The organism is Janthinobacterium sp. EB271-G4-3-2, from assembly GCF_020858035.1.
Taxonomy (GTDB): domain Bacteria; phylum Pseudomonadota; class Gammaproteobacteria; order Burkholderiales; family Burkholderiaceae_D; genus Janthinobacterium; species Janthinobacterium aestuarii.
Genome location: NZ_JACYMG010000004.1, coordinates 168561 through 226043 on the forward strand (window position 1 = coordinate 168561; position 57483 = coordinate 226043).

Below are 57483 nucleotides of genomic sequence, written 5' to 3' on the forward strand. Positions count from 1 at the left end.
CATGGGCGTAGGCGCTCACTTTTCCAAGTACGTGAAGGACGACGACGTGCTCTCGCGCTTCGTCGACATCGAACTGGCCGTGGGCCTGATCGGCGGCCTGTCGGCCGCCATCCTGTTCATGACGTTTTCGTGGATGGCGGCGCCATTTCGCACCTTATTGTATGTGATGGTGTTCCTGATCGGCGCACTGGTCGGCATGGAAGTGCCGCTGGTGATGCGTGCCCTGAACACGCGCCAGACGGAATTTTCCGAACTGGTCAGCCGCGTGCTCACCTTCGATTACCTGGGTGCGCTGGCCGTTTCCCTGCTGTTCCCGCTGGTGCTGTCACCGCATCTGGGCCTGGTGCGCACGGGCTTTTTGTTCGGCATGCTCAACGTGGGCGTGGGCCTTTGGAGCATCTATGTCTTCCGCGCGGAACTGAAGAACCTCACGGGCCGCTTGCTGCGCGCCTGCGCCGTGATGCTGCTGCTGATCGCCGGCTTTGCCATGTCCGACCGCATGGTGGCCTGGGGCGAGCACGGCCTGTTCGGCGACCAGATCGTGTATTCCACCACCACGCCCTACCAGCGCCTGGTGATCACGCGCTGGAAGGACGATACGCGGCTGTACATCAACGGCAACCTGCAGTTTTCCTCGCGCGACGAGTACCGCTACCACGAGGCGCTGGTGCACCCCGTGCTCGAAGCGCTGCCGTGGGCGCGCCGCGTGCTGGTGCTGGGCGGCGGCGATGGCCTGGCCCTGCGCGAAATCCTCCGTTATCCCCACATCGAACATGTCACCGTGGTCGACCTCGACCCCGCCATGACGGCCGCGTTCACCACGCGCCCGGAATTGGCGAAGCTGAATAACAATTCGTTCTCGGACAAGCGCGTCACCGTCGTCAATGCCGATGCCGCCGTCTGGCTGCGCAATAACGGCGACATGTTCGATGCGGCCATTGTCGATTTCCCCGATCCGTCCAGCTTCGCGCTCGGCAAACTGTATTCGGTGCCGTTCTACGACCTGGTGAAAAAGCACCTGGCGGCCAAGGGCTTGATGGTGGTGCAATCGACGTCGCCGTTCTTTGCCCCGCACGCCTACTGGACCATCAATTCGACCCTGCGCGAAGTGGGCATGCGCACCTGGCCCTATCACGCCTACGTGCCCTCGTTCGGCGAATGGGGTTTTATCCTCGCCTCGCCGCAGTTCGACTACACACCGCCGACGAAATACCGCCTGCCCATGCGCTACCTGAATGCGGACACCACGCGCGAAATGTTCATCTTCCCGCCCGACATGCAGCCGCTGCCGATGGCGCCGAATCGCCTCAACACCCAGTCGCTCGTGCATGAATTCGAGCAGGACTGGAACCGGGTGATCCGCTGATGCAGCGCCGCTCCTTCATGCTGTGGGCCGCCGGCGGCACGGCGGCCGCCGCCGCTGGCATCGGCAGCATCGCCGCGTATCTGCGCTGGCAGGAAATCACGCCCAGGGTGCTGTACCCGGGCCGCAGCGAGGGCCATTATTTGCGTGAGCTGCTGCGCGAGCGCAAGGCGCTGCCGGCGCCCTCGGCAACCATCACCACAGACGTGGCCATCCTCGGCTCGGGCATCGCCGGTCTGACGGCCGCCTGGCGGCTGAATAAACTGGGGCACAAGGATTTCCTCATGGTCGACGGCCCCCAGCCCTACGGCAACGCGGCCGGCGGCCATTTCGGCGACCTCGCTTATCCCACGGGTGGCCATTATTTGCCGCTGCCTTCGCCCGAATCGACGCATGTGCGAGAGATATTGTTCGACCTGGGCATCATCGAGCGCGATCCGCAGGCGGAAAAGCCCACTTACGACGAGCGCTACATCCTGCATGCGCCGGAGGAGCGCTTGCTGTTCAACGGCCAGTGGCAGGACGGCTTCATTCCCACCGAAGGCATCTCCGCCGATGAACTGGCGCAGCACGAGCGCTTCTTTGCCGAGGTGCGGCGTTTGCGCCAGGCGCATGGCAACGATGGCAAGCGCGTCTTCGTTTTTCCTACCATGGAATCGTCGCAAGACCCGGCCTGGCAGGCGCTCGATACCATCACCTTGAAACAGTGGATGGAACGCGAAGGCTATACCTCGCCCACCTTGCACTGGTATTTGAATTACTGCTGCCGCGACGACTACGGCACGCGCTACGACCAGGTCTCGGCCTGGGCCGGCCTGCATTACTACTGCAGCCGCTGGGGCCAGGCGGCCAACGCGGGCAATGGCGCCTGGCTGACCTGGCCGGGCGGCATGCAACCGGTCGCCACGGCCATGGAACAGGCGTCCAAGGTCCAGCGCCACGCGGGCACGGTGGTTTCCCTCACGACGACGGCCAACGGCGTGGAAGCGCTGTGCCTGGAACTGGTCGACGGCCAGCCGCGCACCTACCTGGTCAAGGCGCGCAAGGCCATCTGCGCCATGCCGTTGTATGTGGCGGCGCGCGTGGTGAAGAACATCGCCGATTATGGCTTCGACGCGCAGCGCCATACGCCCACGTATGCGCCATGGCTGGTGGCGAATTTTTTACTTAAACGCTTTCCCGACGAACTGCCGCATGCGCCCCTGTGCTGGGACAACGTGGTGTACCAGGAGCCGGGCCTCGGCTATGTCGTCTCCACGCACCAGGACATCCGCGTGCGCCCGCCCGAGAAAACCGTCTTCAGCGCCTACGTGGCCCTGTCCGACCGCACACCGCGGCAAGCGCGCAAATGGCTCGATACGGCCAGCCCCGAAGAATTGCTGGCGCTGGCCAGCGTCGATTTGAAGACGGCGTATGGACGCGATTTTGCCAATTGCGTCGAACGGGTCGACATCACCGTGCGCGGCCACGCCATGGCGGCACCGTTGCCGGGATTTCGCAGCAATGCGGGGCTGAAAGCGCTGCGCGAGCACGACGGCGCCATCCTGTTCGCGCATGCCGATCTGTCGGGCTTTTCCGTGTTTGAAGAAGCGGCGTGGTGGGGCGACCGTGCGGCGCGCTTAGCCGCCGCATAAAAAAGGCCGGCGCAAGCGCCGGCCAGAGCCCCCTAAGGCTCGAACCGGTCTACTTGTTCTTGTTGATGACGTCGATGAAGACGGCCGCCAGCAGCACCAGGCCTTTGATCACTTGCTGGTAGTCGATGCCGATGCCCATGATGGACATGCCGTTGTTCATCACGCCCATGATGAAGGCGCCGATGACGGCACCCATCACTTTGCCCACGCCGCCCGAGGCCGAGGCGCCGCCGATGAAGCAGGCAGCGATCACGTCCAGCTCGAAACCCGTACCGGCCTTCGGTGTGGCCGTGTTCAGGCGCGCCGCGAAGATCAGACCGGCCAGCGCGGCCAGCATGCCCATGTTGACGAAGGTGTAGAAGCTGACCCGTTCCGTCTTGATGCCGGACAGGCGCGCCGCCTTTTCGTTGCCGCCCACGGCGTACACGCGGCGGCCCAGCACGGTGCGGTTGGTGATGAAGGTGTAGGCGACGATGAGCAGCGACATGACGGCCAGCACGTTGGGAAAGCCGCGGTACGACGCCAGCAGATAGCTGAAATACACCATCACGGCGGCGAAGACCGCGTTTTTCAGCAGGAAGAAGGCGCGCGGCTCGTTTTCCATGCCGTGTTTCAGTTGCTTGGCGCGGCTGCGCAGCGAGGTGACGATCAGCGCCGCGGCGGCGATCACGCCCAGCAGCAGCGACAGGCCGCGCAGGTTTTCGCCGCCGAACGGGTCGGGCAGGAAGCCGGAGCTGAGCATCTGGAAGCCTTCCGGGAAGGGGCCGACCGACTGGCCAGCCAGCAGTGCCAGGGTCAGGCCCTTGAACACCAGCATGCCGGCCAGGGTGACGATGAAGGACGGGATCTTGAAGAAGGCGACGAAATAGCCTTGCGCGCCGCCGATGACGGCGCCGGCCAGCAGGCAGAGGATGCTGGCGGCGACAAAATTCATGTTGTAGTTGACGATCAGGACGGCCGCCAGCGCGCCGACGAATCCGACCACGGAGCCGACGGACAAATCGATATGGCCGGCCACGATGACCATCAGCATGCCCAGCGCCATGATGACGATGTAGCTGTTTTGCAGCACCAGGTTGGTCAGGTTCAGCGGCTGCATCAGGGTGCCGTCCGTCATGTACTGGAAAAAGCCCATGATGACGATCAGCGAGAGCAGCATGCCGTAGTCGCGCATATTGTTCTTCAAAAAGCCGGCATAGCTTTTCGCTTGCGGCGCGGCCGCTGGCGCTGCTGCTGCCGGCGCGCCTGCTGTCAATTTATTGTCCATTGTTTTCTCCGTGTGTAACGATCGCGCGCATGATTCGCTCCTGCGATGCTTCTGCCGCGCTCAATTCTGCCGCGAAGCGGCCTTCGTTCATGACATAGATCCGGTCGCACATGCCTAGCAATTCCGGCATTTCCGACGAGATCATGATGATGCATTTGCCTTCGGCTGCCAGGTCGCTGATGATGCTGTAGATCTCGTACTTGGCGCCCACGTCGATGCCGCGGCTCGGTTCATCGAGGATCAGCACGTCGGGGCGCGAAAACAGCCACTTCGCCAGCACCACTTTCTGCTGGTTGCCGCCGGACAGATTGACCACCTTCTGCGCCACGCTCGAGCAACGTGTCTTGAGCTTGCGGCGGAAATCCTCGGCCACGCTGAATTCACGCTGCTCGTCGATCACCATGTGCCTGGAAATCGCATCGAGGTTGGCCAGGCTGGTGTTCTTCTGGATGTCTTCCTCGAGGATCAGGCCCAGGCCCTTGCGGTCTTCCGTGACATACGCGAGGCCGTGCGCGATCGCCTTGCCGATGGTGCTGACGTCGATTTCCTGGCCATTCTTGAGCACCGTGCCGCTGATGCGCTGACCGTAGGCGCGGCCGAAAATGCTCATCGCCAGTTCCGTGCGCCCGGAGCCCATCAAGCCGGCGATGCCGATGATCTCTCCCTTTTTCGCATGCATGTTGATGCCCTTGATGACGGGACGGTCGGCATGCTCGGGATGGAAGACGCGCCAGTCGCGTACTTCGAAAATGGTCTCGCCTATCGTCGGCGTGCGCGGCGGATAGCGGTCCGCCATTTCGCGTCCGACCATTTTTTCGATGATGCGGTCTTCGCTGACGGGCTCCACGCGGCAGTCGAAACTGTCGACCGTGTTCCCGTCGCGCAGCACCGTGATGGCATCGGCGACTCTTGAAATTTCATTGAGCTTGTGCGAGATCAGGATCGAGGCGATGCCTTGCGCTTTCAGGCCCAGCAGCAGGTCGAGCAGGGCCGCGCTGTCGCTTTCGTTCAGGCTGGCCGTCGGCTCGTCGAGGATCAAGAGCTTGACGTCCTTGCACAGCGCCTTGGCGATTTCGATCAGCTGCTGCTTGCCCACGCCCAGGTTGGTGATCAGGGTGTCAGGGGACTCTTTCAAGCCGACTTTGTGCAGCAGTTCGCGCGTCTTCGCTTGCGCGTATTCCCAGTCGATGACGCCCATGCTGGACGGTTCGTTGCCGAGGAAGATATTCTCGGCGATCGACAGCTGGGGCACCAGCGCCAGTTCCTGGTGGATGATGATGATGCCGATTTCTTCGCTGTCCTTGATGCCGCGGAAGTGCCGCGTCTGGCCCAGGTAATCGATGTCGCCCGTATAGCTGCCATGGCCGTAGACGCCACTGAGCACTTTCATCAGGGTCGATTTGCCGGCGCCGTTTTCGCCGACGATGGCGTGGATCTCGCCGCTGCGTACCCGCAGGTTGACATTGTCGAGCGCAACGACGCCCGGGAATGTTTTGCGTATCCCGCGCATTTCCAGGATAGTGTTCGTCATATAACCTCTCTGGCACGGCCGCGCTGGTCGGCATCGGTCGTGCGGCAGTCTTGTTCTTGATAGTGCGTGAAGCGAAAGGCCCGGCAGGGCCGGGCCTTCAGTACCTTGGATGCTTATTTCACTTGCGCTTCCGTGTAGTAGCCGCTGCCGGTGACGAGCACCTGCTTCCAGTTCGCCTTGTCGACGGTGACCGGTTTCAACAGGTAGGACGGCACGACTTTCACGCCGTTGTTATAGGTTTTCGTATCGTTGACGGTCGGCGTCTTGCCGCTCATCATCGCGTCGACCATGTTGGCCGTGACCTTGGCCAGTTCGCGCGTGTCCTTGAACACGGTCGATGCCTGTTCGCCGCGGATGATCGATTTCACCGACGGGATTTCCGCATCCTGGCCCGTCACCACCGGGAACGGCTGCTTCGGCGTGCCGTAGCCGACGCCCTTGAGCGAGGACAGGATGCCGATGCTCAAGCCGTCATATGGCGACAGCACGGCGTCGACGCGGGCATTGCCGTAGTAGGCGCTGAGCAGGTTGTCCATGCGCGCTTGCGCCACGGCGCCGTCCCAGCGCAGGGTGGCGACCTTTTCCATGCCCATCTGCTTCGAGCGCACCACCAGCTTGCCGCTGTCGATGTACGGTTTCAGCACCGACAGCGCGCCGTTGTAGAAGAAGTGCGCGTTGTTGTCGTCGGCCGAGCCGCCGAACAGTTCGATATTGAACGGGCCCTTGCCTTCCTTGAGTTTCAGCGCCGATTCGATGTAGCCCGCTTGCAGCACGCCGACCTGGAAGTTGTCGAAGGTGGCGTAGTAATCGATGTTTTTCGTGCCGCGGATCAAACGGTCATACGAGATGACCTTGATGCCCTTGTCGGCCGCTTTTTGCAGCACGTTCGACAGGGTGGTGCCGTCGATGGCGGCGATCACCAGCACCTTGGCGCCCTTGGTGATCATGTTTTCCACCTGCGCCAGCTGGTTCGGGATATCGTCGTCGGCAAACTGCAAGTCCGTCTTGTAGCCGCGCTCCTTGAATACCTTGACCATGTTGTCGCCGTCGGCGATCCAGCGCATGGACGATTTGGTCGGCATCGAGATGCCGATCGCGCCCTTGTCTGCGGCGCTTGCCACGGGCATTACCGCCATGCCGGAGATGGCCAGCGCCAGGCTCGCGGTCAGCATTTTCATTGTTGTTTTCATTTCAGGTCTCCACCGTCTTCGATAGTTGAATGTGCCAGGGCCGTCGTCCAGTGGGCGGGCTCCGTGCGAATGGCCGACTGCAGGCCACGGCTGATACTAGTTTGTCCATCCATCCCTCACCAATCACTTTTTTCGCATTGCTGATATCCAAAACGATATCGATGGGTCAATTGATGCAATGCGCCATGGCACGCCTTTCCGCCTGCTGACAGGGCGGAAACGGGGGCTGGGCGGCGGCTTTTTTTGGTGCACTGCAATACCAATAATCATCATTCAATTTGGTGATTTTCGTAATTGCGGCGACACAGGGCGGCGCGCAGAATCGGTCCGAACTTGAACACCGGCCATCCCGTCACGACCTTTTGAAAGCTTGCCATGCAGCCGATTTCCCCCGCTTCTTTGTTGCCCGCCGACCTGGCGCAGGCCCTTCTTGTCGGCCGCATCTGGCGTGACGGCCCGTGCGTCGTCGCCGTGCGCGGCGGCGAAGTGGTCGACATCACGCAGACGGTGGCGACGGTGGCAGAGCTGTTCGAGCGCAGCGATGCGCTCGAGATCGTCCGCCATGCGCCCGGCATCGCGCTCGGTCCCGTGCAGGCGTTGCTGGAGCAGGCGCTGGCCGCGCCGGCCGGTGAGCCGTTTCTGCTGGCGCCGTGCGACCTGCAGGCCGTCAAGGCCTGCGGCGTGACTTTCGCCGTCAGCCTGCTCGAACGGGTGATCGAGGAACAGGCGGGCGGCGACGCGGCGCGCGCGGCGAGCCTGCGCACGGCCCTGCAAATGACATTGGGCGGCGACCTGTCGGCACTGAAGCCTGGCTCGGACGCGGCGCAGCGTTTGAAACAGCAGCTGCAACAACGCGGCGCCTGGTCGCAATACATGGAAGTGGGCATCGGCCCCGATGCGGAAGTGTTTACCAAGGCGCAGCCGATGTCGTCGGTCGGCTGCGGCGCGCAGGTGGGCTTGCTGCCATCGTCCGCCTGGAACAACCCGGAGCCCGAGATCGTCCTGGCCGTCAACAGCCGTGGCGAGGTGCTGGGGGCGACCTTGGGCAACGACGTCAACCTGCGCGACATCGAAGGGCGCAGCGCCCTCTTGCTGGGCAAGGCCAAGGATAACAACGGCTCCTGCGCCATCGGCCCCTTCATCCGCCTGTTCGACGAGCACTTCACGCTCGACACCGTACGCGAGGAGGAAGTGTCGCTCCTGATCGAAGGCGCGGACGACGGCTTTGTGCTCGAAGGCGCCAGCTTCATGCGCGAAATCAGCCGCGACCCGCTTGACCTGGTGCGCCAGACGGCAGGCCAGTACCACCAGTATCCGGACGGTTTCATGCTGTTCCTCGGGACCATGTTCTCGCCCGTAAAGGACCGCGGCGCGCAGGGCGGCGGCTTTACGCACCACCTGGGCGACCGCGTGACGATTGCCAGCGCCTCGCTGGGTGCGCTGGTCAACGAAGTGCAGCGCTGCGATGCGATTGCCCCCTGGACGTTCGGCGTGCGCGCGCTGTACCAGAACCTGGCGCAACGCGGCTTGCTTTGATCCGATTATTTTAAAAAGAGAGACACCATGCAGCATGCAACTTACCCTAGCCTGGCCGGCAAGCGCGTCGTCATCACGGGCGGCGGCACCGGCATCGGCGTAGCCATCGTCGAGGCGTTCGCGCGCCAGGGCGCCCACGTCACCTTTCTCGACATCGCCCGCGAGGCGTCGCTGGCGCTGCAGGAAAAGCTGGCCCACCTGCCGCAGCCGCCCGTTTTCCGCTATTGCGACCTGACGGACCTGGGCGCCCTGGCCGCCACCTTCGCCGAGATCGCACACAGCGCGGGCGCCACGGATATCCTCATCAACAACGCGGCCAATGACGACCGCCACGAACTGCAGGACGTCACGCCCGCCTACTGGGACGAGCGCATGGCCGTCAACCTGCGCCACCAGTATTTCTGCGCCCAGGCCGTGGCGCCGGCCATGCGCGCCAAGGGCAGCGGCGTGATCCTCAACCTGGGCTCGATTTCCTGGCACCTGGCGCAAGCGCGCCTGTCGATCTACATGACGGCCAAAGCCGGCATCGAGGGCTTGACGCGCGGCCTGGCGCGCGACCTGGGCGTCGACGGCATCCGCGTCAACTGCATCATTCCCGGCGCCGTGCGCACGCCGCGCCAGGAAAAGCTGTGGCATACGCCGGAAGCGGAAGCCGTGATCCTGCAGGGCCAATGCCTGCAGCTGCGCGTGGAGCCGGAAGACGTGGCGGCGCTGGCGTTGTTCCTCGCGTCGGACAACGCGGCCAAGTGCGCGGGACGCGAATACTACGTCGACGCAGGCTGGTACGGCGCATGAGCACCGCAGGCAAACCCCAGGCGCGGCGTTTCCGCTCGCAGGACTGGTTCGACAATCCCGACCATATCGACATGACGGCGCTGTACCTCGAACGCTTCATGAACTACGGCATCACGGCCGAGGAGCTGCGTTCGGGCCGGCCCATCATCGGCATTGCGCAAAGCGGCAGCGATATCAGTCCCTGCAACCGCATCCATCTGGAACTGGCCCAGCGCGTGCGCGACGGTATCCGCGATGCGGGCGGCATCCCGATGGAGTTCCCGCTGCACCCGATCTTCGAGAACTGCCGCCGTCCCACGGCCGCGCTGGACCGCAACCTCGCGTATCTGGGCCTGGTGGAAATCCTGCATGGCTACCCGATCGACGCCGTGGTGCTGACGACGGGCTGCGACAAGACCACGCCGGCCCAGCTGATGGCCGCCGCCACGGTGGACATTCCCGCCATCGTGCTGTCGGGCGGTCCCATGCTCGACGGCTGGATGGACGGCGAACTGGTGGGTTCCGGCGCCGCCATCTGGAAGGGCCGCCGCCAGCTGTCCGCCGGCCTGATCGACAACGACAAATTCCTGCGAATCGCCGCCGCCTCTGCGCCGTCGGCCGGCCATTGCAACACCATGGGCACGGCATCGACCATGAATGCGCTGGCCGAGGCGCTGGGCATGTCGCTGACGGGCTGCTCGGCCATCCCCGCGCCATACCGCGAGCGGGGCCAGATCGCCTATGAAACGGGGCGCCGCATCGTCGGCATGGCGCAGGACGACGTGCGCCCGTCGAGCATTCTCACGCGCGCAGCGTTTTTGGACGCCATCATCGTCAACGCGGCCATCGGCGGCTCCACCAACGCCCAGCCGCACCTGATGGCCATGGCGCGCCATGCGGGCGTGGAACTGCACTCGAGCGACTGGATGGAACACGGTTACGACGTGCCGCTGCTGCTCAACATGCAGCCGGCCGGGAAGTATCTGGGCGAGCGCTTCCACCGCGCCGGCGGCGTGCCGGCCGTGATGTGGGAGTTGCAGCAGGCGGGCTTGCTGCACGCGGACCGGTTGACGGTCACGGGCCAGAGCATGGCGGCGAACTTGGCCGGACGCGAAAGTACTGATCGCGAGATGATCCGCCCGTTTGCCGCGCCGCTGAAGGAAAAGGCCGGTTTCATGGCCTTGCAGGGCAACCTGTTCGACTTCGCCATCATGAAGACCAGCGTGATTTCGCCCGCTTTCCGCGAGCGCTACTTGTCGCGTCCCGGCAGCGAAGGCGTGTTCGAGGCGCGCGCCATCGTCTTTGACGGTTCAAGCGACTATCACGCGCGCATCAACGACCCTGCGCTCAACATCGACGACAGCTGCATGCTGGTCATGCGCGGCGCAGGTCCCGTGGGCTGGCCCGGTTCGGCCGAAGTGGTCAACATGCAGCCGCCCGACGCCTTGCTCAAGGCCGGCATTTTGAACCTGCCGACCCTGGGCGACGGGCGCCAGTCGGGTACGTCGGACAGTCCTTCGATCCTGAACGCGTCGCCGGAAAGCGCCGTGGGCGGCGGTCTGGCGCTGCTGCGCACGGGCGACATCATCCGCGTGGACTTGACCGCGGGCCAGTGCGACATGCTGGTCGATGGCGCTGAACTGGCGCGCCGCGCCAAAGAGCTGCCGCCGCCCGTCAACGACAGCGCCACGCCGTGGCAGGAAATCTACCGCGCCAGCGTGGGCCAGCTGGAAACGGGCGCCTGCATGGAGCTGGCGCTGAAATACCGCGCCGTGGGCCAGACCCTGCCACGCCACAACCATTAGCAGGCAGGTCGCGGTAGGTCGGGTTAGCGCTCCGCGCGTGACCCGACACCACCACAGACATAAAAATTTTCAGCAGTACCCGCAGTTAAAAAACGTTGTTAATAAAATCCACAAGGAGACACACAATGAACAAGATCATCAGTGCAGCCATCATGACCGCCATGCTGGCATTGAGCAGCAGCGCCGCCCTGGCCGATGCGAAAAACCCGAAAATCGGCTTTTCCATCGACGATTTGCGCGTGGAGCGCTGGACGCGCGACCGCGATTTCTTCATCGCCGCCGCCGAAAAGCAGGGCGCCAAGGTCTTCGTGCAATCGGCCGACGCCAGCGAACAGCGCCAGATTTCGCAGATCGAAAACCTGATCTCGCGCGGCGTGGACGTACTGGTGATCGTGCCGTTCAACGCCACAGTCCTCAACAACACCGTCAAGGAAGCGAAAAAGGCCGGCATCAAGGTGCTGTCGTATGACCGCCTGATCCTGAACGCCGATATCGACGCGTATATCTCGTTCGACAATGAGAAAGTGGGCGAGATGCAGGCCGAAGGCGTGACCAAGCTGCAGCCGAAGGGTAATTACTACCTGCTGGGCGGCTCGCCGACCGACAACAACGCCAAGATGCTGCGCGAAGGCCAGATGAAGGTATTGAAACCGTTCATCGACAAGGGCGACATCAAGATCGTCGGCCAGCAGTGGGTGAAGGACTGGAGCGCCACCGAAGCGTTGTCCATCGTGGAAAACGCGCTGACGGCCAACGGCAACAAGATCGACGCCATCGTCGCCTCGAACGACGGCACGGCCGGCGGCGCCATCCAGGCCCTGGCCGCGCAAAAACTGGCCGGCAAGGTGCCGGTCTCGGGCCAGGACGCCGATCTGGCGGCCGTGAAACGCGTCATCGCCGGCACGCAGTCGATGACCGTCTACAAACCGTTGAAAACCATCGCCGCCGAAGCGGCCAAGCTGGCCGTGCAACTGGCGCGCAATGAAAAGCCGGCCTACAACTCCAGCTATGACAACGGCCTGAAAAAGGTCAGCACGGTGCTGCTGAAACCAACGCCGCTGACCAAGGCGAATGTGAACATTCTCGTTGACGACGGTTTCTATACCAAGGCGCAGCTGGGTAATTGATTACCCGCTCGATGTCGGCTTACGCGCTGCGCGCTAAGCCGACCTACGATTGCCCGCATCGGCCGTTATCCGACAATCGCCGGCTCCGGAAACGCCGGTGGTGGTGTCGGCCGTCCGCATCGACCGTAGGTCGGATTAGCGGCGCCATGGGCGCCGCGTAATCCGACATTTCCCCCGTATCCGCAACGAGAGTGAGCATGTCCGACTATCTGCTTGAAATGAAAGGCATCGTCAAACAGTTTGGCGGTGTCCGCGCGCTTGACGGCATCGACCTGCAGGTGCGGGCCGGCGAGTGCATCGGCTTGTGCGGCGAGAATGGCGCCGGCAAGTCGACCCTGATGAAGGTGTTGTCCGGCGTGTACCCGCATGGCACCTGGGATGGCGAGATCCTGTGGGATGGCCAGCCCCTGCGTGCGCAATCGATCCGCGACACGGAAGACGCGGGCATCATCATCATCCACCAGGAGCTGATGCTGGTGCCGCAGCTGTCCGTGGCCGAGAATATCTTCATGGGCCGCGAACTGACCCTGCCAGGCGGGCGCATGCACTACGCGGCCATGTACAAGCGCGCCGACGAGCTGCTGCGCGAACTGAAAATTCCCGAACTGAACGTGGCGCAGCCCGTGATGAATTACGGCGGCGGCCACCAGCAGCTGGTGGAAATCGCCAAGGCGCTCAACAAGAATGCGCGCCTGCTGATCCTCGACGAGCCGTCGTCGTCGCTGACGGCGTCGGAAATCGCCGTGCTGCTCGATATCCTGCGCGCGTTGAAGGCCAAGGGCGTCACCTGCATCTACATTTCGCACAAGCTCGATGAGGTGGCGGCCATCTGCGACACCATCGTCGTCATCCGCGACGGCAAGCATATCGCCACCACGCCGATGGCGCAGATGAACGTCGAGCGCATCATCGCGCAGATGGTGGGCCGCGAAATGAGCCAGCTGTATCCGCAGCGTGCGCAGCCGGCACCTATCGGCGAAGTGCTGTTCGAGGCGCGCCACGTGAGCTGCATCGATGCCGACAATCCGCAGCGCAAGCGGGTCGACGATGTGTCATTCACCCTGCGCAAGGGTGAGATCCTCGGCATCGCCGGCCTGGTGGGAGCGGGGCGCACGGAGCTCGTCTCGGCCCTGTTCGGCGCCTACCAGGGGCCGTGCCAGGCCGAAGTGTGGCTCGATGGCCGCAAGATCGATACCCGCTCGCCGCAAAAGGCGATTGCCATGGGCCTGGCCATGGTGCCGGAAGACCGCAAGCACCACGGCATCGTGCCCGACCTCGACGTGGGGCAGAACATCACCCTGGCCGTGCTGGAGGAATTCACGCGCGCCACGCGCATCGACGGCGAGGCGGAATTGACGGCCGTGCGCGGCGAGATCGCGAAGCTGGAACTGAAGGCGGCCAGCCCGTCGCTGTCCATCACGAGCCTGTCGGGCGGCAATCAGCAAAAGGCCGTGCTGGCCAAGATGCTGCTGACGCGCCCGCGCGTGCTGATCCTCGACGAGCCCACGCGCGGCGTCGACGTGGGCGCCAAATATGAAATCTACAAATTGATGCTGGCGCTGGCCGACCAGGGCGTGGCCATCATCATGGTCTCGTCGGAGCTGGCCGAAGTGCTGGGCGTGTCCGACCGCGTGCTGGTGATGGGCGAAGGCCGCCTGCGCGGCGATTTTATCAACGATGGCCTGAGCCAGGAAACCGTGCTGGCGGCGGCGCTCGACCAGCGCCCGGCGCCCGCCGCCAACACCGCAAACAAGGAACCCGCAGCATGAAACCGCACAGTATCAAACAGCTGTTCACCCAATACAAGATGCTGGCCCTCCTGATCGCCGTGGCGCTGATCTGGGCCTTCTTTTCGTGGAAGACGGAGGGCAGTTTCCTCACGCCGCGCAACCTGTCGAACCTGCTGCGCCAGATGTCCGTCACCGGCATCCTCGCCTGCGGCATGGTGCTGGTGATTATCGCCGGCGAGATCGACCTGTCGATCGGCTCCTTGCTGGGGCTGCTCGGCGGCATCGCCGCCGTGCTGGACGTCACGCAGCACTGGCCGCTGGCCTTGAACCTGGCGGCCGTACTCGGCTGCGGCCTGGTGATCGGCCTCTTGAATGGCTACCTGACGGCGTACCGGGGCATCCCGTCCTTCATCGTCGGGCTGGGCGGCATGCTCGCGTACCGCGGCATCCTGCTGGGCATCACGGGCGGCATCACGATCGCGCCCGTCTCCGAGCCGATGGTCTACCTGGGGCAGGGCTATCTGCCCGCGGTGCCCGGCATTGTGCTGGGCATCGGCCTGTTCCTGCTGGCCGCCTTCCTGACGTGGCGCGCGCGCGCCAGCCGTGCGCAGCATGGCTTGCCGCAGACGGCGCCCTGGGCCGACGGCTTGCGCCTGGCCGTCATCGGCGCCGTGCTGTATGCCTTCGTGCAAACCCTGAACGGCTATGAAGGCATCCCGCTGCCCGTGCTGTTGCTGCTGGCCTTGCTGGGACTGTTCAGCTACATCACGAGCCAGACCGTGTTCGGCCGCCGCATCTATGCCGTCGGCAGCAATATGGAAGCGACGCGCCTGTCCGGCATCAACGTCAAAGCCGTCAAGCTGTGGATCTTCGGCATCATGGGCCTGATGTGCGCGCTGGCGGGCCTGATCAACACGGGCCGCCTGGCCGCAGGTTCCCCATCGGCCGGCACCTTCAGCGAACTCGATGCGATCGCCGCCTGCTTCATCGGCGGCACCTCGATGCGCGGCGGCTCGGGCACCGTGTACGGCGCCCTGATCGGCGCGCTGGTGATGGCCAGCCTCGATAACGGCATGTCCATGCTGGACGTGGACACCTACTGGCAGATGATCGTGAAAGGCAGTATCCTCACTTTGGCCGTGTGGGTCGATGTCAGCACGCGAGCGGGGCGTAGATAGCCGTGAAACGATCTGGCACGGGAGGAGACACCATGAAGATGCCGACCGCGCACCGGATCGCGCTGCTGTTTAACGGGAATAAAATCTACGACCGCGACATCATCGCGGGCATCGCCGCCTATCTGAACACGACGCGCGTGTCGTGGGACCTGTTCCTGGAAGAGGATTTCCGCTGCCGCCTGCCTGGCATCGAACGCTGGCAGGGCGATGGCATCATCGCCGATTTCGACGATCCCGCCGTCTGCGAAGCGCTGGCGCACAGCCGCCTGCCCGTGGTGGCCGTGGGCGGCTCGTATGCGCGCGCCGAGGATTACCCGGCCGGCATCCCGTATGTGGCGACCGACAATTTCAAAATCGTCAAGCTGGCCTATGAACACCTGGTGGAAGCGGGTTTGACGCGTTTCGCCTGTTTCAGCCTGCCCGAGGCCGACGTCAACCGCTGGGCGCAGGAGCGCGAAACGGCGTTTTGCGCCTTGATGGAGCGCGACCACATGCGCGCCGACGTGTACCGGGGCGTGGCCACCAGCGCGCCGTCGTGGGACGAAGCGGTGGAGCAGCAGATCGCCTGGCTCAACAGCCTGGAAAAACCCGTCGGCATCATCGCCGTCAGCGATGCGCGCGCGCGCCAGCTGCTGCAAGCGTGCATGCACGCGGGGATCGCCGTGCCGGAGCAAGTGGCCCTGATCGGCATCGACAACGACCCGCTGGCGCGCATGCTCACGCGTATTCCCTTGAGTTCCGTCATCCAGGGCACGGAGGAAATGGGCCGCACGGCCGCGCATCTGCTGCATCAGATGTTGAATGGCGCGCGCCTGTCCGGCACGCGCATCCTCGTGCCGCCGGCCGGCCTGAACGTGCTCGCTTCCACGCGCCACCAGCCTTTCCAGCATCCGCAGGTGATGCAGGCGCGCCATTTTATTCGCCAGTACGCCTGCCAGGGCATCAAGACGGAGCAGGTGGCCGATTACGTGGGCGTGTCGCGTTCCTCGCTCGAAGCGCATTTTCGCCATGAACTGGGGCGCAGCGTGCACGACGAAATCCTGCATTTCAAGCTCGATGCGGCCAAGACCCTGCTGGCGCGCGGACCGGGGCAGGTGGCCGAGGTGGCCGTGCGTTGCGGCTTTACCACGGTGCAGTACATGCATGCCGTCTTCAAGCGCGAACTCGGTTGCACGCCGCGCGAATTCCAGCAGCGCAGCCGGCCGCCGCCAGCCCCCGGGCAGGCGCCATGATGCATCTGCTGCGCAATGCGCGCGGCATGCGCGTGGCCATCGATGCGCACGATGCCAGCGTGCGGGCCTGGTGGGCGCCCGACCGCTATGGCCGCCTGGCCGACGTGCTGGGCGCCGCGCCCCCTGCGGCACGCTCGTCCACCGTCTGGCAGTGCGCGCCGCCGGACGACGGCCACTTGCTGCTGCACCTGGCGCACGACGGCCTGTCGGTGCGCCTGGCCTACCGGCTTGACGAGGATGGCAGCTTGCACCTCGACTGCGCCGCCACGGCCGAGACGGTTTCCCGTTTTGCGCTGGCCGCGCCCCTGTTCAATTTGCAGGGCAGCCGCGCGGCCGTGGGCGACCATGTGCTGCGCCTGGCCGCCGACCGCTACTGGCCCGGCGGCCATGCATGCAGCGCTCCGCTCGACGTGGCGGGCAGCGCGTTCGACTTCCGCCAGCCGGCGCCGCTCGCTACACGCCTGGCCTGGCCCGCGCTCGTGCACCTGCCGGGATTCCGGCATGATTTTTACTGGACGGGCAGCGGCCAGCTGCGCGAGGCGGCGCGGGTGGCCGACCCCGCTTCGGGGCGGGTCCTGCGTTTTTCCAGCACCCAGGACAGTTGCCATTTGTATTCCGATGCGCGCTGTTTTTCCCTGCTGGCGCAGGGCATGCAATTGCAGCCGGGACAAGTGAGGCGCTTCAATCTTGCCTACCGTTTGGGCGTGCAGGATATCGATGCGTTTGACATATCCGAACCGGTATCAATGATGTCAAATAAGTGATTGGTCAGATATGCGGGGCAGTTCTACCATGGGGTAGTTTTTCCCTCATTCATTTTTGTCCTGACCGACGCTGCGAACCTGTCCATGAACATACTCACCATCGATGCCGGCACCACCAATACGCGTACCTTGCTGTGGCGCGCAGGCGCCGTCGTCGCCCAGGCGCAGCTGGAAACGGGCGTGCGCAATACCGCCATCGATGGCCATAACGGTGCGCTGAAACAGGCGCTGCGCGACACCATCGCCAGCGTGCTGGCCAGCGCCGGCATCGCGTCGTCCGACGTGGACCTGGCGCTGGCCTCGGGCATGATCACCTCGCCCATGGGCGTGCGGGAAGTGCCGCATCTGCCGGCGCCTGCGGGCCTGGCCCAGCTGGCGCAAGGCATGCAGGCGGTGGACTTGCCCGACGTGCTGCCCCAGCCCCTGTGGCTGATTCCCGGCGTGCGCAACCAGCATGGCGCCGTCGGCCTGCATAACGTCGAGGCGATGGACATGATGCGCGGCGAAGAGACGGAAGTCGTCGCGCTGCTCGAGCGCCTGCAGTTGCGGGGCGCGGCGACCCTGATCATGCCCGGCTCGCATACCAAGCTGATCAGCGTGGACGAGCAGCGCCGCATCCTCGGCTGCAGCACCACCATCGCGGGCGAGCTGCTGCAGGCGATCACGCAGCACACCCTGATCAAGCAATCGGTCGATGGCGGTTTTGCGCAGACGCTGGTGCCGAAAATGCTGCTGGCCGGCGCGGCCGCGGCGCAAAAAACGGGGCTGGCGCGCGCCTGCTTCAGCGTGCGCACCCTGGGCCAGTTCAGCGCCATCGAATGCAATGAGCGGGCCAATTTCCTGATGGGCGCCGTCCTCAGCGGCGACCTGCTGGCGCTGCGCAACAGCACCGCCATCCAGATGCGGCCCGACAGCCCGCTCGTCATTACCGGCAAGCCCATGCTGCGCCAGGCGCTCGGGCTGCTGATCGAAGAACACGGATTTTTTTATGGCAAGCGCATCATCGTCGACGACCAGCAGCAAGCTAATCTGGCCGGTCACGGTGCGCTGCTGATCGCCGCCGCGCGCGGCTTGATTTCCCCGCAGGAGACAGTATGAGCAGCAACAAGAACAAGCGTCCCTTGCGTTCGCAATCGTGGTTTGGTGGCGACGACAAGGACAGTTTTATTCACCGCAGCTGGATGAAGAACCAGGGCTATCCCGGCGATGCTTTCGATGGCCGTCCCGTCATCGGCATCTGCAATACCTGGTCCGAGCTGACGCCCTGCAATGGGCATTTCCGCGACCTGGCCGAGATGGTCAAGCGCGGCGTGCTCGAAGCGGGCGGCTTTCCCGTCGAATTTCCCGTGATGTCGCTGGGCGAGACGAATCTGCGCCCGACGGCCATGCTGTTCCGTAACCTGGCCAGCATGGACGTCGAGGAATCGATCCGCGCCAACCCGATCGACGGCGTGGTGCTGCTGACGGGCTGCGACAAGACCACCCCGGCCCTGCTGATGGGCGCGGCCAGCGTGGACTTGCCCACCATCGTGCTGTCGGGCGGCCCCATGCTGAACGGGAATTACCGCGGCAAGCCGATCGGTTCGGGCACGGACGTGTGGAAGTTTTCCGAAGACGTACGGGCCGGGCGCATGACGTCAGCCGAATTCAAGCAGGCCGAATCGTGCATGTCGCGTTCCGCCGGCCACTGCATGACCATGGGCACGGCATCGACCATGGCCAGCATGGTCGAAGCGCTGGGCGTGACCCTGCCCGGCAACGCGGCCATTCCCGCCGTCGATGCGCGCCGCAAGCTGCAGGCGCAGCTGACGGGCCGGCGCATTGTCGACATGGTGCATGAAGACCTGAAACTGTCGCAGATCCTCACGCGCGAAGCGTTTGAAAACGCCATCATGGTCAACGGCGCCATCGGCGGTTCGACCAATGCCGTGATCCATTTGCTGGCCATTGCCGGGCGCATCGGCGTGGACATGCGCCTGGGCGACTGGGACCGCCTGGGCCGCGACATTCCCTGCCTGCTGAACCTGATGCCGTCGGGCCAGTACCTGATGGAAGATTTTTACTATGCGGGCGGCCTGCCCGTGATCATCCGCGACCTGCTGGGCAAATTGCATGGCGAGGCGCTCACCGTCACGGGCGCGACCATGGCCGTCAACGTGGCCGAAGCGGAAAATTTCAATCCCGAGGTGATCACGCCGCTGGCGCAGCCATTCAAGGACGAAGGCGGCATCGCCGTCCTGCACGGCAACCTGGCCCCGCGCGGCGCCGTCATCAAGCCGTCCGCCGCCTCGCCCGAGCTGATGCAGCACCGTGGCCGCGCCGTCGTCTTCAACAGCATCGAGCACTACAAACAGCGCGTCGACGATCCCGCGCTCGATATCGACGCCAGCTGCGTGATGGTGCTGCAAAATTGCGGCCCGCAGGGCTATCCGGGCATGGCCGAAGTGGGCAATATGGGACTGCCGAAAAAACTGCTGGAGCAGGGCGTGCGCGACATGGTGCGCATCTCGGATGCGCGCATGAGCGGCACGGCCTACGGCACGGTGGTGCTGCACGTGGCGCCGGAAGCAGCCGTGGGCGGGCCGCTGGCCCTGGTGCGCGATGGCGACATGATCGAACTGGACGTGGCGGGACGCCGTTTGCACCTGGACGTCGACGAAGCCGAGCTGGCGCGCCGGCGCGCAGAATGGCGCGCCCCCGAACCGGCCATGAAGGGCGGCTACCAGTCCATGTACATCAAGCACGTGACGCAGGCCGACGAAGGCGCGGATCTGGACTTCCTCGTCGGCTGCCGTGGTTCGGCAGTACCACGCGAATCTCACTGAAAGAAGGAATAGACATGGGAACACAGGCGCAATTACTGGTCGATGCGCAAAACTTCCTGGGCGAGGGCGTGCGCTGGTGCGAACGCAGCGGCCGCGTTTTCTGGACGAATATCGAAGGCTGCCAGCTGCATGCGCTGGTGCTGGCCACGGGCGAGCGCCAGAGTTGGGCCATGCCCGAGCGCCTGGCGTGTTTCGCGCTGACGGACAGCGACGAGGTGCTGCTGCTGGGACTGGCCTCCGGGGTGGCGTGGTTTGACGCGCGCAGCGGCGCCGTCACGCGCTTGCACACGGTGGAGGGGGACTTGCCCATGACGCGCCTGAACGACGGCCGCTGCGACCGCCAGGGACGCTTTGTCTTCGGCACGCTCGATGAGCGCCCGTGCCGCGATGCCATCGGCAGCTTTTACCGCCTCAACCTGGACTTGACCCTGGAACGGCTGCCGCTGCCGCAGATCGCCATCTCGAACAGCATCTGCTTCAGCGTCGACGGCACGGCCATGTATTTCTGCGACTCGATGAAGAGGGCGATCTACCGCTGGGACGATTACCTGGGCGGCGACGCGAGCCGGGTGCGCGTGTTTGCCGTGCTCGACCCGGGACCGGGGGCCGCCGATGGCGCCACCATCGATGCGGATGACTACCTGTGGAGCGCGCAGTGGGGCGCGGGCAGGGTCTTGCGCTTCGCGCCGGACGGCAGCGTCGAGCGCAAGATCAGCCTGCCCGTCTCGCAGCCCAGCTGCGTGAGCCTGGGCGGCCCGCGCTACGACGAATTGTTCGTCACGACGGCGCAGGAGAATTTGACCCCGGCCCAGCTGGCGGGCGAACCGCTGGCTGGCGGATTGTTTCATGCGCGCCAGGTGGGCGTGCGCGGTTTGCCGGAAGTGCGCTTTGGCGCCCTGCCGGCCTGACAGGAGAGAGCATATGCAAAAACACACGGTTTTCAATGGCATCCTCGAACGGGGCATGGTCGGCATCGTGCGCGCCGACTCGCCCGATGCTGCGCTGCAGATCGCCGAGGCGTGCATCGCCGGCGGCATCACGGCGCTGGAAGTGGCGTTCACCACGCCCGACACCCTGGGCGTGCTGCGCACCTTGCGTGAACGCCATGGCCCTGACGTGCTGCTGGGCGCGGGCACCGTGCTCGATACGGAGACGGCGCGCGCCGCCATCCTGGCCGGCGCCCAGTTCATCATTTCGCCCAGCGTCAACGTGGACACCATCGCGCTGTGCCAGCGCTACCAGGTGCTGTCCATGCCGGGCGCGATGACGCCGACGGAAATCGTCACGGCCCTGCAGGCGGGCGCCGACATCGTCAAGGTCTTCCCCGCCGAGATGTTCGGCCCCGCCTACATCAAGGCCCTGCGCGCGCCCCTGCCGCAAGCGCCATTGATGCCGACGGGCGGCGTGACGGTGGAGAACCTCAATGAATGGTTTGCCAGCGGCGCCGTGGCCGTGGGCATCGGCAGCAGCCTCAGTGGCCCGGGCGCGACGGGCGATTACGCGGCCGTGACGGCGCGCGCGCAGGCTTTTGTCGCGCAGATGGCGGCCGTGCGTGCGGCTAAGTCTTCTGGCTAGCTCCCGGCGGGACGGGAATCTGCTACGCTAGGCGGGCAATGTCGCACGCTTAACCACGACCCGAATATGCCCAACATCGCCCGCATCCTGCAAGACAGCCGCATCATCGCCATCGTCGGCATGTCCGACAAGCCCGAACGCGCCAGCCATGAAGTGGCCGACTACCTGCTGCGCCATGGCTACCGCGTGCTGCCCGTCAATCCGGCCCTGGCCGGGCGCGATGTGCTGGGGCAGCGCGCCTACGCCAACCTGACGGAGGCGGCGGCTGCCGTCGCGCCGGCGCGCATCGACATCGTCGACTGCTTCCGCAAATCCGAAGACATCGTGCCCATCGCCGAGGAGGCTATCGCCGTCAAGGCGGGCTGTCTGTGGCTGCAGCTCGACATCGTCAACGAGCAGGCGGCGCAGCTGGCGCGGGCGGCGGGCCTGGACGTGGTGATGGATCACTGTACAAAAATCGAGCACCGCAAGCTGGCGGTGGCGGCATGAAGGCGCGCACCCAATTTCGCGCCGGCAAGGGCTTCGAGCTGAACGAGGAATTCGCCGGCATGCGCCTGCTGGGCGCCGCCACCAAGGCGGCCAATAAAAAACTGACTCCCGCCCAGTGCAAGGCCATGGACCGGGAGGAAACCGTGGCGCTGACGGCGCAGATCGCCGAATGCCAGAGCATGCTGTATGCGCAGCACAAAAAGAAGGTGCTGCTGGTCCTGCAGGGCATGGATACGTCGGGCAAGGATGGCACGGTCAAGGCCATCTTCAGCAACATCAACCCGATGGGCATCCGTGCCATCGCGTTCAAGGGGCCCACCGATATCGAACTGGCGCACGATTACCTGTGGCGCGTGCACCAGCACGTGCCCGTGAAGGGCGAGATCGCCATCTTCAACCGCAGCCATTACGAAGATGTGCTGATCACGCGCGTGCAGGACATGATCGACAAGGCCGAATGCCAGCGCCGCTACGCGCAGATCCGCGATTTCGAGCGCATGCTGAGCGAAACGGGCACCGTCATCCTGAAAATCTTCCTGCACATCTCGAAGGACGAGCAACGGGGACGGCTGCAGGAGCGGCTCGATGATCCCGACCGCCAGTGGAAGTTTGACCCCAACGATATCGCCCAGCGCAAGAAGTGGGATGGCTACCAGCGCGCCTATGAAACGGCGATCCGCGAGACGGATGCCGATCACGCGCCGTGGTATGTGGTGCCATCGAACTCCAAGACCCAGCGCAATCTGGTGGTCGCGTCCCTGCTGCTGGAAACCCTGCAGGGCATGAAGCTGGAATACCCGGCGCCGGACCCGAAACTGTCGTCTTTCAAGGTCGAGTAAATCCGTTCCGCGCCTGCGGAATCGGCCGCGCTGTGGCATAGTATCCCTCGTCGATAATTCAAACCAGACCGGAGATCCATATGCTGCAGTTGAAAGATTCTACCTTGTTGCGTCACCAGGCTTACGTGAATGGAGCCTGGATCGATGCCGATGGTGGCCAGACGATTAACGTGAACAATCCCGCCACGGGCGAGCATATCGGCACGGTGCCCCTGATGGGCGCAGCCGAGACGCGCCGCGCCATCGAGGCGGCCAATGCCGCCTGGCCCGCCTGGCGCAAGAAGACGGCCAAGGAGCGCGCGGCCGTGCTGCGCCGCTGGCATGACCTGATCCTGGAAAACGCCGATGACCTGGCGCTGATCATGACCACCGAGCAGGGCAAGCCCCTGCCGGAAGCGAAGGGCGAAGTGCAGTTCGGCGCCTCGTTCATCGAGTGGTTCGCGGAAGAAGGCAAGCGCGTCGCGGGCGATACCCTGCAATCGCCGTGGCCGGACCGCCGCCTGGTTGTCACCAAGGAGCCGATCGGCGTGTGCGCCGCCATCACGCCGTGGAACTTCCCCGCCGCCATGATCACCCGCAAGGTCGGCCCGGCCCTGGCCGCCGGCTGTCCGATGGTATTGAAACCGGCGGAAGCAACGCCGTTTTCCGCGCTGGCGCTGGCCGTGCTGGCCGAGCGCGCGGGCGTGCCTGCCGGCGTGTTCAGCATCGTCACGGGTGCGCCGAAAGACATCGGCGGCGAAATGACGTCGAACCCCATCGTGCGCAAGCTGACGTTTACGGGTTCGACCCAGGTGGGCCGTTTGCTGGCCGAGCAGTGCGCGCCGACGATCAAGAAACTGTCGCTGGAACTGGGCGGCAATGCGCCGTTCATCGTCTTCGACGACGCCGACCTGGACGCGGCAGTGGAAGGCGCCATCGCCTCGAAATACCGCAACGCGGGCCAGACCTGCGTCTGCGCCAACCGCTTGTACGTGCAGGACAGCGTATATGACGCGTTTGCCGACAAGCTGGTGGCGGCAGTGGCCAAGCTGAAGGTGGGCAATGGCATCGAGGCCGGTGTCACGCAAGGCCCGCTGATCGACGCCAAGGCCGTGGCCAAGGTGGAAGAACACGTGGCCGACGCGCTGGGCAAGGGTGGGCGCCTGCTGGCTGGCGGCAAGCGCCATGCGCTGGGCAACGGCTTCTTCGAGCCGACCATCATCGCCGACGTGACGAACGACATGCGCGTGGCCACCGAGGAAACCTTCGGCCCGCTGGCGCCCCTGTTCCGCTTCAAGACGGACGATGAAGTGATCGCCCTGGCCAACAACACGGAGTTCGGCCTGGCCGCCTACTTCTATTCGCGCGACATCGGCCGCATCTGGCGAGTGGCCGAAGGCCTGGAAACGGGCATGGTTGGCGTCAACACGGGCCTGATCTCGAACGAGATCGCCCCCTTCGGCGGCGTCAAGCAATCGGGCCTGGGCCGTGAAGGGTCGACCTACGGTATCGAAGACTATCTCGTTATCAAATACATCTGCATGGGCGGGATCTAAGGCCGCTTAACGCGAGCCGCGGCGCGCGGCGAGGCGGTCCAGCATGCCCTTGACCGCTTCCATCTGCGTGCCGCTCTTGCGGTAGAAATCCGGGTCGATCGGATTGATGCTGGTGTAGCCCCAGAAATCCCAGCATCCCTTCGGGTTGTACGGGTAGACGGGGCTCGGTTCGGCTTGCGGATACAGCACGATGATCTTGTTGGCGTCCGCCACCTGGTTGTAGCCGGTGCTCGTATAGAAACGGTCGCCGATGGCCTGCGTCGTTTGCAGGCAGCCGTGGAATACCACGTGCACGCGGCAGCTCTCGCTGTTGCAGGCTTTCGGGATGTAGGCGTAGCCCGTATTGTTCATGCTCGAGTACGCGTTTTGGATGAAGCTGCGCTGGTTGAAGGCGATCAGCTTGCCCGTCAGGGTGGTCGCCGACGGCTGCAGGTCCGGGTACAGGTGCTGCAGGATGTCGCGTGCCTGCACATAGTCGCAGTCGTTGATGAACGGCGACTCCGTCACGGCGCAAGGCTTGTCCTGATTGCTGTCGGTCAGGATCGCGTGGCCCGCGCCTAGCGTGTCGACGAAGCGGATCTGCGCCGCCGGCGTACCGGCCAGTTGATAGAATTTCCCCACCTGCTCCACCACCGGCCGCGTCACGGTCTGGTCTTTCGTTCCGCTGAACAGATACACGCGCTGGCGTTTCAGGTTGGCCGTGTCGTCGATGAGACGCTCGCGCGCAAAATCGTTCGCCGCGCGCAGCAATTCGCTGGCGACGGGCGGCGCCACCTGCGCGCTGCCGGGATTCATGCAGGTGCTCAAGGCATTCGTCAGGTAGGGAATGTAGGGGAAGCGGCCCGGCTGGCCCGAGCAGAAATACGGGCCGCCCGCGATGATGCCGGCGCCGGCCACCGTGGCCGAGTAGGCGACGGCAAACTGCGCCGCCATGAAGCCGCCCGAGGACAGGCCGGACACGGTGGTCTGGCTCAGGTCAGCCTGGTAGGCGGGCAGGGCGGGCGCGTCCTTGGTCGCGGCGGGCTTGGCGGGCTTGGCCGTCGTGGCGGCGTGCGCGCCGCCTGGCGCCAGGATGAGCAGGCTGGCGGCCAGCAGGGCGGTGGGTAGTGCGGTCAGGTGCGGAAAGGGCATGGCAACTCCACAAGGCAGGGAAAGGGACAGGAAGGCCGAGCATAGGTAAAAAAGCTGTGGGCTGGGCAAGTACTGCACGGTCGTTGATGTCGCTCAAGCCATCGCTGTTGTTGCCCGTCTTGTACGCGTGCGCGGCGTTTGACATAGAATGGTTTTTTCCGTTCAACCATGGTGCCCTTCATGTCCAAGACCCTTGCCCAGCTGTTTGCACTGACCACCCTTGCCGCCGGCGCCGGCCTGGCCATGCCGGCCCATGCCGCCGACGCTGCCCCTGCTGCCGCCGCCGCGCCAGCCGCCTGTCCGGCCATCCTCAAGCAGACTTTCAACCGCCTGCAGGATGAAGCGCCGCAAAACCTGTGCCAGTACGCAGGCAAGGTCGTGCTGGTGGTCAATACGGCCAGTTATTGCGGCTTTACCAATCAATACGAAGGGCTCGAGGCGCTGTACGCCAAGTACGGCAGCAAGGGCCTGGTGGTGCTGGGCTTCCCGTCGAACGATTTCGGCAAGCAGGAGCCCGGTAACAGCAAGGAAATCGCCGATTTCTGCTACAACACCTATGGCGTGAAGTTCCCCATGTTTTCGAAGTCGGTCGTCTCCGGCCCTGCGCCGAATCCGCTGTACGTGGACCTGATCAAGCAGACGGGCAAGACCCCGGCCTGGAATTTCCACAAATACCTGATCGACCGCCACGGCAAAGTGGTGGAAAGCTTCCCCAGCAAGGTGACGCCGGACGACAAGAAACTCGTTGGCGCGGTGGAAAAAGCGCTGGCGCTGTAAGTTGCCGGCACACAAGCAGGCTTGAACGCCTGCTTTTTTTTAATGCCGCGCTTGTCGTCTTGCCATCATTGTCCTAAGCTGGTTGTTCGCGTTTGTCACAACAAAGGAGAACATCATGGCGTATGTCGATGGATTTGTCGTGCCCGTACCGAAAGCCAAGCTCGATGCCTACCTGGCCATGTCGCGCAGTTGCGGCGCCGTGTGGCGCGAGTACGGCGCGCTGGAATTTCGCGAATGCGTGGGCGACGATGTCAAGCCGGGCAAGCTGACCTCGTTCCCGCAGGCGGTGGACTTGCAGGATGGCGAAGTGGTGGTGTTTTCCTGGATCGTGTATGAGTCGCGCGCCAAGCGCGATGAAATCAACGACAAGGTCATGAAAGACCCGCGCCTGGCCGAGATGATGGACCCGGAAAAATTACCGTTTGATGGCAAGCGGATGATCTACGGCGGCTACGAGATGCAGGTTGATCTCTAGCGGCTGAAACAGTCCATGGCGGCGTTGCAATGCCTCGTCGTGCAGTTCGCACTGCCTTCGGCAATGCGCCTTGCCCTGAACGGTTTCAGGAGTCCATGGCGGCGTTGCAATGCCTCGTCGTGCAGTTGCACTGCCTTCGGCAATGCGCCTTGCCCTGAACTGTTTCAGGAGTCCATGGCGGCGTTGCAATGCCTCGTCGTGCAAGTTGCACTGCCTTCGGCAATGCGCCTTGCCCTGAACGGTTTCAGGCGCTAGCGATAATATGTGCCGGCATCGCCCCGCGCAGCGCATTGCACACGACGATTGCTTCGGCCCGCGCCAGCATGGCGCGCGTGATGATGGTTTCCTGCGCGTTCCAAGCAGGATCGGCCAGCATGGCCGCGCGCTGTACGCCGGGCAGCAGGCCGCAGGACAGGGGCGGCGTGTGCCAGCGGCCGTCCAGCTGCACGAAGACGTTGCTGCGCCCGCCCTCCGTCAGCTCGCCCCGTTCATTAAAGAACAGCATGTCGAAGCCGCCTTGCGCCTCGGCCGCGCGCCAGGCCGCGTCATAGCGCGCGCGCACGCTGCTCTTGTGGCGCAGGAACAGGTCGCCGGCCGTCGTTGTATCGGGCGCCAGCATGACGTTGACCGTCCCCGGCAAGGCGCTGAGCGCGCCGCTTTGCGTCGTCAACTGGCCATCCTGGCGCAGCGCCAGGCGCAGGCGGAAAGGGACATCGTCGGGGCGTGCCGCGCAGGCCGCCTGCAGCGCGGCGCGGGCAGCGTTGGCATCCCAGGCAAAACCGAAGTAGGCGCTGGAGGCGGCCAGGCGCGCCAAGTGGCGCTCCTGCTGGCGGCAGCCATGGTCGCGGCTCGCGTGCAGGGTCTCGAACAGTTCGAAGTCGTTGCTCAGGCCCGTCAGGAAGCGGGCCTTGAGCTGGCATTCCGCAAATTCCTCGTGCGGGTCGCTGTCCAGGACGATGCCGGCGCCCACGCCCATCTCGCCGCGCCGGATGCCGTCAGGGCCCGCCGGCTGCAAGGCCAGGGTGCGTATCGGCACGGACATGCAAAAGTTGCCGACGGCCTGAGCGGAAGATGGCGGATCGAACCAGCCGATGGCGCCCGTGTAGATGCCGCGTGGCGCCGGTTCCAGTTCGGCGATGATTTCCATGGTGCGGCGTTTCGGCGCGCCCGTGATCGAGCCGCACGGATACAAGGCCTGGAAGATGTCGGTTAGCGTTGCGTCGTCGCGCAGGCGCGCCTGCACGGTGGACGTCATCTGCAGCACGCTGCTGTAGCGCGTCACCTCGAACAAGGCCGGCACCTTGACGGAGCCCGTGACGGCGATGCGGCCGATGTCGTTGCGCAGCAGGTCGACGATCATCAGGTTTTCCGCGCGGTTCTTCGGGTCGTTGGCCAGGGCGATGGCGCGGCGCGCGTTTTCTGCCATTTGCTCAGGCGGGGCGGCCGGCGCCGTGCCTTTCATGGGACGCGCCGTCAGCTCGCCCTGCGCGTGGCGCACGAACAGCTCCGGCGACAGCGACAGCAGGGCGCCGCCATCGGGCAGCATCACCAGCGCGCCATACGGTACGGGCTGGCGCGCGCGCAGCCGCGCATACAGGGCCAGGGGCGAGCCGAAGGCGTCGAAGCGCAAACGGTATGTGTAGTTGACCTGATAGGTGTCGCCGGCCACGATGTAATCGTCGATGCGGTGCAGCGCGCGCGTGAATTCGGCCTGATCCACGTTCGCGCGGATACCGGCCACGCCGGCCGGCGCGGCGTCCGCGTCGACGCGCGCGTCCAGCCACTGCGCCACCTCGTCCTGCGACAGCTGCGTGCAATGGTCAAAGACGAGCACTTGCGCCAGCGGCGGCGCGCCGGGATCTGCCGCGCGCGGCGGCATGGCCAGCAAGTGCGCGCCCAGCTCGTAGCTGCACACGCTGACGGCGTACTGGCCGCGTTGCAAGGCCTCTTGCAGCCCTTCGAGCAGGGCCGGCCACTGTTGCCCCTCGGTGCACCGCAAGACCGCCGCCAGGCCCGTGTACAGGCGCGAACCGGCGCCGGGTGTGCTGGCGTCGTCGAGCAGGGCGAAGCAGTCGGTATGCATGGGGACAGCCGCGGCGGTGACTTACCCCAGCAGCATGGCGATTTGCAGCGCCGCTTCCTGGGATGGGTTGATCTTGAAACCGCTCTTGGCGTAGCGGTGCCAGCGTCCGATGACGAAGCTGACGATCAGGGTGGCGCGCGCCGCCACTTCGCTTTCCTTGCCATGGCCTTCGGCGGCGGCCACGCGCAAGGCCTGCTTGAGCGCCAGTTCCACGCGGTCGTAGAACTGGTTCATGCGCACTTGCAGGCGCTCGTCCTCATTGACCAGCGCGTCGCCGATCAGTACGCGCGTCATGCCCGGATTGCTGATGGCGAAATTGAGCAGCATGCCGATGATGTCGCGCGTCTGCGTCATGCCGTCGCTGTGCTTTTCCGCGATCTGGTTGATCAGGCCGAAGACGCTCGACTCGATGAATTCGATCAGCCCTTCGAACATTTGCGCCTTGCTGGCGAAATGGCGGTACAGGGCCGCTTCCGATACGGTCAGTCTGGCCGCCAGTGCGGCGGTGGTGATCTTTTCGCCTTTCGGCTGCTCCAGCATTGCGGCGAGGGCCTGAAGAATTTGTAGCCTGCGTTGGCCCGGCGGTGTGCTTGCCATATTTTCTCTTGTCGTTAAAAAAAATGCTGCCTTGATGGGGAGGTCCGTCACCGCCGCTAGCGGTGCGGCTTCCAGTGTCAACCGGAAGCCCAGGAATCCCCTTCAACGCAGACGGTGAAGGCGGCGTGCCAAATGCCGGACAGATTTTACTTTGACATCGACGTAAGCGGGGCGATTTAACGCCTTGGGCAACTTCGCCACGCCGATCGGATCGGCCATTTTCAGGTATTGCGTGATCCAGGCCGTGCGCAGGCCCAGTTTTTTCGCACCCTTGAGGTTGGCCAGCGTATCTTCCACCAGGATGCAGCGGCCAGGGTGGATGTGGTGCTTGCGCATCAGTTTGCGCAGCATCAGGGTCGATGGCTTGGGCCGCAGCTGGCGGTGCACATGCATCGCCTCGATGGCGACGTGGTGTGAAAAGTGCCGGCGCAAGCCCAGGTGGCGCATCACGTCGCTCGAATAGCGCAGCGGCGCGTTGGTGAGTAAAATTTTACGGCCAGGCAGGCGTTTGAGTAAAGCCCCCAGTCCCCGCTCGGCGCGTATCATCGCGCGCAAATCGTCGAAGGCATGCGTCTCGTGCAGAAAATGCGCGGCCTGCACCTGGTGGTGCTTGACCATGCCCAGCAAGGTGGCGCCATAGCGGCGCCAGTAGGCCGCGCGCGCCGCATTGACGACGGCGTCGTCGGCCGGCGTTACGCCGTCGCCCAGTACGCGGGCAATATAGGTATTCATATTGGCCGTGATGGTGGGGAAGATGGCGTGCGAGGCATTGTGCAGCGTGTTGTCGAGGTCAAACAGCCAGACCGGCGACGAGCGGTTAAGATGGGACACAGGCACAGGAGTCTTTGCTAGCGAGAGAAGATGAAAAATTCAACAATCAGGAAAACCATGCGACGCCAGATTATAGTGATGTTTTGCGGATTATTCTTGCTGCCGTTGCAGTCGGCCTTGGCGGAAGCGCCTTCCGTGGCACAAAACCGGGGCGCCCTGTTCAAGGTGCGGGATGCCAGCCACACTCTGTTTTTGTTCGGCACCATCCACGTCGGCGCGCCCGACTTTTATCCGCTCGAGCCGACCGTGACGCAGGCATTGAACGGCGCCGGCGCGCTGGCGCTGGAGATCGATCCCGGCGCCGATCCGCGCAAGGCCGTCAGCGCCGTGCTGAAATACGGCATGGAGGCGCCGGGCAGCAAAGTACCTGCCGACTGCCGCCAGACTTTGGCGCCGCGCCTGGCGCCGCTGTTGCAAAAATACGGCATTCCTGTCGCATCGGTGGCGCCGATGAAGCCGTGGATGCTGGCCAGCGTGCTGGCCATCGGCGAATTTTCCACCTTGGGCTACCGCTCCGACCTGGCCGTCGACAATTACCTGTCGCAGCAAGCCAAGGCGCGCAAGATCCCCGTGGTGGAACTCGAATCGATGGAAGGCCAGATGGCGCTGTTCGGCGCCATGTCGCCACTCGACCAGTGCCGCTTCCTGGAAGACGGCGTGGCCTCGATCGAAGACCAGGAACAAAGCCAGGAAGCGCGCGAGATCGCCGATGCCTGGCGCACGGCCGACGCGGCCGCCTTCGACAAGCTGGCGGCAAAGGCGGCAACAGACCCCTCGTTCGCCGCGCAGTTCGTGCAGAAGGTGTTGCTGGACGGCCGCAACCCAGCCCTGGCCGACGGCATCGCCAACTTGCTTGCGCGCGAAAAGTCCAGCCTGGCCGCCATCGGCGTGCTGCACCTGGTCGGAGCGAAAAGCGTGCCGGATTTATTGCGCAAGAAAGGCCTGAAGGTCGAGCGGATTTATTGAACGGCAGAAGCGATGACGGCAGCTCAGCCGCGCAAAACACGCGGCAGAGTAGATGAAAAGTGTTCAGGGCAAGGCGCCGAGACGAAGACAGTACGCATGTACGGCGATGCGAGGCAACGCAGCCATGGACATTTTTCAGATACGGGGATATAAAGTTGGTGCCCTTGACGTGGATCGAACACGTGGCCTCTCCCTTACCAAGGGAGTGCTCTACCACTGAGCTACAAGGGCATAAAAAATCGGCGCTGGGTGAATTGCGCCGAATTATTTTTTAGTGCGAACGGATCATAGTACCAAAAGCCTGCTCGGTCAACACTTCCAGCAATAATGAGTGTTCGATGCGGCCATCGATGATGTGCACCGTGTTCACGCCGGACTTGGCGGCGTCGAGCGCGGACGAGATCTTCGGCAGCATGCCGCCCGAGATCGTGCCATCGGCGAACATCTCGTCGATTTCGCGCGCCGACAGGTCGGTCACCAGGTTGCCCTGCTTGTCCTGGACGCCGGCGATGTTGGTCATCATGATCAGCTTTTCCGCTTTCAGGATTTCCGCGATCTTGCCCGCTACGACGTCGGCGTTGATGTTGTAGGCCTGGCCATCCTGGCCGAAACCGATAGGCGAGATGATGGGAATGAAGGCATCGTCCTGCAGCGCCTTGACGACGGCCGGATTGATCGCGTCGATCTCGCCGACGAAGCCGATGTCGAGGAATTCGCCCGGATGTTCGCGGTCCGGCATCTGCATCTTGCGTGCGCGGATCAAGCCGCCATCCTTGCCCGTCAGGCCCACGGCCTGGCCGCCGTAATGGTTGATCAGCATGACGATATCCTGCTGCACTTCGCCGCCCAGCACCCACTCCACCACTTCCATGGTTTCTTCATCGGTGATGCGCATGCCTTGCACGAAGGTGCCTTGCTTGCCGATTTTTTTCAGCGCGTTGTCGATCTGCGGTCCGCCGCCGTGCACCACGACCGGGTTCATGCCGACCAGCTTGAGCAGGATGACGTCGCGCGCGAAGCCGTGCTTCAGGCGTTCGTCCGTCATGGCATTGCCACCGTATTTGATGACGATGGTCTTGCCGTGGAAATTGCGGATGTAGGGGAGGGCCTCGGCCAGAATCTGCGCCTTGATTTGCGGCGACACCGCCGTCAAGTCGTCATTCATGTCCAGGTTCAAGTTAGCTAGTTGATTCATGGCGAGTCCGGAAAATAGATTTGTGCGATTTTACAGGGAAGAAGAAAATCTTGGAGGCATTATAGGGCGATCTTGTTGTATTTTCCCTGATGATCCTATAGTCTGGCCCGATATGTCCCCCAGCCAGCCCTTTTACTGCCCGTTACATCTGCGTCCCATCCCGGCGCGGCATGACACACACTTGCCAATTCACACACAGCCATGAGCCAGTGCAGCCTGTGCGGCGCCACTTTCCAGTGCGGCCAGCTTGACCCGGACGCCAAGCAACCGTGCTGGTGCGTGGCCCTGCCGCCCGCCATGCCCGTGCCCGGCGGCGCTGCTGCGGGCTGCTGGTGCCCCGCCTGCCTGCAAGCCCATATCGCCACTTTGACGCCGCCTGCAAAAGTCCCGACAGCGGCCAAATAAGCGCATCGGCATACTTTTTCCTTTGCAAAAGACCTTGCATTTTGTAGGGGAATACGGTCAGACTTCGACCTTCAAGAATTTCTTATAGGAAAGTTATGCGCTTCAGGGATATCAGTATCGGCGTGCGCATCAATGCCGGTTATGCCATGTTGATCGTGCTGATGCTGGTCGTCATCGTTCTCTCCGGCAGCCGCATCTATGCCATCCGCGCCGAGACCGACGATATCCTGCAGCGCGACTGGGTCGCCGCCAAGGCCACCAGCAAGATCCACGGGCTGGCCCGCGAAGCGGCCACGCGCATCGGCAACCTGCCGAACCAGCACGAGCTGGCGCTGCGCCAGGCGAACCAGGCGCGCCTGGAAGCGATCAAGCAAGGCATCGACGAGCAGGTGCGCATCCTCGACGGCCTCGATGCGCGGCCCGAGGAACGGCGCCTGCTGGAACAGATGCACCTGGCGCGCGCCGACTACTATGTGTCGCTCAAGGCGATGTTCGAACTGGTCGAGCGCGGCGAGCATGCCCGCGCCGAGCGGGCCATGCAGACGCAGACCTTGCCCGTGCTGGAAAAAGTGCTGCTGTACGTGGGCCAGCTCGACGACTTGCAGCAGCAGCTGATCCGCGACAGCGCCGCACGGATACGCAACGACATCGACACCTCGCTGCTGCTGATGGGCGGCATCGGCCTGGCGGCCTTGCTGACGGGTCTCGCCTTTGCCTGGTCGGCGCGCTCGATCACGCGTCCGCTGGGCGAGGCGGTGGCGATCGCCACGCGCGTGGCCAATGGCGACCTCAGTTCCGTCATCGAAGTGACGTCGCGCGACGAGACGGGCGAATTGCTGCAGGCGCTCAAGGACATGAGCACCAGCCTGGCCGTCGAGCAGGATCTGCGCCACGCCGTCGAAGTGGCCGAGGATGCGACCAAGATGAAATCGGACTTCCTGGCCAATATGTCGCACGAAATCCGCACGCCGATGAACGGCATCATCGGCATGACCCACCTGGCGCTGCAGACGGAACTGACGTCGACCCAGCGCAACTACCTGGAGAAGGTGGAATCGGCTTCGAAGAACCTGCTGGCCATCATCGACGACATCCTCGATTTCTCGAAGATCGAGGCGGGCAAGATGGCCTTTGAAAAAGTCGATTTCTTCCTCGAGGACGTGCTGGCGCAGATCGCCGACCTGTCCGTGATGCGCGCGCAGGACAAGGGACTCGAACTGCTGTTCGACATCGCCCCCGACGTGCCGAACGCCTTGCAGGGCGATCCGCTGCGCCTGGGCCAGGTGCTGATCAACCTGACCAACAACGCGATCAAATTTACGGAGAAGGGCGAGATCGTCGTCACCATCCGCCTGCAGCAGCTGGAGGAGCATGCGGCTGTCTTGCGCGTGGACGTGCGCGACACGGGCATCGGCCTCACGCCGCCCCAGCGCAGCAAATTGTTCCAGGCCTTTACCCAGGCCGACACCTCGACCACGCGCCACCATGGCGGCACGGGCCTGGGGCTGACCATCAGCAAGCGCCTGGTGGAAATGATGGAAGGCGAAATCGACCTGGTCAGCGAAGCGGGCGTGGGCAGCACCTTTTTCTTCACGGCCCGCTTCGGCCTGGCCGCCGTGCCGCGCGATAATTTGCTATTGCCACAGCAATTCCACGGCCTGCGCGTGCTGGTGGTCGACGACAACCCCAGCGCGCGTGAAATCTTCGTCAGCATGCTGACGGCGCTGGGCTTCGAGGCGCGTGCCGTGTCGGGCGGCGTGCTGGCCATCGGCGCCGTGGCGCAGGCGCGCGCCGAGGGGCGGCCGTACGGGCTGGTGCTGATGGACTGGAAAATGCCGGGCATGAACGGCCTCGATACCCTGGCCGGCATCCGCGCCGATGCCGCCGGCATCGATGCGACGCCGGCCTGCATCATGGTCACGGCCTTCCATCGCGAAGCGCTGCTGGAGGCGGCGCGCCAGCGCGACTTGCCGCTCGACGGCGTATTGAACAAGCCGATCAGCGCCTCGACCCTGCTCGACCAGATTGCGTTCGTGTTTGGCGGCGTGACGGGACAGAGCCGCAAGACGCAGCGCCAGAGCAGCTACCGCGACGACGAGCGCGCCCTGCGCGGCGCCTGGCTGCTGCTGGTCGAGGACAATGAAGTGAACCAGGAAGTGGCGCAGCATATCCTCAACGACGCCGGCATCCGCGTCGACATCGCGGGCAATGGCGCCATCGCGCTGGCGAAGATCGCGGAAAACGCCTATGACGGCGTGCTGATGGATTGCCAGATGCCGGTGATGGACGGTTACCAGGCGACGCGCAAGCTGCGCCAGGATCCCCGTTATTCGAACTTGCCCGTGATCGCCATGACGGCCAACGCCATGGTGGGCGACAAGGAAAAATGCCTGGACGCCGGCATGAACGATTTCATTGCCAAGCCGATCGACGTGGCGCAGCTGTTCGGCACCCTGGCGCGCTGGATCGCGCCGGCCGCGCCGCAGGAAATGGCGGCGGTGGCGGCGCAGCCGGAAGCGGAGCTGCCCGTGATCGCCGGCCTGAAAATGGCGGAAGCCATGCGCCGCGTGGGCGGCAATGCCGCTTTGATGCGAAAATTGCTGGACCGCTTCGTGGAAACCCAGTTCGACGCCATGCAGCGCATCGTTGCCGCCATCGAGAACAACCAGCTGGAAACGGCGATCCGCGAAGCGCATACCCTGAAGGGGCTGGCCGGCAATATCGGCGCCGGCGGCCTGGCCGACAGCGCCGCGCGGGTCGAGCACTTGCTCAGCCTGGGCTCGCACGACGGCTTGCCGCAGGCGCTGGCCGCCTGCACTTTGGCGCTCGACGAGCTGGTGCCGAAGATCGTGCTGGCCATGCAGTCGCGCGGCCATGCGGCCGAGGCGGGCGGCGCGGCGCTGGCGCACGTGGCGCCGGTGGACCGGGCGCGCCTGGAAGCGGGCTTGCGCGAACTGTCGCAGCTGCTGCAGCAGGACGATGCGCAAGCCGTCAAGCACCTCGACGGCATCGGTCCCGTGCTGGTCGCGGCGGGGCAGGCGGAACATGCGCGCCAGTTGAAGCGCATGCTGGGACAATACGATTTCGAAGGCGCGCTGGCGCAGCTGGGCGAAGTGGCCGATGCGCTGGAGCTGACACTGTGAGAAGGATAATGATGCAGAACGAAGGACGGGCATGAGAGCGCCGGCAAGCAAGCCAACCATCCTGGTGGTCGACGACACGCCAGACAATATCGACCTGCTGCGCGCGGTGCTGGAAGACGACTACCGCACCAAGATCGCCGTCAATGGCGAGCGCGCCCTGAAGATCGCCGCCGGCGGCGACCAGCCCGACCTGATCCTGCTCGACATCATGATGCCGGGCATGAGCGGCTACGACGTGTGCCGCGCGCTGAAGGCCGATTCCGCCACGGCCGGCATTCCCGTGATTTTTGTCACGGCCATGAGCGAAGTGGCCGACGAGCAGCTGGGCCTGGCCCTGGGCGCCGTCGACTACATCACCAAGCCGATCTCGGCGCCCATCGTGCTGGCGCGCATCAAGACGCAGCTGGCGATGAAGCAGATGCAGGATTTCCTGCGCGACCAGAACCAGTATCTGGAAACGGAAGTGGAGCGCCGCGTGCAGGAAGTGGCGGCGCTGCAGGACGTCACCATCCACGCCATGGCCTCGCTGGCCGAGACGCGCGACAGCGAGACGGGCAACCATATCCGCCGCACCTCGCACTACCTGAAGGCGCTTGCCGAAAAAGTGCGCGGCTTGCCGCGTTTCCGCGATTTTTTGACGGACAAGAATATCGAACTGCTGTTCAAGACGGCGCCGCTGCACGACATCGGCAAGGTGGGCATCCCCGACCATATCCTGCTCAAGCCGGGGCGTTTCGAGCCGCACGAAATGGCCATCATGAAGACGCACACCACCCTGGGGCGTGACGCCATCCTGGCGGCCGAGCACGAGCTGGGCATCGAAGTCGATTTCCTCAAGTACGCGAAGGAGATCGCCTACAGCCATCATGAAAAATGGGATGGCAGCGGCTACCCGCAAGGGCTGGCTGGCGAAGATATCCCGATTTCGGCGCGCCTGATGGCGCTGGCCGACGTGTACGACGCCCTGATCAGCCGGCGCATCTACAAGCAGGGCATGGACCATGCGCAGGCCGTGCGGATCATCGTCGAGGGACGCGGTTCGCATTTCGACGCCGAGATCGTCGACGCCTTCCTGCAGATCCAGGACCAGTTCATCGCCATCTCCCACCGCTATGCCGACGGCGTATGCGAGATCGCCGACAAGCAGCGGCAGATCGCGCCCTACACCGACGACATCAGCTGACGGTCTTGAAGAAGCGCAGCATCTCGCGGCTCGCGTCCGGGCCTTTGCCGTCCGTATAGCTGCCGTTATCGCTGCCGCCGGACCACGCATGGCCAGCGCCGTGGATGACCCAGTGCTCGCCCAGCGGCGAGCCATCGGCCTGGCTGTGCATGGTGCGCGTATAGCGGTGGCCATTCGGCACGCTGCCGTCGATGGAAGCGGCTTTGGCCGCCTTGCCGCCCGCCTGGCTGCGCACGCCCTGGGCGATCAGCTCATCGCCATTGCGCGGGTTGACGGTGGTGTCGCGGTCGCCGTGAAAGACGATGATGGGCACGCCGCCGGCCGGCGCCTTGCGCTGGGCATTGGGCATGGCGCCGCCCTTCATGGCCGCCAGCGCCGACGGCAAGTCCTGCGCCGAGGCGAAAGGCAGGCCCGAATGCACGCCGACGGCGGCAAACAAATCCGGGTACAAGGTGCCGACGATGACGGCCATGGCGCCGCCCGCCGACAGGCCGGCGACGAACACTTCGCGTTCATTCACAGGATATTCGTCGATCACTTGCCGGGCGATGCCGGCGATCAGCGACGGTTCGCCCTGGTCGCGCTGCTGGTCGATGGCGTTGAACCAGTTCCAGCAGCGCGAACTGTTGGCACCCTGCGTCTGCGCCGGGTAGACGACAAAGCATTCCTTCTCTTCGGCCAGCGCATTCATCTGCGTGCCGGCCGCGAAGTCGTCGGGATTTTGCGTACAGCCGTGCAGCATGACGATCAGCGGCATGGCCTGGCCGTGGTAGCTGCTGGGGATATACAGCTTGTACGAACGCGTACCCGCATGGTTGCGGTACACGCCATCGATGAATTGCGCACCGGCGGGGATTTCCACCGGCGTGGCGGCCGGCGCGTTGAAGCCGGGCGGGTGGAAATTCGGCAGTTCGAAACTGGGCATGTCGAAGCTGTGCTGGCCCAGGCCGGCGGGCACGCCCAGGCGCGCCATGAAATCCTGCGCGAACTCCTGCGCCGCCTGCGCGGGCGTGGGCGGCACCGATGCCGCTTCCGGCGCGGCGTCAGCTTGCGGCTGCCCGGCCCGGGCCTGCGCTGGTGCCTGTGGCGGCGCAGGTGGTGGATTAATGTCGCGCATCGGCTGCGGTGGCGGCGTTTGCGTGGCGGCCGTTTGCGGCGCCAGGCCGGCGGCGGACAGCGCTTGCTGGATCGCTTCGGTGGCGGCGGCGGGGCCGCTGCCCATCAGATTACGGGTTGCGGCGCGCATTTGCGCCAACATGTTGAGAGGTAGTTTCATGACCATCCTTAACGGTGCCGCGTATCGGCCGGGTCATCGCCGCGAACCAATACGCTAGTGAATTCGCCCTGCGAGCGCCGTCTTGACGACGGTGCTGGCGTGCAGGGCACCTAATACGAAAATCGACTCGATGGTGGCCAGTGCCAGTTCCACGGAGACGTCGCTGGCGATGCTGGCCAGTCCAAGCACCTGTATCTGCAGGCGCTGGCCGGCTGCCTGGATCGCTTCCAGGTCGGCGCGCGAGTAATGCTGCATGCCCAATACCAGGCTTTTACGGGCGACGGTTTGTTTCACCACGTCGGCGTGCGTACCCAGTTGGTTGCGTATGGCCGTACGGATCAGATCCGTGCGGTTGGAATAAAATCCCTCCTGGACCAGCAGATCGATCTGCCCCAGGTCGATCAAGCCGAGGTTGATCGTGATTTTCTCGGATTCCCCAATTTTGGGCTTGCTGTCTTGCTTGGCCATATCTCTCCATAAACTCCACGTGGCATCCATTTGCCATCTGTATGGATGGTAGTATAGTTGTGTAATATCCTAAGTCAAGCAGGATCTGGCCTGATCGTGTTGTAGGACGGGCACCCGCAGAGGGAGAATGCAGCGCAAAATAAATTTCCGGAAGATGCGTTTTTGATCATTTTTACCCTGGAAAATATATCCACAGAAATATTGCATGCCGATGCCGCCGACTCGCCGGCGCCGTTTCGCGGCATAATGAAGCCTCCACGTTTACCGATGCCGCTCCATGATGGTCGCTACCCCACCTCCGCCAGCCGTTCCGCTTCCCTTGCCGTCGCCGGTACCGTCGCCCTGCGTCAGCCTGTGCAAGATGAACCGCAACAGCGGCTTGTGCGAAGGCTGTTTGCGTACGCTCGACGAGATCATTGCCTGGAGCAAGGCCGACGACGACTTCAAGCGCGCCGTGTGGGCCGAATTGCCAGGACGCGAATCCCTGCTCGATTTCGAGCCCGACTACTGAGGAAGCCATGCCGCGATCGCCAGCGCTGTTCCCCGATGCCATGCAGGTGTTCGAACGCGGCTGGCTCTCGTCGAACAACATCCTGTTCCTGGGCCGGGACGACACGGCCCTGATCGACAGCGGCTATGTCACGCATGCGCCGCAAACCCTGGCCCTGCTGCGCCATAGCCTTGCCGGCCGTCCGCTGGAACGCCTGTTCAACACCCATCTGCACTCCGACCATTGCGGCGGCAACGCGCTGCTGCAAGAGGAATACGGCTGCCATACGGCCATCCCCGTGTCGGAGGCGGACAAGGTGCGCGCCTGGGATGTCGATGCCCTGAGTTTCCAGGCCACGGGCCAGCAATGCCCGCGCTTCGGCTTTGACGCCACCGTCTCGCCCGGCGACACGTTGACCTTGGCCGACATGCGCTGGCAGGCGCTGGGCGCGCCGGGCCATGACCCGCACTCGCTGATTTTTTACTGCGCCGACGAGGGCATCCTGATCTCCGCCGACGCCCTGTGGGAAAACGGTTTTGGCGTGATCTTCCCCGAACTCGATGGCGGCTCCGGCTTTCTGGAAGCGCGCGCCACCCTGGATCTGATCGCCGGCCTGGACGTGCGCGTGGTGATCCCAGGCCACGGGCGGCCGTTCCAGGATACGGCCGGTGCCCTGCAGCGCGCCTATTCGCGCCTCGATTACCTGTCGTCCGATCCCGTGCGCAATGCGCAGAACGCCGTGAAAGTACTGCTGAAATTCCTGCTGCTGGAACGCCAGCGCATCGCCCTCGCCGACATACCGGCCCTGCTGCGCGGCATGCCCGTCTTCGAAGAGGCCAACCGGCGCTTCCTGCGCCAGGAGGCGGCCGCGCTGGCCGAGTGGGCCGTTTCCCAGTTGATGCGGGCCACGGCGGCGCGCGTCGAGGGTGAGTACTTGCTTAACGAGGGTTGACGCGCAGGCGCGATAAATTCAGCACGATCGTACTTTTTCTGCACTATAATCAACCTCAGTGTGTTTCTCATCCCGATCAACTTTCCAGCGAGTCCGCCATGGCATTGCCTGTTGCGTTGCAAAACCTCTCCTTACCCGTTATCGCTTCGCCGATGTTCATCGCCAGCGGCCCGGCCCTCGTCGCGGCGCAGTGCAAGGCCGGCATCGTCGGTTCCTTCCCGGCCCTGAACGCGCGTCCCGCCGAATTGCTCGACACGTGGCTCACGGAGCTGCAGGCCGAACTGGCCGCCTTCCAGGCCGCCAACCCCGATAAAAAAGTCGGGCCGATCGCCGTCAACCAGATCGTGCACCAGTCGAACGACCGCCTCGCGCACGACGTGGAAGTGTGCGTGAAACACCGGATCCCCATCATCATTTCCTCGCTGCGCGCGCCGCCCAAGGAAATGCTCGACGCCATCCACAGCTATGGCGGCATCGTGCTGCATGACGTGATCTCGATCCGCCACGCGAAAAAGGCGCTGGAAGCCGGTGTCGATGGCTTGATTCTGGTGGCCAGCGGCGCCGGTGGCCACGCGGGCACCCTGTCGCCATTCGCGCTGGTGGGCGAAGTGCGCAAATTCTTCGACGGTCCGCTGGCGCTGTCCGGCTCCATCGCCACGGGCGATGCCGTGCTGGCCGCGCAAGCGATGGGCGCGGACTTTGCCTACATCGGTTCGCGCTGGCTGGCGACCAAGGAATCGAACGTCAGCGACGGCTACCGTGACGCCATCGTGGAGTCTGCCGCGGCGGACATCGTCTACACGAACCTGTTTACTGGCGTGCACGGCAATTACCTGAAAAAATCGATCGAAGCGGCCGGACTCGATCCGGAAGCCTTGCCCGAAGCGGACAAGAGCGCGATGAATTTCGGTTCCGGCAGCGCCAAGGCCTGGCGCGACATCTGGGGCGCGGGCCAGGGCGTGGGCTTGATGGATGACGTGCCGAGCGTGGCAGAGATGGTGGCGCGCCTGAAAGCTGAATACGATGCGGCGCGCGCGCGGTTGAAGCTGTAACGCTGGTGGGTTTGTCGGATTAGCGCGCAGCGCGTAATCCGACAGCACCACAATCACTCCTGCTTCAAATCCTCAGGCTTGATGGCCCACAGGCCCGGCAGGTTGCGCCAGTAGCCGTAGGCATCCATGCCGAAGCCGACGACGAAGCGGTTCGGGATCACCAGGCCGACGATGTCGGCTTGCACGGGCTTTTTCTTGCCGATGGCCTTGTCCGCGAACACGGCCAGGATCACTTCCGAAGCGCCCATGTCCAGCAAGCGCTGCTTGACGTGCGCCAGGGTTTCGCCTTCGTCGAGAATATCGTCGAGCACGATGACGGTGCGGCCCGCTACGTTCGAGCGGGGGATGACTTTCCATACCACTTCGCCACCCTTGTCGTCGTCGCCGTAGCGGCTTACGTGGATGTAATCGAATTCGAGCGGAAAGCTCAGTTGCGGCAGCAGGCTGCCCGTAAACACGACGGCGCCGCCCATCACGCCCAGCACCAGCGGGAACTCTTTCGAGTCCTCGGCGTTGAAGCGCGTGTTAAGCACATCGGCCATGCGCGTGATCGACGCCTGCACGGTGTCTTGGTCGAACAGCAGTTCCGCGTTCTTGATCAGGTCACGGGCACGATTGTGATGAAATTCTTGCATGGACTCTTGCATGGCGATGAATGGGGCTGATGATGAATGCGGGTATTATCCCGCAAACGCCATCCGTGCGCTACGCCTAGCTGTAATCGCGCATGTCGTCGATTATTTTCCCATCCTGCGCCAGGCTGCCCACGGCCACCAGCACCACGTCGCCGCGCAGCTTGGTCAGTTCGCGGATCGAGCCGATGATGGCCTCGGTGCCGCTGGCGTCATGGGGATTATCGACTTCGCAATGCAAAGTCATTTCGTCGTTGGCCATGCGGCCAGACACCACCAGCCGCGCCTTTTTGATCTGCGGGTGGCGGCGCGCGATTTCATGCACCTGCGACGGATGCACGAACATGGCGCGCACCTTGGTCGTCTGGTCGGCGCGTCCCATCCAGCCTTTGATGCGCATATTCGTGCGCCCGCACGGCGACTCAGGCGTATTGACCAGCACGGCCGACAGATCGCCCGTGGCAAAGCGGATCAGCGGGTAGTCGGCATTGAAGACGGTGACGACGACTTCGCCCACTTCGCCCGGCGCGACGGGAATGCCGCTGCCCGGATGGACGATTTCCAGCAGTATGTTTTCGTCGACGACCATGCCCGGATTGAGCTTGCCATTGCTGGCCGTCTCATAGGCGATGCTGCCGATATCGGCCGAGGCATAGGTCTGGAACACGTGCGGCACGCCGTTCGCGGCAAACCAGCTGCGCAGGGATTCGGGCAAGGCTTCGGCGCCCATCACGGCCTTGGTGACGCTGCTGATGTCGGCGCCCATTTCGCGCGCCTTCTCGATGATCAGTTTTAAAAATGACGGTGTGCCGATATACGTATCCGGCTTCAGATCGACCATCGCCTGCACCTGCATTTCCGTCTGGCCGATGCCGGCCGGGATGACGGTGCAGCCGATGCGTGCGGCGCCGCCTTCGACCATGAAGGCGGCCGGCGTGAAGTGATACGAAAAGCAGTTCTGCAGCAAGCCGCCGGCGCGCACGCCGGCCGCATACATGGGCCGCGCGAAGCGCCACCAGTCGGGGCCGCGGCCTTCCGGATCGAAGATGGGGCCTGGCGAGACGAAGACGCGCGACAGGGCGTTCTTCGGCGTCGTGTTCAAGCCGCCGAACGGCAGCGCGTCGTGCTGCAATTGCTTGAGGTCGGACTTGCGCGTGACGGGCAGCTGCGCCAGCGCGGCGCGGCTGGTGATGTCCGCCGCGTTGACGCCATCGAGGATGCGGGCCCAGCCCGGCGCCTGTTGCGCGCGCGCGATCAGCTGCGGCAGGCCGGCCATCAATTCGCGTTCGCGCGCTTCGGGGGCGCGTGCTTCCAGACTGTCGAGCGTATCGGTCATGTTGCGGATTCTCCAATGTCACGTTGCATTTTTTTCGTCAGCCCCGCAAAAATCAGGCTGTATGAGCGGTGCAGCAGGGCGGCCATTTCGTCGTCGTCGAGGGCGTCGGGGCTTGCGACGAGCACCCATTTGGCCCGCGCCAGGTAGGGCGCCGGGCGAAAGCCGGGACGGTCCGTCAGTTCCAGGAAGCGCTCCGCATCGACCTTGAAGCTCATGCCGCGCGTGCTGTGCGCTTCCGCGCCGCATAGCGCGAACAGCTTGCCACCGACAGAAAACGCCAGCACGTTGCTCCATTTGATGTCTTCTGTCGCGCCGGGAAGGCCTCGGCACACTTGCTTCGCCCGTTCCAGGTCCATGACGGCAGCTCCGATATCAGGCCAGCCAGCGCTTGCGGCGGCGGTAGAACTTCATGTCGCGGAAGCTCTTGCGCCCGGCGCTGGACACGCCCAGATAAAACTCTTTGACGTCTTCGTTGCTGGCCAGTTCCTGCGCTTGCCCTTCCATCACGACTCTGCCGTTTTCCAGGATGTAGCCGAAGTCGGCGTAGCGCAGCGCCACGTTGGTGTTCTGTTCGGCCAGCAGGAAAGAGACGTTTTCCTTGTGGTTCAAATCCTTGACGATGCCGAAGATCTCTTCGACGATCTGCGGCGCGATGCCCATCGACGGCTCGTCCAATAAAATCATCGACGGCTTGGCCATCAGCGCGCGGCCGATGGCGCACATCTGCTGTTCTCCGCCCGAGGTGTAGCCGGCCTGGCTGCTGCGCCGCGTTTTCAGGCGCGGAAAGTAGTGGTAGACCTTGTCCAGCGCATCTTTCAGCTCGCCGCGCGACAGGCTGCGCGTGTAGGCGCCCGTCAGCAGGTTTTCCTCGATGGTCAGGTGGCCGAAACAGTGGCGCCCTTCCATCACTTGCGACAGGCCCCGCTTGACCAGTTCATTCGGCGTCAATTGGTCCACGCGCTCGCCCTTGAACTGGACTTCGCCCTTGGTGACGTCGCCGCGCTCGCCGCGCAGCAGGGTCGAGATGGTTTTCAGGGTGGTCGACTTGCCGGCGCCGTTGGCGCCCAGGAGCGCCACGATCTTGCCCTGCGGGACTTGCAGCGACACGCCCTTCAGGACCAGGATCACGTGGTCGTAGATGACTTCGATATTGTTCACCGACAGGTAGGGCGGCGGTGTTTCAGTGGCAGTATGGTTCATGGCTGCTTCGTTTTCATAGGGTGTTGATGCTTGTCGGATTACGCCTTTGGCTAATCCGACCTACGTCGTATCCAGGTAGGTCGGATTAGCGCAACGCGCGTAATCCGACACCACTTTGAGAGCCGCTTACTTCATGCACGCCGGCGTGATCTTTTTCTCTTCGGCGTACTTGCCCGACGATTCCTCGACCAGCTTGCGCACCAGGGCCTTGTCGCCGACGATCCATTTCGGCGTGATGGCGGTCCACTTCTTGCCATCCCACTGCTGCACTTTCACGGCGCCCGAGCCTTCATGGTCGTCGCAGCTGGTTTTCACGGTCGGGAACATGCCCAGCGCGCCCACGGCCTTCTGGCGCGCATCGTCAACGTTCAGGTTTTCCAGGCCCCAGCGCATTTGCTCGCCCGTGATCGGTTTGCCCTTGCCGAATTTTTCCTGCGCCACGCGGATCGCCTCCACCCACAGGATGCCGGCCGTCACGCCACGCATGTGGTAGACGGAGCCGATGCGCGACTGGTCGGACAGGTTGCCCTTGCCGGACGCGTAGAGTTTCTTGCGGATGTCGTCGAGCACGGGGTAGTTGCCCGGCGTATTGAAGGTCATCGCCGTGTAGCCCTTGGCCGCGTCGCCCGATGGAATCGTGTCTTCCTCGGAGCCGGCCCACCAGACGCCCAGCATTTTGTCGCGCGGGAAGCCGTTGCGCTGCGCCGTCTTGATGGCAACGGAGTTCATCACGCCCCAGCCCCACAGGATCACGTGGTCCGGCTTGGCCTGGCGGATTTGCAGCCATTGCGATTGCTGTTCGCTGCCCGGCGGCGCGACGGGAATTTTCACGAGCTCGAAGCCGTACTGTTTCGACAGCGCTTCGAGCACGGGCAGCGGCTCCTTGCCGAAGGCCGAATCGTGGTACAGGTGGACGATCTTCTTGCCTTTCAGCTTGTCCATGCCGCCATCCTTGTCGCCCAGGTACTTGATCATGGCGGCGGCCTGGCTCCAGTAGCTGGAGATCAGCGGATACACATACGGGAAGACCTTGCCGTTGGCGGCGTCCGAGCGGCCGTAGCCGATCATCGTCATGGGGATCTTGTCCTGTGCCACGCGGTCGAGGATGCCGTAGGCGACGCCCGTGGACAGGGTTTCGACCAGGGTGGCGCCGCCCTGCTTGGTTTTCAGGCGCTCATAGCATTCGACGCCGCGCGACGGGTTGTATTCGGTTTCGCATTCTTCCCAGCTGATTTTCACGCCATTGACGCCGCCGGCCTGGTTGACCAGGTTGAAATAATCGATGATGCCGCCGTAGAAACCGGAGCCGCCGGCCGCGTACGGGCCCACGCGATAGGATGGCAGGGCGATGTACTGTTCCTTGTCCTGCGCTTGCGCGCTGCCTGCCATGGTGAGTGCGGCACTGGCGATGGCGGCGGCCAGCATGAGCGATTTGATGTGTTTCATTGTGTGTCTCCTCTTGTTTTATTTGGTATTCAAGTGAACCGACATCGACTGCAAAAACTTAGTGTGGGAAGGGCCAGAGTCTCAACTTTTCCTTCGCGATCTGCCACAGCCTGGCCAGGCCATGCGGCTCGACGATCAGGAAGAAAATGATCAGCGCGCCGAACACCATCAATTCCAGGTTCGAAGCCACGCTGGTCGGCAATGCCAGGCCATGCGCGATGGTGTTCAGGAAGACGGGCAGCAGCACGATGAAGGCCGCGCCGAGGAAGGAACCGAGAATCGAGCCGACGCCGCCGATGATGATCATGAACAGGATGCGGAAGGACAGGTCCAGGTTGTACGCTTCCGGCTCCACCGTGCCCAGGTAGGCATACGCATACAGGGCGCCGGCCACGCCGCAGTAGAACGAGCTGACGGCAAACGCCAGCAGCTTGGTGCGCATCAGTCTGAAACCGATCACTTCGGCCGCCATGTCCATGTCGCGCACGGCCATCCACGAGCGGCCCACGTTCGAGCGGATCATGTTCTTGGCCAGCAGCGCCATGCCGGCGACAATCGCCAGCACCAGCAGGTATTTGCTTTGCGGCGTGTCGAACTGGTAGCCGAGGATGGTCATCTTCTGCACCGTGATCACGCCCGAGGAGCTGTAGTTGGTCAGATACGGAATCTTGGTCAGGCACCAGACGACAAAAAACTGCGTCGCCAGGGTGGAGGCGGCCAAATAAAAGCCGCGGATGCGCAAGGAGGGCAGGCCGAAGGCGATGCCCACCATGGCCGCGCACAGGCCGCCGAGGATGAAGGACACGAGCAGCGGCAAGCCAGGCAGGCGGGCCATGAAGTTATACGAGGCAAAGGCGCCCACGGCCATGAAGGCGGCCGTGCCCAGCGACAGCTGGCCCGCGTAACCGGTCAGGATGTTCAGGCCCAGCGCTGCCAGGGCAAAGATCAGGAAGGGGATCAGGATCGCCGACAGCATGTAGGGCGAGGCGAAATACGGCAGGAGGAAGACGGCGACGAGGAGCGTGGCCGTCAGCGCCAGGCGGTCTTGCCTGATCGGGAAAATCTGGTTGTCAGCCTGGTAGCTGGTCTTGAATTGTCCTGCTTCACGGTAAATCATGGGATGGTCCTTTGCTCGCTGTTTTGGCTGTTGTCGGGTTACGCGCCATGCGCTAACCCGACCTACGGTGCTGTGACGGTGGCGTTATATTCGTCGGATGATTTTCTCGCCGAACAAGCCTTCCGGACGCACCAGCAGGAACAGCAGGGCCAGCACATACGGGAACCAGCCTTCGATGCCGCCGCCCACCATGGGACCGAGGTAGACTTCGGCCAGCTTTTCCGACGCGCCGATGATCAGGCCGCCGACGATGGCACCGGGCACCGACGTAAAGCCGCCGAGGATCAGCACCGGCAGCGCTTTCAAGGCGATGAAGGTGAGGGCGAACTGCACCCCGTTGCGCGCGCCCCACAGCAAGCCGGCCACCATCGCCACCAGGCCCGCCACGCCCCACACGACGGCCCAGATGCGCTGCAGCGGAATACCCACGGCCAGCGCCGCCTGATGGTCGTCGGCGACGGCGCGCAGGGCGCGGCCCACCTTGGTTTTCGAGAAGAGCAAGGCCAGGCAGATCACCAGCAGCGCGCAGATGCCGGCCGCCACCACGTCGAACTGCGAGATGATGATGTTGAAATGGTCCATCAGGAAGGGCATCGGCACGTCTTCGATGGGCAGGTCCAGCTTGTGCACCTGCGAGCCCCACATCAGCTGCGCCAGGCCTTCGATGAAGAAGGTCAGGCCGATGGTGGCCATGAAGAGCGTGATTTCCGGCTGGTTGACGAGGGGGCGCAAGACGACTTTTTCAATCGCCATGCCCAGCACGATCATCGTTACCATCGTCAGCGGGATGGCCAGCCACAGCGACAGGCCGAACTTGTCCATGATGCCGACGCAGGTGAGGGCGGCGAAAAACACCATCGCTCCCTGCGCAAAATTGAACACGCCCGACGCCTTGTAGATCAGGACGAAGCCGATCGCCACCAGCGCGTACATGACGCCCGACAGCAGGCCGCCGATCAGCACTTCAAAGAAAAAATTGATATTCATTGCTATTCCTTGTCTGGAGCTAGTGCGCGACACCCAAATACGCGTTGATGACATCCTGGTTGCTGCGCACCTCGTCAGGCGTGCCGTCGCCGATCTTCTTGCCGTAATCGAGCACCACCACGCGGTCGGAGATATCCATCACCACGCCCATGTCGTGCTCGATCAGCACAATGGTCGTGCCCAGCTGGTCGTTGACGTCGAGGATGAAGCGGCACATGTCCTGCTTTTCTTCCACGTTCATGCCGGCCATCGGTTCATCCAGCAGCAGGATTTCCGGTTCGGCCACCAGCGCGCGGCCCAGCTCCACCCGCTTTTGCAGGCCGTAGGGCAGGCGCCCCACGGGCGTCTTGCGGATGGCCTGGATTTCCAGGAAGTCGATGATCTCCTCGGCCTTCTTGCGATGCTCGATTTCCTCGCGCCGCGCCGGGCCCCAGTACAGGGCTTGCAGCAGGAAATTCGACTTCATTTTGAGGTTACGCCCCGTCATGATGTTGTCGAGTACCGTCATGCCCTTGAACAGGGCGATGTTCTGGAAGGTGCGCGCGATGCCGGACTTGGCGGCCGCGTAGCAATCCATGCCGCGCCGGTGTTCGCTGCGGTAGATGATCTCGCCCTGCTGCGGGCGGTACACGCCATTGATCACGTTCAGCATCGAGCTTTTGCCCGCGCCGTTCGGGCCGATGATGGCGCGGATTTCATGCTGCTTCACGTCGAACGAGATGTCGGTCAGCGCTTTCACGCCGCCGAACGACAGCGAGATATTCTTCAGGTCGAGGATCACGGGGCCCGTCTTGCGGGCCGTGCCGAAATGGGCGTCGGGTTCGTTCATTTGCATCGTGCTGTGCTCCATCATGCGGCCAGGCCCTGGGGCCGGTACGTTTTGCTGTCCCAGATCTGCAGGTCGGCACTGGTCGAACCGGTGCGGCCATCCTCGAATTTCACCTGGGTCTCGATGTATTGCGTTGTCTTGCCCTCATACAGGGCGGAAATGAGCACCGCGTACTTTTCGGCGATGAATTTGCGGCGCACCTTGCGCGTGCGCGTCAGTTCGTCGTCGTCCGGATCGAGTTCCTTGTGCAGCACGAGGAAGCGGTGCACCTGCGTGCGGTCCATCAGCGGGTCGGCCGCCAGCTCCGCGTTGACCTGCTCGATGCAGTCGCGGATCAAGCCATAGGTCTCGGCGCGCGCCGCCAGGTCCGTGTAGCCGGAATAGGCGATGCCGCGCCGCTCGGACCAGTTACCCACCGCCTCGATGTCGATGTTGATGAAGGCGCAGACCTGGTCGCGCGCATGGCCGAAGGCCACCACTTCCTTGATGAAGGGGAAGAACTTGAGCTTGTTTTCGATGTAGTTGGGGGCGAACATGGCGCCGCAATTCATCTTGCCCACGTCGGCCGCGCGGTCGATGATTTTCAGGTGGCCTTCGCTGTCGAACACGCCCGCGTCGCCCGTATGGAAGTAGCCGTGATCGTCGATCACTTCGGCCGTGGCGTCGGGACGCTTGAAGTAGCCGCTCATGGTGGCGGGCGACTTGACCAGCACTTCGCCATTGGCCGCCAGCTTGACTTCCACGCCCGGCGCGGGCAAGCCGACGCTGTCGAACTTGATATTGCCGTCCGGTTGCAGACAGACGTAGGCGCAGGTTTCGGTCGAGCCGTACAGCTGCTTGAGGTTGACGCCGATGGAGCGGTAGAAGCGGAACAGGTCGGGGCCGATGGCGGCGCCGGCCGTGTAGGCGACGCGCACGCGCGACAGTCCCAGCACGTTTTTCAGGGGGCCGTAGACGAGCAGTTCGCCCAGCTTGTAGCTGAGGCGATCCGCCAGCGGCACGGGCTTGCCGTCCAAAATCTGCGCGCCGCAGCGCTTGGCCACGTCCATGAAATGGCTGAACATGTGGCGCTTGATGCTGCTCGCGTCTTCCATGCGTATCATCACGCTGGTGAGCATGTTTTCGAACACGCGCGGCGGCGCAAAGTAGCAGGTGGGGCCGATTTCGCGCATGTCGATCATCACCGTGTCGCCCGATTCGGGGCAGTTGACGGTGAAGCCGGCCACCATGGCCTGCGCCAGCGAGAACAGGCAGTCGCCGACCCACGCCATGGGCAGGTAGGACAGGATGTCTTCATTGTCGGTGAGCTTGTCGAAGGCGACGCCGCCTTCGCCGGCTGCCAGCAGCGCCGTATGGCTCTGGCACACGCCCTTCGGTTTGCCCGTGGTGCCCGAGGTGTACAGGATCACGGCCGAGTCGCTGCCTTGGCCCGCTGCCACGGCGGCGTCGAAAAAGCCCGGATGTTCGCGGTCATAGGCCCGGCCCAGCGTCTGCAGGGCGGCAAAGGACGTCAGCTCCGGCTGGCGGTAATGGCGCATGCCGCGTTCATCGTCATAGGCGATGTGGGCGACGTGCGGATACAGGGCCTTGAGTTCGAGCAGCTTGTCGACCTGCTCCTGGTCTTCGACGATGGCGTAGCGGATTTCCGCATCCTGCAGCACGTAGGCCATGTCGGCGGCCGGCGCGTCCTGGTAGAGTGGCACGGGCACGCCGCCCAGGCTTTGCGCGGCCAGCATGGCCCAGTACAGGCGGGGACGGTTGTCGCCGATGATGGCCAGATTCATGCCGCGCCGGAAGCCGATGGCGGCCAGGCCGCAGGCCAGCGCGCGCACTTCCTCGTTCACCTCGGACCAGGTCCAGGTTTGCCAGATGCCCAGGTGTTTTTCGCGAAATGCGGGCTTGTCGGATCGTACTGTCCCGTGTTGCAATAAGCGCCGCGGAAAAGTCGGCATTGCTGCTGTGGTATTCGTTTGCACCAGTGTCTCCCTGTTGCTTGTCTCAGGCCCCACCTCGTTGGATGGCGCTCTGTGTTTTTTATGTGTAAGGCGTTTGTGCAATGATAGTAGCTTGCGTTAGTTTGCCAAGTTGTCTTTTCGGGGACATTTACCCACTTTTCGATGGTGCATCGCACAATGATCAATCCTGATATCAGCCTCAAGGATGCCGTGCGCGCGGCCCACTGGGCGCAGCTGCTCGACCCCGTGCAAATGGCCCGGGTCGAGGCCGATGTGTTCGAGACTTTCGTGCCGAAAGGCGGCTTTGTCTGCCGCAAGGGCGAGCCGGTGGACAACTGGATCGGCGTCATCAGCGGCATGGTCAAGATGAATAATTTTTCCGCTTCCGGCAAGGCCATGACGTTTACGGGCTTGTCACCGGGCAGCTGGTTTGGCGAAGGCTCGCTGCTCAAGCGCGAGATGCGCAAATACGACACCATCGCCGTGCGCGATACGCGCGTGGCGCGCCTGCCCGCCACCACCTTCCACTGGCTGCTGGAAACGAGCCTGCCATTCACGCGCTTCCTGCTGATGCAGCTCAACGAGCGCCTGGGCCAGTTCATCGGCATGATGGAAAACGAGCGCCTGCTCGACCTGAACACGCGCGTGGCGCGCTGCCTGGCCTCGATGTTCCACTCGCACCTGTACCCGAGCGTGGACACCCTGGTGCAGCTGTCGCAGGAAGAAATCGGCCTGCTGTCCGGTTCCTCGCGCCAGCGCGCCAACCAGGCCTTGCAGGTGCTGGAAAAAAAAGGTTTATTGCGCCTCGATTACGGCGGCATCCGCGTGCTGGACCTGGAAGGCTTGCGCCGCTACGAGGCCGATGATGGAGACTGAGATCTCCAGCCGTGCCGCAGCGCTGCGCGCGCGCCTCGAGGGCGCTGCCGTCGACCATGCGCGTTTCGCGGGGCCGCCGGTCGATTTCAGCGACTGGACACCGGAAGAATTGGGCGCCATCTGGGGTGCGTTGCACCGCGCGGCGCGCTTCGGCCATGACGATATCGCGCGGTTTAATCTGGCTCATACGCTGCTGGAACAGCTGACCGAGGCTGGACTGGCGCCGTTGCTGACCGGTGCCGTGTTCCTCGACGCACTCGACGCGGCCGCTGATTACAACCGGGAATGGGAATACGTCATCGGTTGCCTGGCCTGCCTGCAGGGTGAGGCACCGGCAGGCACGGCGGCGCAGGCGCGGCGCATTCTCGGCGCAACCTCGGGCTGGGCCGAGCGGCCCTACCAGGCCTGGCTGCTGGCGCGCCTTGCCGGCGACGACGCCCCTGCGCAATTTGCGCAGCTGATGGAGGAGCGCCACGCCCGTTATCCGATGCCATTGACCTTGCAGGAATTGGCACTGCTGCCGCAGCTGGCGCAAGCGTCCCTGCTGGCGCTGGCCGGTTCGCCCCATAGCAGCTTCTGGAACCGCAACAGTATCGGCGAGGCGGATCCCGCCGAGGTGCTGGCCGACGATGCGGCGTATGTGGACTTTGCGCGCACGATACTGGAACAGGCGGCGCGCCATATCGCCGCCATCCATGACGGCAGCGTGCCGTATGCGGCCGATGCCGCCTTTGCCACGGCAGACTCGCCGGTGCTGGCGCGCGCCGCGCGGGTCGCCGCCTATCGCGATGATGGATGGTTCCGACCCGTGATCACCGTCTTGCTGCCTTTGGCCTGCGTCGCGCCCGGCGCGGCAAAAAGCGCGCCGTCGCAATCGCTGGCGATGGCGCTGGGCCATGCGGTGGAAACCATCCCCACGCCGGAAAGCTTGCTGGCCCTGCGCACGGCGCTGGCCCAGGTGCGCCATGCGGGCATCCGCAAGAAGCTGGAACGCAATCTGAAACCGGCCGAACGGGCGCTGGCCGAACGGCCCGATATCGCCTGGAGGATCGGCATGCCGGGCCCCATGGGCAAGCGGCGCCAGGCCATGCTGGCGCGCCGCCTGGAAGCGGGCTACGCCAGCGAGGTGTGGTTTGGCCTGGACCAATGGCGCGCCTTGCGCGACGATGCCGATATCGATACGGTGGCGCGCGCGCTGGTCTGGCGCACGGCCGGCGGCCAGGCTTTCATGCTTGATGGCGACGGGGCCATCGATGCGCAGGGGCAGCCAGTGGCATTGCCTGAGCAAGGCGACATCGGCCTGTGGCATCCCCTGCACGGCAGCGGCGAGCAGCGCGCCGCCTGGCAGGCGCTGGTCACGCGGCGGCGCCTGCGCCAGCCGCTGCGCCAGGTGTATCGTGAAATATATGCACCGCCCGGCGACGGCAGTGCCGCATTTGCCGGCTATCAGTTGTCGCTGCCTACCTTGCTGGGACTGGCCCGCCGCGAAGGCTGGCGGCTGGATTACGATGAAGGCTTGTCGCGCCAGTTCGGCGCCTGGCGCGTATTGTTGCGCCTCGGGGGACGCGTGTATCCAGGCGCGGGCGGCGCCTGCACGTCCAACGGGCTGGCGCCCGTGCAGCTGACGCCGATGGCGCCGGTGGCGTATTCGGAAGCGTGCCGCGCGGCGGACCTGCTGGTCAGCGCCAGCGCGCTGGCGCTGCTGGAAGAAGAGCAAAGCGTGCGGCGCGAAGAGCGCCTGTTTTACCTGGCCAACCTGGCACCGGGGCCGATGGCGGGCATGCGGCGCGCCGTGCTGGAACAGGTATTCGCGGACCAGATCGAGGAGGGCCGGATGACGCTCGAAGCGCGCCACCTGATGGTGGGCCGGCATGCGATCCACCTGACCACCGGCAGGGTCACGCAGGATGGCGCCGAGGCGGTGATCGAGGTGGTAGCGAAGGGGAACAAGCTGGGCGCCGTGCCCTGGCTGCCCTACGACGAGGCGCTGCTGGAAAAAATCGTCGCTACCGCCGGGGTGCTGCTGGCGTTGGACTGAGTACAGCCCGGCTGCTAATCGCGGTATCATAGGCGCTTCCCGGTACAGCTCCATTTTCGCTCCCATGCAGACACCAGACCAATCCACTCCCGCCTCCCGTTTGTCGCAGCTGCGCGGCGCCATGCGCGCGCAGCACATCGATGCCCTGATCGTGCCATCGGCCGACCCGCATTTGTCCGAGTACTTGCCGGCGCGCTGGCAGGGCCGCGAGTGGCTGTCGGGCTTTACGGGTTCCGTCGGCACCCTGGTCGTGACGCAGGATGTCGCCGGTGTGTGGACCGATGGCCGTTACTGGGAACAGGCGGAAGACGAGCTGGCCGGCAGCGGCATCGTCCTCAAAAAAATCCCGTCCGGCGCCAGCGTGCTGTATATCGACTGGCTGGGCGAGACCATGCGGCCGGGGCAGACGGTCGCCGTCGACGGCGCCGTGCTGGGCCTGGCCAATGCGCGCCTGCTGCAGCAGGCGCTGGGCGGGCAAGTGACCCTGCGCACGGACACCGACGTGCTGCAAGCCGTCTGGCCCGATCGCCCGGCCATGCCGGCCGCGCCCGTAGTTGAGCATGCGGCCGCGTATCCGTCGCTGTCGCGCACGCAGAAACTGGCGGCCATGCGCGCCGGCATGGCCGCCCACGGCGCCAGCCACCACGTGATTTCCACGCTCGACGACATCGCGTATCTGTTCAACCTGCGTGGCGCCGACGTCAGTTACAACCCCGTTTTCCTCGCGCATGCGCTGGTGGGACCGGAGCGCGCCACCCTGTTCGTCGCCGACGGCAAAGTGCCGGCCGCCCTGCGCGCGACCCTGGAAAGCGAAGGCGTTGACGTGGCCGCGTATGACCGCACGGCGGCCGCGCTGGGCGCCTTGCCGGCCGGCGCCACCTTGCTGCTCGATCCGCGCCGCATCACGTTCGGCACGCGCCAGGCCGTGGCCGAGGGCGTGCGGGTGGTGGAAGCCATCAACCCGACCACCCTGGCCAAGTCGCGCAAGACGGACGGCGAAGCGGCGCATGTGCGCGCCGCCATGGAGCAGGACGGCGCCGCCCTGTGCGAGTTTTTCAGCTGGCTGGACGCCACCCTGGCCGACCCGCGGCGCGCGCCGTTGACGGAAATCGGCGTCGACGAGCACCTGACGGCCGCCCGCGCGCGCCGCGCCGGTTTTGTCAGCCCCAGCTTCGGCACCATCGCCGGCTTCAATGCGCATGGCGCCATCATGCATTACCACGCCCATGCGGGCAGCGAGGCCACCATCGAAGGCGACGGCCTGCTGCTGATCGACTCGGGCGGCCAGTATTGGGGCGGCACCACGGACATCACGCGCGTCGTCCCCGTCGGCACGATCACGGCCGAGCACAAGCGCGATTTCACCCTGGTCCTGCGCAGCATGATCGCCCTGTCGCGCGCGCAGTTCCCGCGCGGCGTGAAGTCGCCCATGCTCGACTCGATTGCCCGCGCACCGCTGTGGGCCGAAGGCATCGACTTTGGCCACGGCACGGGCCATGGCGTGGGCTTTTTCCTCAACGTCCATGAAGGGCCGCAATCGATTTCGCAGTCCGCCATGCCGGAGCCGCAGACGGCCATGGAAGCGGGCATGATCACTTCCATCGAGCCGGGTATTTATCGCCCCGGCCAGTGGGGCATCCGCATCGAGAACCTGGTACTGAACGTACCCGCAGGGACGACGCAGTTTGGCGAATTCCTGCGCTTCGAGACCTTGACCCTGTGTCCGATCGACACGCGCTGCGTGGAACGCTCGCTGTTGCGCGACGACGAGGCGGCCTGGCTCAACGATTATCACGCCACCGTGCGCGCGCGCCTGGCGCCGCACTTGGCCGGCGGTGCGCTGGCGTGGCTGGAACAGCGCACGGGAGCCATCTGATGCGCTCGACCCGCGCCACGTCCGCCATCGAGCGGCTCAAGGAACGCACCGGCAACCGCCTCTACACGATGGCGCGCACGGGCGATGAACTGTTTTTCCTCACGGAAGGTCCCGGCTTGCCGCCCTTGTGCCCGCCGCTGGAACTCGATGCCTTTGTCGCCTTCGTCAATGGCCTGGGACCGCAAAAGGCGCGCCGCGTCAGCAAGCTCGATGTGGCGTTTGAAAAGCAGCTGACGAAAAAGCCCTAAATGCCGACCATCGACTTCCTGCGCGCCTACTGGTCGCCGGCCGAGCTGGCGACGAATGGCGTGATCCTGCTGAACCTGCTCGGTGCGCTGCTGCTGGGTTTGCTGGTGGGCTACGAGCGTTCGTATCACGGGCGCGCGGCGGGCATGCGCACCTACAGCCTGGTCTGCATGGCCTCGGCCGCGCTGACGGTGCTGGGCGGCTATCCGGAGTTCTGGTACGGCGGCCATGGCGCCATCGTCGGCAGCGACCCCACGCGCGTGATCCAGGGCATCGTCACGGGCGTGGGTTTTCTCGGCGCCGGCGTCATCATGCGCGAGGGTTTCAATATCAGCGGCCTGACGACGGCCGCTTCGATCTGGGCTTCGTCCGTGATCGGCATCATGGTCGGCATCGGCTTTTATCTGTCGGCCATGGGCCTGGCCTTTTTGTGCGCGATGGCGATGATTTTTCTGTCAAAATTGGAGAACTGGCTGCCGTCGCGCCACGCGGTGGCCATCACCATGCGCTTCAAGCAGGGGTTCATTCCCCGCGAAGATGCGCTGCGGCGTATGGCCGCCAAGCGCGGCTACGACATCGCCGGCGGCTCGCTGACCATCGGCAGCAACGACGGCATGCAGGAATGGCGCTTTGTCGCCATCGCGCATGGCAAGAACACGGGCGCCAGCCTGTCGGCCATGTCGGCCGAACTGGCCGCCTTCGAAGGCATCGCCGGCTTCCAGCTGTCGCATGCCCGCAATTGATCTGGATGCCGAGAGGATGGACATGGATATGGATGCACAGGCCCAAGAGGTACTCGATTTCTGGTTCCTGCCGCCGGATAACCCCGACTACGGCCAGTCGCGCGCGGAGTGGTTCCGCAAGGATGATGCTTTCGACGCGCAGATACGCGCGCGTTTCGGCGCGCTGATCGATGCCGCCATCGACGGCGGCTTGCGCGAATGGGATGCGACGCCGCACGGCGCGCTGGCGCGCCTCATCGTGCTCGACCAGTTTACGCGCAATGTGTACCGCGGCACGCCGCGCGCCTTTGCCGGTGATGCGCGGGCGCTGGCGCAGGCCATCGCCTTGACGCAAGCGGGGCAGGATGGACAACTGCCGCCGATGCTGCGCGCTTTTGCCTACCTGCCGTTCGAACACGCGGAAGACCGGGCCATGCAGGCGCGCGCCGTCGAGCTGTTCCAGCTGCTGTCGCAGGCGCAGCCCGGTTTTGACGGCATGCTCGACTACGCCGAGCGCCACCAGGAAGTGATCGCCCGCTTTGGCCGCTTCCCGCACCGTAACGCCATCCTCGGCCGCGCGTCCACGCCGCAAGAGCTGGAATTTTTGCGCCAGCCGGGATCGAGTTTCTAGATAATCGCCATGAACGTGACTTTGAATATGATCGGCGCCGGCCATGTGGGCAAGGTGCTGGGCCGCCTGTTCGCGGACGTGGAAGGAATCGTGGTGCAGGATGTGCTGACACGGTCGATGGCCTCGGCGCAGGCGGCCGTGGCTTTCATCGGCGCCGGCACGCCCGTCGACAGC

The 57483-nt window shown here is 64.2% G+C and carries 52 protein-coding genes and 1 tRNA gene (2 of these 53 running past the window's edge); 33 read left to right on the plus strand and 20 right to left on the minus strand.

Annotation, left to right across the window (positions count from 1 at the left end):
* Both IGS55_RS11015 and IGS55_RS11020 read left to right on the plus strand, forming a co-directional pair.
* Positions 1-1366: the 3' portion of a polyamine aminopropyltransferase gene (locus IGS55_RS11015; protein ID WP_230516911.1), read on the plus strand. The gene continues 146 nt to the left of window position 1, outside the view; only the last 1366 of its 1512 coding nucleotides appear in the window; the start codon falls outside the window, past its left edge; its stop codon occupies positions 1364-1366.
* On the plus strand, positions 1366-2997 hold the full coding sequence (locus tag IGS55_RS11020; RefSeq protein WP_230516912.1) for an NAD(P)-binding protein: 1632 nt from the start codon (positions 1366-1368) through the stop codon (positions 2995-2997). The genes IGS55_RS11015 and IGS55_RS11020 overlap by 1 nt, the downstream gene beginning before the upstream one ends.
* A 49-nt stretch (positions 2998-3046) precedes the next feature.
* On the opposite strand, the gene mmsB is transcribed toward IGS55_RS11020, so the two are convergent.
* From mmsB to chvE, 3 genes are all read right to left on the minus strand, one after another.
* The gene (gene mmsB / locus IGS55_RS11025; RefSeq protein WP_230516913.1) at positions 3047-4264 is read right to left on the minus strand and encodes a multiple monosaccharide ABC transporter permease; all 1218 of its coding nucleotides are present in this window, start codon (positions 4262-4264) and stop codon (positions 3047-3049) included.
* A complete protein-coding gene (mmsA, locus tag IGS55_RS11030; RefSeq protein ID WP_230516914.1) occupies positions 4254-5795 on the minus strand; it encodes a multiple monosaccharide ABC transporter ATP-binding protein in 1542 nt (513 codons plus the stop codon). Before mmsA ends, mmsB begins: the two co-directional genes overlap by 11 nt.
* 113 nt (positions 5796-5908) lie before the next feature.
* Positions 5909-6931, minus strand: coding sequence for a multiple monosaccharide ABC transporter substrate-binding protein (gene chvE, locus IGS55_RS11035; protein ID WP_223278970.1), 1023 nt, complete (start codon positions 6929-6931; stop codon positions 5909-5911).
* A 429-nt stretch (positions 6932-7360) separates the two neighbouring features.
* On the opposite strand from chvE, the gene IGS55_RS11040 reads away from it, so the two are divergent.
* The 15 genes from IGS55_RS11040 to gabD all read left to right on the plus strand — a co-directional run bounded on the left by IGS55_RS11040 (position 7361) and on the right by gabD (position 24394).
* Complete coding sequence (locus tag IGS55_RS11040) at positions 7361-8521, plus strand: fumarylacetoacetate hydrolase family protein (RefSeq protein WP_230516915.1); 1161 nt, start codon at positions 7361-7363, stop codon at positions 8519-8521.
* A gap of 27 nt (positions 8522-8548) precedes the next feature.
* Positions 8549-9316 (plus strand): SDR family NAD(P)-dependent oxidoreductase, encoded by a 768-nt coding sequence (locus tag IGS55_RS11045; protein WP_230516916.1) that lies wholly within the window; start codon positions 8549-8551, stop codon positions 9314-9316.
* Positions 9313-11100: an IlvD/Edd family dehydratase gene (locus tag IGS55_RS11050; protein WP_230516917.1), complete on the plus strand. Its 1788-nt coding sequence runs from the start codon at positions 9313-9315 to the stop codon at positions 11098-11100. The genes IGS55_RS11045 and IGS55_RS11050 overlap by 4 nt, the downstream gene beginning before the upstream one ends.
* A gap of 152 nt (positions 11101-11252) precedes the next feature.
* Entirely contained in the window at positions 11253-12227 is a 975-nt protein-coding gene (gene xylF / locus IGS55_RS11055; RefSeq protein WP_099377905.1) for a D-xylose ABC transporter substrate-binding protein, read from the plus strand.
* Positions 12228-12424: 197 nt separating this feature from the next.
* Positions 12425-13996, plus strand: coding sequence for a D-xylose ABC transporter ATP-binding protein (xylG, locus tag IGS55_RS11060; protein ID WP_230516918.1), 1572 nt, complete (start codon positions 12425-12427; stop codon positions 13994-13996).
* The gene (locus tag IGS55_RS11065) at positions 13993-15135 is read left to right on the plus strand and encodes a sugar ABC transporter permease (RefSeq protein ID WP_034783811.1); all 1143 of its coding nucleotides are present in this window, start codon (positions 13993-13995) and stop codon (positions 15133-15135) included. The genes xylG and IGS55_RS11065 overlap by 4 nt, the downstream gene beginning before the upstream one ends.
* Before the next feature lie 32 nt (positions 15136-15167).
* Positions 15168-16367, plus strand: a complete 1200-nt coding sequence (locus IGS55_RS11070) for a XylR family transcriptional regulator (RefSeq protein WP_046681867.1) — start codon at positions 15168-15170, stop codon at positions 16365-16367.
* Positions 16364-17131, plus strand: a complete 768-nt coding sequence (locus tag IGS55_RS11075; RefSeq protein ID WP_230516919.1) for an aldose epimerase family protein — start codon at positions 16364-16366, stop codon at positions 17129-17131. Before IGS55_RS11070 ends, IGS55_RS11075 begins: the two co-directional genes overlap by 4 nt.
* Before the next feature lie 84 nt (positions 17132-17215).
* Positions 17216-18229: a 2-dehydro-3-deoxygalactonokinase gene (locus IGS55_RS11080; protein ID WP_230516920.1), complete on the plus strand. Its 1014-nt coding sequence runs from the start codon at positions 17216-17218 to the stop codon at positions 18227-18229.
* Positions 18226-19956 (plus strand): L-arabinonate dehydratase, encoded by a 1731-nt coding sequence (gene araD, locus IGS55_RS11085; RefSeq protein WP_230516921.1) that lies wholly within the window; start codon positions 18226-18228, stop codon positions 19954-19956. The genes IGS55_RS11080 and araD overlap by 4 nt, the downstream gene beginning before the upstream one ends.
* A 14-nt stretch (positions 19957-19970) precedes the next feature.
* Positions 19971-20864 (plus strand): SMP-30/gluconolactonase/LRE family protein, encoded by an 894-nt coding sequence (locus IGS55_RS11090; RefSeq protein ID WP_230516922.1) that lies wholly within the window; start codon positions 19971-19973, stop codon positions 20862-20864.
* A gap of 13 nt (positions 20865-20877) precedes the next feature.
* On the plus strand, positions 20878-21531 hold the full coding sequence (locus tag IGS55_RS11095) for a bifunctional 2-keto-4-hydroxyglutarate aldolase/2-keto-3-deoxy-6-phosphogluconate aldolase (RefSeq protein ID WP_230516923.1): 654 nt from the start codon (positions 20878-20880) through the stop codon (positions 21529-21531).
* 66 nt (positions 21532-21597) lie between these two features.
* Positions 21598-22020 (plus strand): CoA-binding protein, encoded by a 423-nt coding sequence (locus tag IGS55_RS11100; protein ID WP_230516924.1) that lies wholly within the window; start codon positions 21598-21600, stop codon positions 22018-22020.
* On the plus strand, positions 22017-22859 hold the full coding sequence (locus tag IGS55_RS11105) for a PPK2 family polyphosphate kinase (protein WP_230516925.1): 843 nt from the start codon (positions 22017-22019) through the stop codon (positions 22857-22859). The genes IGS55_RS11100 and IGS55_RS11105 overlap by 4 nt, the downstream gene beginning before the upstream one ends.
* An 80-nt stretch (positions 22860-22939) precedes the next feature.
* Positions 22940-24394 (plus strand): NADP-dependent succinate-semialdehyde dehydrogenase, encoded by a 1455-nt coding sequence (gene gabD, locus IGS55_RS11110; RefSeq protein ID WP_230516926.1) that lies wholly within the window; start codon positions 22940-22942, stop codon positions 24392-24394.
* Positions 24395-24400: 6 nt separating this feature from the next.
* Here the strand turns inward: gabD and IGS55_RS11115 are convergent, their stop codons facing one another.
* Complete coding sequence (locus IGS55_RS11115) at positions 24401-25525, minus strand: extracellular catalytic domain type 2 short-chain-length polyhydroxyalkanoate depolymerase (RefSeq protein WP_230516927.1); 1125 nt, start codon at positions 25523-25525, stop codon at positions 24401-24403.
* A 180-nt stretch (positions 25526-25705) separates the two neighbouring features.
* Between IGS55_RS11115 and IGS55_RS11120 the strand changes: the two genes are divergently transcribed.
* Together IGS55_RS11120 and IGS55_RS11125 are read left to right on the plus strand one after the other, a co-directional pair.
* Positions 25706-26302, plus strand: coding sequence for a glutathione peroxidase (locus IGS55_RS11120; protein WP_092713636.1), 597 nt, complete (start codon positions 25706-25708; stop codon positions 26300-26302).
* Positions 26303-26417: 115 nt separating this feature from the next.
* Positions 26418-26777 carry a DUF1428 domain-containing protein gene (locus IGS55_RS11125; RefSeq protein ID WP_230516928.1) on the plus strand — a complete coding sequence of 120 codons (360 nt, stop codon included), beginning with the start codon at positions 26418-26420 and terminating at the stop codon, positions 26775-26777.
* Positions 26778-27021: 244 nt separating this feature from the next.
* Here the strand turns inward: IGS55_RS11125 and pabB are convergent, their stop codons facing one another.
* From pabB to IGS55_RS11140, 3 genes are all read right to left on the minus strand, one after another.
* Positions 27022-28860, minus strand: a complete 1839-nt coding sequence (gene pabB, locus IGS55_RS11130; protein ID WP_230516929.1) for an aminodeoxychorismate synthase component I — start codon at positions 28858-28860, stop codon at positions 27022-27024.
* Between the two features lie 21 nt (positions 28861-28881).
* Complete coding sequence (gene slmA / locus IGS55_RS11135; protein ID WP_034752791.1) at positions 28882-29457, minus strand: nucleoid occlusion factor SlmA; 576 nt, start codon at positions 29455-29457, stop codon at positions 28882-28884.
* Positions 29458-29559: 102 nt separating this feature from the next.
* A complete protein-coding gene (locus tag IGS55_RS11140) occupies positions 29560-30294 on the minus strand; it encodes a pyrimidine 5'-nucleotidase (RefSeq protein WP_230516930.1) in 735 nt (244 codons plus the stop codon).
* Between the two features lie 90 nt (positions 30295-30384).
* Between IGS55_RS11140 and IGS55_RS11145 the strand changes: the two genes are divergently transcribed.
* Positions 30385-31254, plus strand: coding sequence for a TraB/GumN family protein (locus tag IGS55_RS11145; RefSeq protein WP_230516931.1), 870 nt, complete (start codon positions 30385-30387; stop codon positions 31252-31254).
* 156 nt (positions 31255-31410) lie between these two features.
* Here the strand turns inward: IGS55_RS11145 and IGS55_RS11150 are convergent.
* Positions 31411-31485: transfer RNA gene (locus IGS55_RS11150), tRNA-Thr, on the minus strand.
* 40 nt (positions 31486-31525) lie between these two features.
* On the minus strand, positions 31526-32419 hold the full coding sequence (gene argB / locus IGS55_RS11155) for an acetylglutamate kinase (protein ID WP_010393729.1): 894 nt from the start codon (positions 32417-32419) through the stop codon (positions 31526-31528).
* Between the two features lie 231 nt (positions 32420-32650).
* Between argB and IGS55_RS11160 the strand changes: the two genes are divergently transcribed.
* From IGS55_RS11160 to IGS55_RS11170, 3 genes are all read left to right on the plus strand, one after another.
* On the plus strand, positions 32651-32854 hold the full coding sequence (locus IGS55_RS11160; protein WP_230516932.1) for a cysteine-rich CWC family protein: 204 nt from the start codon (positions 32651-32653) through the stop codon (positions 32852-32854).
* A 95-nt stretch (positions 32855-32949) separates the two neighbouring features.
* Entirely contained in the window at positions 32950-35997 is a 3048-nt protein-coding gene (locus IGS55_RS11165) for a response regulator (RefSeq protein ID WP_230516933.1), read from the plus strand.
* 31 nt (positions 35998-36028) lie between these two features.
* Entirely contained in the window at positions 36029-37180 is a 1152-nt protein-coding gene (locus IGS55_RS11170; protein ID WP_230516934.1) for a response regulator, read from the plus strand.
* Here the strand turns inward: IGS55_RS11170 and IGS55_RS11175 are convergent.
* Together IGS55_RS11175 and IGS55_RS11180 are read right to left on the minus strand one after the other, a co-directional pair.
* Entirely contained in the window at positions 37173-38456 is a 1284-nt protein-coding gene (locus IGS55_RS11175) for an extracellular catalytic domain type 1 short-chain-length polyhydroxyalkanoate depolymerase (RefSeq protein ID WP_230516935.1), read from the minus strand. The genes IGS55_RS11170 and IGS55_RS11175 overlap by 8 nt on opposite strands.
* A gap of 54 nt (positions 38457-38510) precedes the next feature.
* Positions 38511-38924 carry a CopG family transcriptional regulator gene (locus IGS55_RS11180; protein WP_034752801.1) on the minus strand — a complete coding sequence of 138 codons (414 nt, stop codon included), beginning with the start codon at positions 38922-38924 and terminating at the stop codon, positions 38511-38513.
* Between the two features lie 277 nt (positions 38925-39201).
* On the opposite strand from IGS55_RS11180, the gene IGS55_RS11185 reads away from it, so the two are divergent.
* From IGS55_RS11185 to IGS55_RS11195, 3 genes are all read left to right on the plus strand, one after another.
* Complete coding sequence (locus IGS55_RS11185) at positions 39202-39435, plus strand: DUF1289 domain-containing protein (RefSeq protein ID WP_070304433.1); 234 nt, start codon at positions 39202-39204, stop codon at positions 39433-39435.
* Positions 39436-39442: 7 nt separating this feature from the next.
* Positions 39443-40366 carry an MBL fold metallo-hydrolase gene (locus IGS55_RS11190; RefSeq protein ID WP_230516936.1) on the plus strand — a complete coding sequence of 308 codons (924 nt, stop codon included), beginning with the start codon at positions 39443-39445 and terminating at the stop codon, positions 40364-40366.
* 98 nt (positions 40367-40464) lie between these two features.
* Positions 40465-41418, plus strand: coding sequence for an NAD(P)H-dependent flavin oxidoreductase (locus tag IGS55_RS11195; protein WP_230516937.1), 954 nt, complete (start codon positions 40465-40467; stop codon positions 41416-41418).
* 53 nt (positions 41419-41471) lie between these two features.
* On the opposite strand, the gene IGS55_RS11200 is transcribed toward IGS55_RS11195, so the two are convergent.
* The 9 genes from IGS55_RS11200 to IGS55_RS11240 all read right to left on the minus strand — a co-directional run bounded on the left by IGS55_RS11200 (position 41472) and on the right by IGS55_RS11240 (position 50917).
* Positions 41472-42053 (minus strand): hypoxanthine-guanine phosphoribosyltransferase, encoded by a 582-nt coding sequence (locus IGS55_RS11200; protein ID WP_070218966.1) that lies wholly within the window; start codon positions 42051-42053, stop codon positions 41472-41474.
* A gap of 76 nt (positions 42054-42129) precedes the next feature.
* Positions 42130-43386 (minus strand): phenylacetate--CoA ligase family protein, encoded by a 1257-nt coding sequence (locus IGS55_RS11205; protein WP_230516938.1) that lies wholly within the window; start codon positions 43384-43386, stop codon positions 42130-42132.
* Entirely contained in the window at positions 43383-43742 is a 360-nt protein-coding gene (locus tag IGS55_RS11210; protein WP_230516939.1) for an MmcQ/YjbR family DNA-binding protein, read from the minus strand. Before IGS55_RS11210 ends, IGS55_RS11205 begins: the two co-directional genes overlap by 4 nt.
* Positions 43743-43758: 16 nt before the next feature.
* Entirely contained in the window at positions 43759-44586 is an 828-nt protein-coding gene (locus IGS55_RS11215) for an ABC transporter ATP-binding protein (RefSeq protein WP_046681884.1), read from the minus strand.
* Between the two features lie 126 nt (positions 44587-44712).
* Positions 44713-46032: an ABC transporter substrate-binding protein gene (locus IGS55_RS11220; protein ID WP_034752814.1), complete on the minus strand. Its 1320-nt coding sequence runs from the start codon at positions 46030-46032 to the stop codon at positions 44713-44715.
* A 58-nt stretch (positions 46033-46090) separates the two neighbouring features.
* Positions 46091-47149, minus strand: a complete 1059-nt coding sequence (locus tag IGS55_RS11225; RefSeq protein WP_034752817.1) for a branched-chain amino acid ABC transporter permease — start codon at positions 47147-47149, stop codon at positions 46091-46093.
* Positions 47150-47233: 84 nt separating this feature from the next.
* Positions 47234-48130 carry a branched-chain amino acid ABC transporter permease gene (locus IGS55_RS11230; protein WP_175444594.1) on the minus strand — a complete coding sequence of 299 codons (897 nt, stop codon included), beginning with the start codon at positions 48128-48130 and terminating at the stop codon, positions 47234-47236.
* 25 nt (positions 48131-48155) lie between these two features.
* Complete coding sequence (locus IGS55_RS11235) at positions 48156-48971, minus strand: ABC transporter ATP-binding protein (RefSeq protein WP_230516940.1); 816 nt, start codon at positions 48969-48971, stop codon at positions 48156-48158.
* Between the two features lie 14 nt (positions 48972-48985).
* Positions 48986-50917: an AMP-binding protein gene (locus IGS55_RS11240; RefSeq protein WP_230516941.1), complete on the minus strand. Its 1932-nt coding sequence runs from the start codon at positions 50915-50917 to the stop codon at positions 48986-48988.
* 180 nt (positions 50918-51097) lie between these two features.
* Here IGS55_RS11240 and IGS55_RS11245 point away from each other — a divergent pair, with 180 nt between their 5' ends.
* From IGS55_RS11245 to IGS55_RS11275, 7 genes are all read left to right on the plus strand, one after another.
* Positions 51098-51796: a Crp/Fnr family transcriptional regulator gene (locus IGS55_RS11245; protein ID WP_070289386.1), complete on the plus strand. Its 699-nt coding sequence runs from the start codon at positions 51098-51100 to the stop codon at positions 51794-51796.
* Positions 51783-53834, plus strand: a complete 2052-nt coding sequence (locus IGS55_RS11250; protein ID WP_230516942.1) for a DUF4132 domain-containing protein — start codon at positions 51783-51785, stop codon at positions 53832-53834. The genes IGS55_RS11245 and IGS55_RS11250 overlap by 14 nt, the downstream gene beginning before the upstream one ends.
* A gap of 64 nt (positions 53835-53898) precedes the next feature.
* Positions 53899-55710 carry an aminopeptidase P family protein gene (locus tag IGS55_RS11255; protein ID WP_230516943.1) on the plus strand — a complete coding sequence of 604 codons (1812 nt, stop codon included), beginning with the start codon at positions 53899-53901 and terminating at the stop codon, positions 55708-55710.
* Positions 55710-55958 (plus strand): hypothetical protein, encoded by a 249-nt coding sequence (locus IGS55_RS11260; protein WP_034752831.1) that lies wholly within the window; start codon positions 55710-55712, stop codon positions 55956-55958. Before IGS55_RS11255 ends, IGS55_RS11260 begins: the two co-directional genes overlap by 1 nt.
* Complete coding sequence (locus tag IGS55_RS11265) at positions 55959-56699, plus strand: MgtC/SapB family protein (RefSeq protein WP_092713279.1); 741 nt, start codon at positions 55959-55961, stop codon at positions 56697-56699.
* Between the two features lie 22 nt (positions 56700-56721).
* Positions 56722-57309 carry a DUF924 family protein gene (locus tag IGS55_RS11270; RefSeq protein WP_230516944.1) on the plus strand — a complete coding sequence of 196 codons (588 nt, stop codon included), beginning with the start codon at positions 56722-56724 and terminating at the stop codon, positions 57307-57309.
* A 9-nt stretch (positions 57310-57318) separates the two neighbouring features.
* Positions 57319-57483, plus strand: partial view of a Rossmann-like and DUF2520 domain-containing protein gene (locus IGS55_RS11275; RefSeq protein WP_230516945.1) — the start only. Its footprint extends 663 nt past the window's final position; the window shows 165 of its 828 coding nt (coding positions 1-165); the start codon lies at positions 57319-57321; its stop codon lies beyond the right edge, outside the window.

Coding starts and splice junctions, on each gene's coding strand:
- chvE (WP_223278970.1), bottom strand. CDS start 6,931: ATGGCGGTAATGCCCGTGGCAAGCGCCGCAGACAAGGGCGCGATCGGC.
- IGS55_RS11180 (WP_034752801.1), bottom strand. CDS start 38,924: ATGGCCAAGCAAGACAGCAAGCCCAAAATTGGGGAATCCGAGAAAATC.
- araD (WP_230516921.1), top strand. CDS start 18,226: ATGAGCAGCAACAAGAACAAGCGTCCCTTGCGTTCGCAATCGTGGTTT.
- IGS55_RS11185 (WP_070304433.1), top strand. CDS start 39,202: ATGATGGTCGCTACCCCACCTCCGCCAGCCGTTCCGCTTCCCTTGCCG.
- IGS55_RS11190 (WP_230516936.1), top strand. CDS start 39,443: ATGCCGCGATCGCCAGCGCTGTTCCCCGATGCCATGCAGGTGTTCGAA.
- IGS55_RS11100 (WP_230516924.1), top strand. CDS start 21,598: ATGCCCAACATCGCCCGCATCCTGCAAGACAGCCGCATCATCGCCATC.
- IGS55_RS11200 (WP_070218966.1), bottom strand. CDS start 42,053: ATGCAAGAATTTCATCACAATCGTGCCCGTGACCTGATCAAGAACGCG.
- IGS55_RS11165 (WP_230516933.1), top strand. CDS start 32,950: ATGCGCTTCAGGGATATCAGTATCGGCGTGCGCATCAATGCCGGTTAT.
- IGS55_RS11195 (WP_230516937.1), top strand. CDS start 40,465: ATGGCATTGCCTGTTGCGTTGCAAAACCTCTCCTTACCCGTTATCGCT.
- IGS55_RS11050 (WP_230516917.1), top strand. CDS start 9,313: ATGAGCACCGCAGGCAAACCCCAGGCGCGGCGTTTCCGCTCGCAGGAC.
- IGS55_RS11240 (WP_230516941.1), bottom strand. CDS start 50,917: ATGCCGACTTTTCCGCGGCGCTTATTGCAACACGGGACAGTACGATCC.
- IGS55_RS11205 (WP_230516938.1), bottom strand. CDS start 43,386: ATGACCGATACGCTCGACAGTCTGGAAGCACGCGCCCCCGAAGCGCGC.
- IGS55_RS11105 (WP_230516925.1), top strand. CDS start 22,017: ATGAAGGCGCGCACCCAATTTCGCGCCGGCAAGGGCTTCGAGCTGAAC.
- IGS55_RS11260 (WP_034752831.1), top strand. CDS start 55,710: ATGCGCTCGACCCGCGCCACGTCCGCCATCGAGCGGCTCAAGGAACGC.
- IGS55_RS11080 (WP_230516920.1), top strand. CDS start 17,216: ATGAACATACTCACCATCGATGCCGGCACCACCAATACGCGTACCTTG.
- IGS55_RS11115 (WP_230516927.1), bottom strand. CDS start 25,525: ATGCCCTTTCCGCACCTGACCGCACTACCCACCGCCCTGCTGGCCGCC.
- IGS55_RS11215 (WP_046681884.1), bottom strand. CDS start 44,586: ATGAACCATACTGCCACTGAAACACCGCCGCCCTACCTGTCGGTGAAC.
- IGS55_RS11075 (WP_230516919.1), top strand. CDS start 16,364: ATGATGCATCTGCTGCGCAATGCGCGCGGCATGCGCGTGGCCATCGAT.
- IGS55_RS11045 (WP_230516916.1), top strand. CDS start 8,549: ATGCAGCATGCAACTTACCCTAGCCTGGCCGGCAAGCGCGTCGTCATC.
- IGS55_RS11265 (WP_092713279.1), top strand. CDS start 55,959: ATGCCGACCATCGACTTCCTGCGCGCCTACTGGTCGCCGGCCGAGCTG.
- IGS55_RS11175 (WP_230516935.1), bottom strand. CDS start 38,456: ATGAAACTACCTCTCAACATGTTGGCGCAAATGCGCGCCGCAACCCGT.
- pabB (WP_230516929.1), bottom strand. CDS start 28,860: ATGCATACCGACTGCTTCGCCCTGCTCGACGACGCCAGCACACCCGGC.
- mmsA (WP_230516914.1), bottom strand. CDS start 5,795: ATGACGAACACTATCCTGGAAATGCGCGGGATACGCAAAACATTCCCG.
- slmA (WP_034752791.1), bottom strand. CDS start 29,457: ATGGCAAGCACACCGCCGGGCCAACGCAGGCTACAAATTCTTCAGGCC.
- IGS55_RS11270 (WP_230516944.1), top strand. CDS start 56,722: ATGGATATGGATGCACAGGCCCAAGAGGTACTCGATTTCTGGTTCCTG.
- IGS55_RS11210 (WP_230516939.1), bottom strand. CDS start 43,742: ATGGACCTGGAACGGGCGAAGCAAGTGTGCCGAGGCCTTCCCGGCGCG.
- IGS55_RS11120 (WP_092713636.1), top strand. CDS start 25,706: ATGTCCAAGACCCTTGCCCAGCTGTTTGCACTGACCACCCTTGCCGCC.
- IGS55_RS11235 (WP_230516940.1), bottom strand. CDS start 48,971: ATGCAAATGAACGAACCCGACGCCCATTTCGGCACGGCCCGCAAGACG.
- IGS55_RS11160 (WP_230516932.1), top strand. CDS start 32,651: ATGAGCCAGTGCAGCCTGTGCGGCGCCACTTTCCAGTGCGGCCAGCTT.
- gabD (WP_230516926.1), top strand. CDS start 22,940: ATGCTGCAGTTGAAAGATTCTACCTTGTTGCGTCACCAGGCTTACGTG.
- IGS55_RS11250 (WP_230516942.1), top strand. CDS start 51,783: ATGATGGAGACTGAGATCTCCAGCCGTGCCGCAGCGCTGCGCGCGCGC.
- IGS55_RS11040 (WP_230516915.1), top strand. CDS start 7,361: ATGCAGCCGATTTCCCCCGCTTCTTTGTTGCCCGCCGACCTGGCGCAG.
- IGS55_RS11095 (WP_230516923.1), top strand. CDS start 20,878: ATGCAAAAACACACGGTTTTCAATGGCATCCTCGAACGGGGCATGGTC.
- IGS55_RS11020 (WP_230516912.1), top strand. CDS start 1,366: ATGCAGCGCCGCTCCTTCATGCTGTGGGCCGCCGGCGGCACGGCGGCC.
- IGS55_RS11125 (WP_230516928.1), top strand. CDS start 26,418: ATGGCGTATGTCGATGGATTTGTCGTGCCCGTACCGAAAGCCAAGCTC.
- xylF (WP_099377905.1), top strand. CDS start 11,253: ATGACCGCCATGCTGGCATTGAGCAGCAGCGCCGCCCTGGCCGATGCG.
- xylG (WP_230516918.1), top strand. CDS start 12,425: ATGTCCGACTATCTGCTTGAAATGAAAGGCATCGTCAAACAGTTTGGC.
- IGS55_RS11245 (WP_070289386.1), top strand. CDS start 51,098: ATGATCAATCCTGATATCAGCCTCAAGGATGCCGTGCGCGCGGCCCAC.
- IGS55_RS11090 (WP_230516922.1), top strand. CDS start 19,971: ATGGGAACACAGGCGCAATTACTGGTCGATGCGCAAAACTTCCTGGGC.
- IGS55_RS11220 (WP_034752814.1), bottom strand. CDS start 46,032: ATGAAACACATCAAATCGCTCATGCTGGCCGCCGCCATCGCCAGTGCC.
- argB (WP_010393729.1), bottom strand. CDS start 32,419: ATGAATGACGACTTGACGGCGGTGTCGCCGCAAATCAAGGCGCAGATT.
- IGS55_RS11170 (WP_230516934.1), top strand. CDS start 36,029: ATGAGAGCGCCGGCAAGCAAGCCAACCATCCTGGTGGTCGACGACACG.
- IGS55_RS11070 (WP_046681867.1), top strand. CDS start 15,168: ATGAAGATGCCGACCGCGCACCGGATCGCGCTGCTGTTTAACGGGAAT.
- IGS55_RS11065 (WP_034783811.1), top strand. CDS start 13,993: ATGAAACCGCACAGTATCAAACAGCTGTTCACCCAATACAAGATGCTG.
- mmsB (WP_230516913.1), bottom strand. CDS start 4,264: ATGGACAATAAATTGACAGCAGGCGCGCCGGCAGCAGCAGCGCCAGCG.
- IGS55_RS11255 (WP_230516943.1), top strand. CDS start 53,899: ATGCAGACACCAGACCAATCCACTCCCGCCTCCCGTTTGTCGCAGCTG.
- IGS55_RS11225 (WP_034752817.1), bottom strand. CDS start 47,149: ATGATTTACCGTGAAGCAGGACAATTCAAGACCAGCTACCAGGCTGAC.